General features: G+C 71.5%; 42 protein-coding genes (1 of these 42 running past the window's edge). 19 read left to right on the plus strand and 23 right to left on the minus strand.

Going from position 1 to position 57,671, the window contains the following annotated elements:
• Together OM076_RS17380 and OM076_RS17385 are read right to left on the minus strand one after the other, a co-directional pair.
• Positions 1 to 1,068: CoA-binding protein (locus OM076_RS17380; protein ID WP_270041297.1), on the minus strand; the 1,068-nt coding region annotated here is incomplete at its 3' end.
• Between the two features lie 116 nt (positions 1,069 to 1,184).
• The gene (locus tag OM076_RS17385) at positions 1,185 to 2,306 is read right to left on the minus strand and encodes an acyl-CoA dehydrogenase family protein (RefSeq protein WP_270041298.1); all 1,122 of its coding nucleotides are present in this window, start codon (positions 2,304 to 2,306) and stop codon (positions 1,185 to 1,187) included.
• Between the two features lie 17 nt (positions 2,307 to 2,323).
• On the opposite strand from OM076_RS17385, the gene OM076_RS17390 reads away from it, so the two are divergent.
• Positions 2,324 to 2,929: a TetR/AcrR family transcriptional regulator gene (locus OM076_RS17390; RefSeq protein WP_270041299.1), complete on the plus strand. Its 606-nt coding sequence runs from the start codon at positions 2,324 to 2,326 to the stop codon at positions 2,927 to 2,929.
• Between the two features lie 104 nt (positions 2,930 to 3,033).
• Here the strand turns inward: OM076_RS17390 and OM076_RS17395 are convergent, their stop codons facing one another.
• From OM076_RS17395 to OM076_RS17425, 7 genes are read right to left on the minus strand one after another with little or no spacing between them, the layout of a single operon-like run.
• Positions 3,034 to 3,981 (minus strand): TetR family transcriptional regulator C-terminal domain-containing protein, encoded by a 948-nt coding sequence (locus OM076_RS17395; RefSeq protein WP_270041300.1) that lies wholly within the window; start codon positions 3,979 to 3,981, stop codon positions 3,034 to 3,036.
• A complete protein-coding gene (locus OM076_RS17400; RefSeq protein ID WP_270041301.1) occupies positions 3,978 to 5,030 on the minus strand; it encodes an ABC transporter ATP-binding protein in 1,053 nt (350 codons plus the stop codon). The genes OM076_RS17395 and OM076_RS17400 overlap by 4 nt, the downstream gene beginning before the upstream one ends.
• The gene (locus OM076_RS17405; RefSeq protein WP_270041302.1) at positions 5,027 to 5,869 is read right to left on the minus strand and encodes an ABC transporter permease; all 843 of its coding nucleotides are present in this window, start codon (positions 5,867 to 5,869) and stop codon (positions 5,027 to 5,029) included. Before OM076_RS17405 ends, OM076_RS17400 begins: the two co-directional genes overlap by 4 nt.
• Positions 5,866 to 6,765, minus strand: coding sequence for an ABC transporter permease (locus tag OM076_RS17410; RefSeq protein ID WP_270041303.1), 900 nt, complete (start codon positions 6,763 to 6,765; stop codon positions 5,866 to 5,868). Before OM076_RS17410 ends, OM076_RS17405 begins: the two co-directional genes overlap by 4 nt.
• A complete protein-coding gene (locus OM076_RS17415; protein WP_270041304.1) occupies positions 6,762 to 8,039 on the minus strand; it encodes a polyamine ABC transporter substrate-binding protein in 1,278 nt (425 codons plus the stop codon). The genes OM076_RS17410 and OM076_RS17415 overlap by 4 nt, the downstream gene beginning before the upstream one ends.
• A 34-nt stretch (positions 8,040 to 8,073) precedes the next feature.
• Entirely contained in the window at positions 8,074 to 9,690 is a 1,617-nt protein-coding gene (locus tag OM076_RS17420; RefSeq protein ID WP_270041305.1) for a phytoene desaturase family protein, read from the minus strand.
• Positions 9,687 to 10,832 (minus strand): aromatic ring-hydroxylating oxygenase subunit alpha, encoded by a 1,146-nt coding sequence (locus OM076_RS17425; RefSeq protein WP_270041306.1) that lies wholly within the window; start codon positions 10,830 to 10,832, stop codon positions 9,687 to 9,689. Before OM076_RS17425 ends, OM076_RS17420 begins: the two co-directional genes overlap by 4 nt.
• Positions 10,833 to 10,982: 150 nt before the next feature.
• On the opposite strand from OM076_RS17425, the gene OM076_RS17430 reads away from it, so the two are divergent.
• Positions 10,983 to 12,611, plus strand: a complete 1,629-nt coding sequence (locus OM076_RS17430; protein WP_270041307.1) for an EAL domain-containing protein — start codon at positions 10,983 to 10,985, stop codon at positions 12,609 to 12,611.
• On the opposite strand, the gene OM076_RS17435 is transcribed toward OM076_RS17430, so the two are convergent.
• Positions 12,595 to 13,680 (minus strand): class I SAM-dependent methyltransferase, encoded by a 1,086-nt coding sequence (locus OM076_RS17435; protein WP_270041308.1) that lies wholly within the window; start codon positions 13,678 to 13,680, stop codon positions 12,595 to 12,597. The genes OM076_RS17430 and OM076_RS17435 overlap by 17 nt on opposite strands.
• A 162-nt stretch (positions 13,681 to 13,842) precedes the next feature.
• Here OM076_RS17435 and OM076_RS17440 point away from each other — a divergent pair, with 162 nt between their 5' ends.
• Positions 13,843 to 17,304, plus strand: a complete 3,462-nt coding sequence (locus OM076_RS17440) for an ATP-binding protein (protein WP_270041309.1) — start codon at positions 13,843 to 13,845, stop codon at positions 17,302 to 17,304.
• On the opposite strand, the gene OM076_RS17445 is transcribed toward OM076_RS17440, so the two are convergent.
• Both OM076_RS17445 and OM076_RS46140 read right to left on the minus strand, forming a co-directional pair.
• The gene (locus OM076_RS17445) at positions 17,301 to 18,338 is read right to left on the minus strand and encodes a hypothetical protein (RefSeq protein ID WP_270041310.1); all 1,038 of its coding nucleotides are present in this window, start codon (positions 18,336 to 18,338) and stop codon (positions 17,301 to 17,303) included. The two genes, OM076_RS17440 and OM076_RS17445, sit on opposite strands and share 4 nt — an antisense overlap.
• A 66-nt stretch (positions 18,339 to 18,404) precedes the next feature.
• Positions 18,405 to 20,594, minus strand: coding sequence for a M28 family peptidase (locus OM076_RS46140; RefSeq protein WP_270041311.1), 2,190 nt, complete (start codon positions 20,592 to 20,594; stop codon positions 18,405 to 18,407).
• A 251-nt stretch (positions 20,595 to 20,845) separates the two neighbouring features.
• Here OM076_RS46140 and OM076_RS17455 point away from each other — a divergent pair, with 251 nt between their 5' ends.
• From OM076_RS17455 to OM076_RS17470, 4 genes are all read left to right on the plus strand, one after another.
• Positions 20,846 to 21,715: a M48 family metalloprotease gene (locus OM076_RS17455; protein ID WP_270041312.1), complete on the plus strand. Its 870-nt coding sequence runs from the start codon at positions 20,846 to 20,848 to the stop codon at positions 21,713 to 21,715.
• A gap of 10 nt (positions 21,716 to 21,725) precedes the next feature.
• On the plus strand, positions 21,726 to 25,559 hold the full coding sequence (hrpA, locus tag OM076_RS17460) for an ATP-dependent RNA helicase HrpA (protein WP_270041313.1): 3,834 nt from the start codon (positions 21,726 to 21,728) through the stop codon (positions 25,557 to 25,559).
• 270 nt (positions 25,560 to 25,829) lie between these two features.
• Positions 25,830 to 28,499: an AfsR/SARP family transcriptional regulator gene (locus OM076_RS17465; RefSeq protein ID WP_270041314.1), complete on the plus strand. Its 2,670-nt coding sequence runs from the start codon at positions 25,830 to 25,832 to the stop codon at positions 28,497 to 28,499.
• Positions 28,500 to 28,512: 13 nt separating this feature from the next.
• Positions 28,513 to 31,269: an AfsR/SARP family transcriptional regulator gene (locus OM076_RS17470; RefSeq protein ID WP_270041315.1), complete on the plus strand. Its 2,757-nt coding sequence runs from the start codon at positions 28,513 to 28,515 to the stop codon at positions 31,267 to 31,269.
• On the opposite strand, the gene OM076_RS46145 is transcribed toward OM076_RS17470, so the two are convergent.
• From OM076_RS46145 to OM076_RS17485, 3 genes are read right to left on the minus strand one after another with little or no spacing between them, the layout of a single operon-like run.
• Positions 31,256 to 31,861: a sulfocyanin-like copper-binding protein gene (locus OM076_RS46145; RefSeq protein ID WP_270041316.1), complete on the minus strand. Its 606-nt coding sequence runs from the start codon at positions 31,859 to 31,861 to the stop codon at positions 31,256 to 31,258. The genes OM076_RS17470 and OM076_RS46145 overlap by 14 nt on opposite strands.
• Entirely contained in the window at positions 31,858 to 33,414 is a 1,557-nt protein-coding gene (locus tag OM076_RS17480; protein WP_270041317.1) for a DUF1501 domain-containing protein, read from the minus strand. Before OM076_RS17480 ends, OM076_RS46145 begins: the two co-directional genes overlap by 4 nt.
• Before the next feature lies 1 nt (position 33,415).
• A complete protein-coding gene (locus OM076_RS17485; RefSeq protein ID WP_372518050.1) occupies positions 33,416 to 35,605 on the minus strand; it encodes a DUF1800 family protein in 2,190 nt (729 codons plus the stop codon).
• 101 nt (positions 35,606 to 35,706) lie between these two features.
• Between OM076_RS17485 and OM076_RS17490 the strand changes: the two genes are divergently transcribed.
• A complete protein-coding gene (locus OM076_RS17490) occupies positions 35,707 to 36,069 on the plus strand; it encodes a DUF5666 domain-containing protein (protein WP_270041319.1) in 363 nt (120 codons plus the stop codon).
• On the opposite strand, the gene OM076_RS17495 is transcribed toward OM076_RS17490, so the two are convergent.
• The 4 genes from OM076_RS17495 to xylB form a co-directional block, all read right to left on the minus strand.
• The gene (locus OM076_RS17495; RefSeq protein ID WP_270041320.1) at positions 36,066 to 37,223 is read right to left on the minus strand and encodes an ROK family transcriptional regulator; all 1,158 of its coding nucleotides are present in this window, start codon (positions 37,221 to 37,223) and stop codon (positions 36,066 to 36,068) included. The two genes, OM076_RS17490 and OM076_RS17495, sit on opposite strands and share 4 nt — an antisense overlap.
• A 137-nt stretch (positions 37,224 to 37,360) precedes the next feature.
• On the minus strand, positions 37,361 to 40,198 hold the full coding sequence (locus OM076_RS17500) for a ThuA domain-containing protein (protein WP_270041321.1): 2,838 nt from the start codon (positions 40,196 to 40,198) through the stop codon (positions 37,361 to 37,363).
• Between the two features lie 74 nt (positions 40,199 to 40,272).
• A complete protein-coding gene (xylA, locus tag OM076_RS17505; RefSeq protein WP_270041322.1) occupies positions 40,273 to 41,451 on the minus strand; it encodes a xylose isomerase in 1,179 nt (392 codons plus the stop codon).
• On the minus strand, positions 41,451 to 42,893 hold the full coding sequence (gene xylB / locus OM076_RS17510; RefSeq protein ID WP_270041323.1) for a xylulokinase: 1,443 nt from the start codon (positions 42,891 to 42,893) through the stop codon (positions 41,451 to 41,453). Before xylB ends, xylA begins: the two co-directional genes overlap by 1 nt.
• Before the next feature lie 46 nt (positions 42,894 to 42,939).
• Here xylB and OM076_RS17515 point away from each other — a divergent pair, with 46 nt between their 5' ends.
• The 11 genes from OM076_RS17515 (at position 42,940) to OM076_RS17565 (ending at position 52,315) form a co-directional block, all read left to right on the plus strand.
• Entirely contained in the window at positions 42,940 to 44,364 is a 1,425-nt protein-coding gene (locus OM076_RS17515; protein ID WP_270041324.1) for an FAD-binding oxidoreductase, read from the plus strand.
• A gap of 41 nt (positions 44,365 to 44,405) precedes the next feature.
• The gene (locus OM076_RS17520; RefSeq protein ID WP_372518051.1) at positions 44,406 to 45,314 is read left to right on the plus strand and encodes a sugar phosphate isomerase/epimerase family protein; all 909 of its coding nucleotides are present in this window, start codon (positions 44,406 to 44,408) and stop codon (positions 45,312 to 45,314) included.
• Positions 45,311 to 46,546, plus strand: a complete 1,236-nt coding sequence (locus tag OM076_RS17525) for a Tm-1-like ATP-binding domain-containing protein (protein ID WP_270041326.1) — start codon at positions 45,311 to 45,313, stop codon at positions 46,544 to 46,546. Before OM076_RS17520 ends, OM076_RS17525 begins: the two co-directional genes overlap by 4 nt.
• On the plus strand, positions 46,539 to 47,402 hold the full coding sequence (locus tag OM076_RS17530; RefSeq protein WP_270041327.1) for a creatininase family protein: 864 nt from the start codon (positions 46,539 to 46,541) through the stop codon (positions 47,400 to 47,402). Before OM076_RS17525 ends, OM076_RS17530 begins: the two co-directional genes overlap by 8 nt.
• Positions 47,403 to 47,419: 17 nt before the next feature.
• A complete protein-coding gene (locus OM076_RS17535) occupies positions 47,420 to 48,193 on the plus strand; it encodes a DeoR/GlpR family DNA-binding transcription regulator (protein ID WP_270041328.1) in 774 nt (257 codons plus the stop codon).
• A 13-nt stretch (positions 48,194 to 48,206) separates the two neighbouring features.
• Complete coding sequence (locus OM076_RS17540) at positions 48,207 to 49,211, plus strand: sugar phosphate isomerase/epimerase family protein (RefSeq protein ID WP_270041329.1); 1,005 nt, start codon at positions 48,207 to 48,209, stop codon at positions 49,209 to 49,211.
• 20 nt (positions 49,212 to 49,231) lie between these two features.
• Entirely contained in the window at positions 49,232 to 50,389 is a 1,158-nt protein-coding gene (locus OM076_RS17545) for a Gfo/Idh/MocA family protein (protein ID WP_372518052.1), read from the plus strand.
• 49 nt (positions 50,390 to 50,438) lie between these two features.
• On the plus strand, positions 50,439 to 50,765 hold the full coding sequence (locus tag OM076_RS17550) for a luciferase domain-containing protein (protein ID WP_270041331.1): 327 nt from the start codon (positions 50,439 to 50,441) through the stop codon (positions 50,763 to 50,765).
• Positions 50,743 to 51,612 (plus strand): zinc-binding dehydrogenase, encoded by an 870-nt coding sequence (locus OM076_RS46150; protein ID WP_270041332.1) that lies wholly within the window; start codon positions 50,743 to 50,745, stop codon positions 51,610 to 51,612. The genes OM076_RS17550 and OM076_RS46150 overlap by 23 nt, the downstream gene beginning before the upstream one ends.
• 20 nt (positions 51,613 to 51,632) lie before the next feature.
• Entirely contained in the window at positions 51,633 to 52,013 is a 381-nt protein-coding gene (locus tag OM076_RS17560; RefSeq protein ID WP_270041333.1) for a hypothetical protein, read from the plus strand.
• A 77-nt stretch (positions 52,014 to 52,090) separates the two neighbouring features.
• Entirely contained in the window at positions 52,091 to 52,315 is a 225-nt protein-coding gene (locus tag OM076_RS17565) for a hypothetical protein (RefSeq protein WP_270041334.1), read from the plus strand.
• A 6-nt stretch (positions 52,316 to 52,321) separates the two neighbouring features.
• Here OM076_RS17565 and OM076_RS17570 read toward each other — a convergent pair whose 3' ends face one another.
• The 4 genes in view from OM076_RS17570 to OM076_RS17585 are tightly spaced (at most 60 nt apart) and all read right to left on the minus strand, a layout consistent with a single transcriptional unit that may run on beyond the window.
• Positions 52,322 to 54,334: a M1 family metallopeptidase gene (locus tag OM076_RS17570; RefSeq protein WP_270041335.1), complete on the minus strand. Its 2,013-nt coding sequence runs from the start codon at positions 54,332 to 54,334 to the stop codon at positions 52,322 to 52,324.
• Positions 54,334 to 54,522 (minus strand): hypothetical protein, encoded by a 189-nt coding sequence (locus tag OM076_RS17575; RefSeq protein WP_270041336.1) that lies wholly within the window; start codon positions 54,520 to 54,522, stop codon positions 54,334 to 54,336. Before OM076_RS17575 ends, OM076_RS17570 begins: the two co-directional genes overlap by 1 nt.
• A gap of 19 nt (positions 54,523 to 54,541) precedes the next feature.
• On the minus strand, positions 54,542 to 56,782 hold the full coding sequence (locus tag OM076_RS17580; protein WP_270041337.1) for a peroxidase family protein: 2,241 nt from the start codon (positions 56,780 to 56,782) through the stop codon (positions 54,542 to 54,544).
• 60 nt (positions 56,783 to 56,842) lie between these two features.
• A protein-coding gene (locus OM076_RS17585; RefSeq protein ID WP_270041338.1) for a carboxyl transferase domain-containing protein crosses the window boundary here: on the minus strand, positions 56,843 to 57,671 show its 3' portion. Its footprint extends 707 nt past the window's final position; 829 of the gene's 1,536 nt are visible here — the last part of the coding sequence; the start codon falls outside the window, past its right edge; it ends in the stop codon at positions 56,843 to 56,845.

Consider the following 57,671-nt stretch of genomic DNA (forward strand, 5'->3'; position numbering starts at 1 on the left):
CGCCTGCGCGGTCTCGCCGCCCGCCTGCGCGGTCTCGCCGCCCGCCTGCGCGGTCTCGCCGCCCGCCTGCGCGGTCTCGCCGCCCGCCTGCGCGGTCTCGCCGCCCGCCTGCGCGGTCTCGCCGCCCGCCTGCGCGGTCTCGCCGCCCGCCTGCGCGGTCTCGCCGCCCGCCTGCGCGGTCTCGCCGCCTACCCGCGGGCTCTCGCCGCCCACCCGCGGGCTCTCGCCGCCCGCGCGCCCGCGCGGCATGGCGAGCGCCTTCGCCAGCTCGAGGAGGTCGTGCGGGTCCTCCGCCCAGGCGGCGCCCAGCTCCTCGAACAGCGCGCGGAAGACCCGGTGGTCGCCCGCGAGCGCGCCCGTGTGGGCGATCGCGGCCGCCGCGCCCGCCCGCGAGCGCCCCGCCTTCAGGACCGCCACGCCGATGTCCTCCGCCGCCGCCTTCTCCAGCGCCGCGCACCAGCGCGCGCCGTCGCCGTCGGCTTCGAGGTAGAGGGCGATCGACCGGACGCCGTCGCGCTCGCAGAGCGCCTCGAGGAAGTCGGTCGCGTCGAGGACGGCCTGGTTGCCGCACGAGACGACGGTGTGCAGGCGCAGGCCGCGGCGCGAGGCGAGCGCGTTGACCGCGACGTTGCCGGACTGCGAGATCAGCGCGACCGGGCCGGCCTCGCGCGGCTCGATCGTGTCGCCCCAGAGCGCGACGCGGTCGGGCAGCGACACGATCCCGTTGCCGTTGGGGCCGCAGACCGGCAGCCCGTCCGCCGCGGCCGCGAGCGCCGACTGCAGCTCGGTCTCCCGCGCCTCGGCGAAGCCCGCCGCGAACACGACCGCTCCCCCACACCCCAGCACCCGCGCCCGCGCGACGACGTCCGGCGCATCGGCGGCCGGAATCGCGACCACGACCGCGTCCGGCGCCTCCGGGAGGTCCTCCAACGACGGATACGCGCGGACGCCGTGCACCGAGGACCGCCGCGGGTTGACCGCAAACGTCCGGCCCCTGAACCCAAGCCGCTGCAGATTGAGCAGCGCCTCACCGCCGTAGGAGCCGGGCCGCTCCGTCGCGCCCACCACGGCGATCGACCGCGGCGCGAGCAGCCGCGAAAGATAAAGGGACTGTCCCTTTAGGCTCGACGCCGCCGCGGAGGCCGGCTCTCCGCCATCACCCGGAAGGTAAAGGGACTGTCCCTTTATGTGATCACCCGCTCGACGCCGCGGCGTTCGAGGGCGCGGGCGACGATCAGGCGCTGGATCTCGCTCGTGCCCTCCCAGATGCGGTCCACGCGCAGTTCGCGCCAGAAGCGCTCGGCGACGTTGGTCCGCGTATACCCGCGCCCGCCGAAGATCTGCAGGCAGCGGTCGGCGCAGCGGTTGGCGGCCTCGCTGACGAACAACTTGGCCATCGAGGCCTTCGCGTGGATGAGCTTCGGGTCGGCGCCGGTGTCGGCGAGCCGCGCCACCTCCAGCCCGAGCAGCCGGCCCGCGGCTGCGTCGGCGGCGGAATCCGCGAGCGGGAACGCCACGCCTTGATGGTCGATGATCCGCGCGCCGCCCTGCTCGCGCGAGATCGCCCACGCGGTGGTCTCCTCGAGCAGGCGGAGCATCGCCCCGCAGCCGCGGGCGGCGATCCCGAGCCGCTCCTCGGCGAACCACGCCCGCTGCAGCTCGTCTCCCCCGCCCATGCCGCCGATCACGGCGTCCTCGCCGACGACGACCCCGTCGAACCGGATCGCCGGGTGGCCGTGCGGGTAGGTGTGGGTGAAGGGCGGGTCGTCGACGACGCCGATGCCCGGCAATCCGGCCTCGACGAGGAACAGCGTGGGTGACGGCGCCAGCGCCATGACGATGTAGACCGCCGCGACGTCGCCGTAGGTGACGAACCACTTCTCGCCGTCGATGCGCCAGCCCGCGTCCACACGGGTCGCGGTGGTCGCGATACCCGAGGGGTCGCTTCCCGCGTGCTCCTCCGTCACCGCGTAGGCGTCGTGCAGCTCGCCGCGCAGTGCCGGCTTCAGCCAGCGCTCGATCTGCGCCGGCGACCCGTGGGCGAGCACGTTGTAGGCGGTCGGGACGTGCCAGGACAGCGCGTTGGTCGAGCGGCCGAACTGCTCCTCGACCTCGAACCACTCGACGTGCGACCAGCCCTGCCCGCCGTGCTCGCGCGCGTGCAGGCCACCGGAGATCTCGCGCGCGAGCGCCTCCCGCTTGATCAGCGCGACGTCCTCGGGCATGATCCGCCCCAGCTCCGCGTCGACCTCGCGCGGGATCAGGAGTTCGTCGACGAACCTTCGCGCCCGCTCCCCCGGAGTCATGCCCTAGGGTCCCTCAGGTGGAAGCCAGAGCGGCCGCGCGGGCCAGCGCCCGGGCACGAATCCTGGACGCGGCCATCAAGCTCGTCGCGCGCGAAGGGATCAACGACGTCCGGATCGCCCGGATCGCGCAGGAGGCCGGCGTGTCGCCTTCGCTGCTGCACTACCACTTCGCCTCCCGGGACGCGCTGTTGGCCGAGGCGCTCGAGCACTCCTACGAGCTGGCCGGGACGATCCGCATCGGCCCCGACGACGAGCCGGCGCCCGCGGCCGCGCGGGTGCGGACGATGATCGACCAGTGCCTGCCGGCCGACGGCGCCCTGCGCGACGACTGGCTGCTGTGGGTCGAGCTGTGGCTGCATGCCGCCCGCCGCCCTGAATTGCGCCCGACCGCCGCCCGCCTGTACGCGCGCATGCACGCGTGGTTCGGCGAGACGATCGCGGAGGGCGTCGCGAGCGGCGAGTTCACGGTCGCGGACCCGCAGCGGACGATCGACCGCGTGCTCGCGCTGATCGACGGCTACGGCATCCGCGCGCTCACCGACGACCCGGCGATGCCGATCGAGCGGGCGCGGGAAGAGATCTGGGCGGCGGTCGCGGCCGACCTGGGGGTCGCGGCGGGCTGAGCCGCGCGTCGAAGCGCCCGCGTCGGTGGCACGAGCGTCGAGTTTCTCGCGTAGAGCGCACGAAAGTCGACGCTGGCGTGGCGTGGCACGGCGCGGGGGCGGCGTCATCTCGCCAGCTCCTCGCGCTCGGCGCCGGTCAGCGCGCGACCGGGAACCTCAAGGGTCGTCGCCGCCTCGACCGCCACGCCGGCGTCGGTCGCCACCGTCTCGCGGGTACGGAAGGTCACGCGCCCCACCGTGTCGAGCGTGCATGTGAGCGTCACGGCGTCGCGGCCCAGCGGGCGGCGGTAGGCGACGGAGACGTGGGTCACGACCGCATCCGGCACGCGCTCGCCGAGCCAGGCCGAGCGGGCCTCCTCGAGGAACGCGAACAGCGCGGCCGGATCGACGTGGCCGTGGGCGTCGAGGTCACGGCCGCGGATCTCGATCCGCGTCGAGTGGACGCGCGGGGCGACCGGGATGACGACCGGCGGCGGCGCCTCGGGCAGCGCGACCCCCAGTTCGAGCTCTGCCAGCCGCCGCGCCCACGCCGCCGCGCGCTCGGGCGGGACGTCCTCGGCGTGGACCGTCGTGTGCAGGCCGATGCCGTCGATCACTGCCACGAGGCGGGCGGCCGTGTCCTGTGGGTCGTCGCAGCGCCAGCAGCCCTGGCGCACGCCATCCTCGAGCACCTCGGCCAGCACCGCGCGCCAGCCGACGTCGAAGCGGCCGAGCGTGTCCCGGACCAGCGGGGAGTGCACCGACTCGCCCCACGCGTCCACCCACAGCCGCCAGCTCGACGCGTCCGCCCACTCGGACTGGTCAAGGTACGCGGCCAAGCGGTCCGGCGGCGCCTCGAAGCGCCGCGAGATCGCCTCCAAGGCGGCCAGATCCTCGTGCGCGGCGGCCGCGAACGCCTCCGCGACGACGTCGTCCTTGGAGTCGAAGTGGTAGTTGAGCAGCCCCAGCGACGCGCCCGCCTCGCGGGTGATGGTGCCGACCGTCGCCGCCGCGAAGCCGTCGCGCCCGATCACCCGCCGCGCCGCGGTCACGAGCTCCTCGCGGCGCCTCATGGCTCCAGCACCCGCAGACACTCGGCGGGCAGGTGCACGGACACGGGGTCACCGGACGCATGCTCGACCGGCGTGCCGTCGTTCGGGACGTCGCAGCGCACCAGCGCGCCCGAAGCCAGCCGCACCCGCACGTCCTGATGGAAGCCGAGGTAGACGACGGCCTCGACCATCCCCGGCACCCGGTTCTCGCCGCCGGCGCCGTGCGGCTCCAACCGCACCCGCTCCGGCCGGATCATCGCCAGCGCGTCGCCGGTCTGGCCGTTGACGTCGGCGCGCAACGCGAACTCCCCGACCTGCAACCCGCCGCCGGAGACCACCGCGGGGATCAGGTTCGACGCGCCGAGGAAGTTGGCCACGAACGCGGTCTCGGGCGCTTCGTAGAGGACCCGTGGCTCGCCGCACTGCTCCACCCGCCCGTTGCGCATGACCGCGACCCGGTCGCTCATCGTCAGCGCCTCGTCCTGGTCGTGGGTGACGTAGACGAACGTGATCCCGAGCGTCTCCTGGATCCGCTTGAGCTCGACCTGCAGATCGACCCGCAGGCGGGCGTCCAACGCCCCTAGCGGCTCGTCGAGCAGCAGCACCGGCGGCTCCAGCACGATCGCCCGCGCCAGCGCGACGCGCTGCTGCTGGCCACCCGAGAGCTGTCCCGGCCGGCGCGCCTCCAAGCCGCCGAGCTGGACCATCTCCATCGCCTCGCCCACCCGCCGCGCCGCGTCCGCCTTGCCCACCTTCTGGTAGCGCAGCCCGAACGCCACATTCTCGGCCACGGTCATGTGCGGGAAGAGCGCGTAGGACTGAAAGACCGTGTTGACGGGCCGCTTGTGCGGCGGCTTGTGCGCCATGTCGACGCCGTCGAGCTTGATCGCGCCCGAGTCCAGCTGCTCGAACCCCGCGATCAGCCGCAGCGTCGACGTCTTGCCGCAGCCCGACGGGCCGAGCATCGTGAAGAACTCGCCGCCCGGCATGTGCAGGTCGATGCCGTCGACGGCGACGACGTCGCCGTAGCGCTTGAAGAGCTGGTCGAGGTCGATCTGGCCGCGGCTCACTGCGCCGTCCCCGCCGCGAACGTCCCCACGCCCGCCTCCTGACCGCGCGACAAGCGCTTGAACAGCAGCCACGCCAGGGTCAGCGCCAGTAGCGAGAACACCAGCATGACCGTGGCCAGCGCGTTCAGGGCGGGCGTCGGCGCCGCCCGTGCGGTGGCGTAGATCCGCATCGGGACCGTCGTCGTGTCCGCCCCGCTCGCCATGTATTGCGCGACCACGAAGTCGTCGATCGAGAGCGCGAACGTGCTCAAGAGCGCCGCCGCGATCGCCGGCGCCAGCAGCGGCAACAGGACCCGCCGCAGCACCTGCCACGGCGGCGCGCCGAGGTCCGCCGCGGCCTCCTCGACGTCGTTGCCGATCATCACCAGCCGCCCGCGCACGATCAGCACGACCCAGCTCAAAGAGAACGTCACGTGCCCGATCACCTGCGCCGTCGTGCCCAGCCCGATGAACCCGAACGCGCTCGTGAAGAGCAGGAAGAGGCCGACGGCGAAGACGAGCTCGGGCGTCACGAGCGGCAGCAGCATCAGGATGTTCGACACGCCCGAGCCGCGCCCGCGCCAGCGCTGCAGCCCGATCGCCAGCGCCGTGCCGAGCGGCGTCGCGATCAGCATCGCCAGTCCCGCGAGCACGAGCGAGTGCTGCAGCGCGGCCCACAGCGTCGGGTCGTTGCGCACGCTCAGCGTCGGGTCCGTCCAGAACCAGCGCAGCGAGAAGCCCTGCGACGACGTCCGCGAGCGTCCCTGGTTGAACGCGAAGCGGATCGCCAGCAGGACCGGGAGCAGCGACCAGGTGACGTAGATCCACGTCACGGCCGGGAGGACTCGACCGCGCCTCACGCGGGCTCCTCCCGACGCAAGGTCCGCAGGTAATAGAGCATGAAGATCAGCAGGAACGCGCTCAACAGCAGCGTCAACGCGGCGCCCTTCGCCTTGTCCGGCCCGCCCTGGACGTAGTTGTTGATCGTGTTGCCGAGCATCGCCGTCTTCGGCGAGCCCGACATCAGGTCGGGCGTGTAGTAGTCGCCGAACATCGGCAGGGCGATCAGGACGATCCCGCCGAGCGTCCCCGCCTTCGAGAGCGGCAGCACCACGCGCCGGAACGCGGCCGACGGCGGCGCGCCGAGGTCCCGCGCCGCCTCGATCAAGCGCTGGTCGATCCGGTCCAAGGACGCGTAGAGCGGCAGGATCAGGTACGGCACGTAGCCGTAGACCAGCCCGAGGATCACGGCGATCGGCTGCCCGCCGAGCCAGTCGTCGCCGTCCAGCAGCCCGAGCGACGAGAACAGCTTGTCGATCGAGAGCGCGTTCAACACGTCCGCCGCGTACCCGCCGGTCGCCAGCAGGTTCGTCCAGGCGAACATCCGCATCAGGTACGAGATCCAGAACGGCGCGACCAGCAGCACGAGCAGCAGTGCCTTGGTCCGCCCGTGCGCCTGGCGGGACACGTAGTACGCGACGGGGTAGCCGATCGCCAGCGAGAGCAGCACGGCGACCACGACATAGAACAGCGTGCGCGCGAAGACGTCCCACGTCCGCCCGCCGGGGACGACGTCCTGCACCGCCTGCCAGAGGTAGCCGACGTTCCAGTCAAGCGGGTTCCAGTGCGGGACCGGCTCGTAGAGGTCGGTGATGTTCCCCAGCCCGACCGCGACTACCGCGTAGAAGGCGACGAGGAAGAACGCGGCCAGCCACGCCATTCCCGGCAACGTCAAGAGGGCCCAGGCGCGCTTCATCCGTTGCGGAACGCGTCCCAGTTCTGGTCCCACGCGCGGCGCCCGTTCGCGGTCAGCGCCAGGTAGGCGTTGCCGTTGGCGTAGTCCTCGCGGGTGACGACGCAGTTGCGCAGGTTCTCCGGGAGGAGCTCCTGTGCGAACAGGGCGTCGGCGTCGATCTTGGTGATCGGCGGCTGATAGCCGACGTAGCCGACGAAGTTCTCCAGGGCGTTCTTCGGGTCCAGCAGGTAGTTCATGAACCGGTGGGCGAGCACCGGCTTCTCGGCTTCCGCGCCGATGCACATGCAGTCGTTGAACACCGGCCCGCCCGCCTTCTGGTACCAGTACGAGAGCACGTCGCCCGTCGTGCCGGACGGCAGGTAGGAGATGACGGCGTTGAGCATGTCGCCGGACCAGACCTGGTTGAGCCACATGCGCCCGGCCGGCAGCGTTTCGTAGCCCGTGATCGTCACCTTCACGCGTGCGATCTGGTTGAGCTCCTTCAGGTCGTCGGACGCGCGCTTGAGCTGGGCCGGGTCCTCGGTGTTGAGGTCGGTGACGCCGCGGCGCATCAGCGCCATCCCGAGCGCCTCGCGCGAGTCGTCGAGGATGCCCACCCGCCCGCGGAAGGCCTCGGACTTCCAGAACGACTCCCACCCCAGCTGCTCGGGATCGAAGTCCCCGAGCTTGTCGTTGCGCCACCCGATCCCGGTCGTGTAGAGCGTGTAGGGCACCGAATAGCGCGGCCCGACGTCGTAGAAGGGGTTCTGCAGCTCCGGCCAGACCTCGCTGTGCAGGTTCGGCACGAGCTCGAGGTTCAGCGGCTGGACGAGCTTGCTCCCCACCAGCCGCGAGAGGTGATCGGGCGCGGTGAAGATGACGTCGAACTTCAGGCGGCCGGTCGAGAGCTTGGTGAACGCCTCGTCGAGCGAGTTGAACGTCGTCACCCGCACGGACACGTTCTCCTGCTTGCCGAAGGCCTTGATGACCTCCGGGTTCAGGTAGTCGGCGTAGTTGTAGATCTGCAGCTCGCCGCCGCTCTCGGGCTTGCCCGCCTTCACCGCGTCGCCCACCTTCGGCAACGTCACCGGGTAGTCGTGGCGGGAGAGCGGGATGCCGGCGGCGTCGACCGGCCCGCCGGCGGTGGGATCGCCCATGATCCCCTTGCCCGACGAGCCCTCGGCGGTCGCGACCGGGGTCGTGGTGTTCTCGCAGCCGGTCAGGCCCGCTCCCGCGAGCAATGCGCCCGCGCCTGCGAGCAACCTCCTCCGCGACAGTCCTGAAGGCTCGTTCAAGACTCCTCGATCCTGCACCTTTGTGACTATCGTGTCAAGCTCGGCTCAGTGCCTTGAACGGACGTTCAGTGAAGCGGCGCTTCCTCCGGTCCTTGAGCACCCGCTGGGCCGCGTTGTGGCCCGCGGCGGCGATCACGCCGCCACCCGGGTGCGTGCCCGCGCCGCACAGATACAGGCCGTGGACGGGCGTGGCGTAGCGGGAGAGCAGCGGCGACGGGCGCATGAACGCCATCTGGTCCAGGCCCTGCTCGCCCTGGAAGATCGACCCGCCCACGAGGCCGAAGATCCGCTCCAGATCGGGCGGGGCGAGCACCTCGTAGTGCAGGACGTTCTCGCGCACGTTCGGCGCGTACTCGGCCACGATGTCCAGGCAGCGCTGCGCGTAGGCCTCGCGCGCGCCGTCCGGCCAGCCGGCCTCGTCGTGCGGGCCGTACTGGGTGAACATCGTCATCACCGTCGTGCCGTCGTCGGTCAGCGACGGGTCGATCGCGGTCGGCACCTCGACCTCGATGTACGGGCCGGCGGCGGGCTTGCCGAGCGTCGCGTCCTGCCATGCGCGCTCGAGGTAATCGATCGACGGGCAGATCGCCAGCGACGTGTGCAGCAGCGCCGGATCAGGGAAGTCCGGCGGCTCGCTCAGGATCCAGTTGACCTTCACGGAACCGCCGCGGGAGCGGTAGCGCTCCATGTCGGTGACCACTTCCTCGGGGAAGTGCTCGCCGCCCACCAGCTCCAGCACCGTGGTCTTGGGATGGGCGCCCGACAGGACGATCGGGGCGGTGATGGACTCTCCGTCCTCGAGCGTCACGCCGGTCACTCGCCCGCCGGCCACGTCGATCGACGCGACCGCGGCATCGACTCGCACGTTCGCCCCGAACGCGCGGGCGGAGGCCGCGATCGCCTCGGAGATCGCCCCCATGCCGCCCTTCACGTGCCCCCACGCGCCGCCGACGCCGTCCAGCTCGCCGAGCTCGTGGTGCAGCAGGTTGTAGGCCGTGCCGGGCGTTCGCGGACCCGCCCACACGCCGACCACGCCGGTCGACGCGTAGGCGCCCTTCAACGCATCGTTCTCGAACCAGTCGTCGAGCAGGTCGCCGACGGACATCGTCATCACGCGGTAGAGGTCCTGCAACCCGCGTCGTGACAGGCCCGCCGCCCGCCCCGCCTCGCGCAGCAGCTCGAGCACGTCGCCGGGATGCCTGGAGCCCAGCGCCGGCGGTGGGCGCAGCATCATCGGCCGCAGGACGTCGGCGACGCGCTCCATCATCGCGTCGAACTCGGGCATCTTCGCCGCGTCGCGCGGGGAGACGCGGGCGAGCGATTTGCGGGCCTTCGCGTCGTCGTTGTGGAAGAGGATCGGCGTGCCGTCGGCGGCGAAGGTGGCAAACGGCGGGTCGAGCGGGATCGGGTCGTAGCCGAAGCGCTTGAGCTCGAGGTCGGCGACGACCTGCGGGCGCAGCATCGAGACGACGTACGACGCGCGCGACACGCGCCGCCCCGGCGAGATCTCCTCGGTCACGCACGCGCCGCCGAGCAGCTCGCGGCGCTCGAGCACGCACACGCGCAGGCCCGCGCGCGAGAGATATGCCGCTGCCGTCAGGCCGTTGTGGCCGCCGCCGACGACGATCGCATCGAAGTCGGAGCCAGTCATCGCAAGGCCTCCAAGTAGCGCTCGGCGATCATCACGTCGAAGGTGTGCACGTCGTCCTCCTGCGTCGTGTAGCGGCCGGGCGTGAACGAGCGCGACTCCATCCCGCGCTGCGTGAGGGCGCAGACCTCCCAGTCCTCCCGGTTGACCTGGTCCCAGAACTCGACGGCGTCGGTCGGGTCGAAGTCCGGCGCGGCGATCGCCTCGGGCTCGAAGAACCACTCGCACACGACCTCGGTGCGCTCCGGCGACTTCGGCCACAGCGTGTGCAGCATCACGTAGTCCGGGTGCAGCGAGACCAGCGTGTTCGGGAAGATCAGGAAGTAGAGGATCGACCGGACGTCGACACCCGCGATCGGTTCGCGCACCCGCGCTCCGTCGACCGTCATGTCCTCCACGCCGGGCGCGAGCGTCATCGACCCGCCGCACCACAGCCCGGCGCCCTCGATCGACTCGCCGCTCAGATAGTGCGAGAGCCGGTTGAGCTCCGGATGCACACCTGGGCAGTGCAGGCACTCGCTGTAGTTCTCGCCGATCGCCTTCCAGTTGGCGTCGACGTCGTAGACGATTCGCGCGCCGCGCTTGAGGTCGGCGTTGCGGTACTTCGCGAGCAGCGGGGCGAGGTCGCCGATGTGGGCCTGCGGCGGCGGCGCCTCGCCGCTGAGGTCGAGCAGGACGAGCCCCTCGACCACCGCCAGCCGGACCTCGTGCAGCGCGAAGCACTTCGGGTCGAAGTCCTGCAGGCCGTCCGTGAAGGGCGCGTTCTTCAGGCTCCCGTCGAAGCCGTAGGTCCAGGCGTGGTAGGAGCACTGGATGCGCCGCAACGTCCCGGAGGGCGCCACCACGAGCCGCGCCCCGCGGTGGCGGCAGGTGTTCAGGAAGGCGCGCGGCAGGCCGTCGTCATCGCCGATGACGAGGACGTTCTCCCCGCCGGCTTCGACTGTCAGGAAGTCGCCGCGCCGCGCGACCTGCTCGACATGCCCCGCACAGATCCAGCCCCTGGCGAAGAAGTTGGCACGCTCCCATTCGAAGACCCCGTAGTCCGTGTAGGCCGCGCCGGGCAGCATCGTCGCCTGTTCCAGTGGCAGGCACGTGCGCACGATTTCCGCGGCGGAGAGCGGAAGAGCGGGGTTCGTGACGGTCATCGCGGCAGATCCTCCAGGGTTCGGCTGACGCGAACCCTATCACCGACATTGTGCAACTGGCAACAAAGTCAGTTTGGTCTGTACGCGCAAGTCTGGACACCGGGATGCGTTTGGGACTGGTGTCCAGCGCGCACCCCAGACAAGGCCCACATGTCTCCATTGCTGACCGCCCGCCCGTCCGTTTCCGTGACCCTCCGGCTGCTCGGAGCGACGCTCGTCATGGCCTTGATCGCCGCCTCCATCCCGTTCTTCGGCGGTGACGGCCGGTCCAGTGCCGTCGTCCCGGCATGCCTGACGCTGGGGATCGTGTGCGCCGCGCTGATGAGCCATCTGCTCTTCGCCTCGGCGAAGGCGACCGGCGACGGCCGCCTCGCCTGGATGTCGGTCGGCACGACGCTCGCCCTCGTCGGCCTCGCGCTGACCCTCTTCTCGCAGCCGAGCCTCTTCCCCGGCGGCGCGCCCGTCGGCATGAACGCCGACGCCGGTGCCGCTCGTTACCTGCTCTGGCATGTCGCGCTGCTGGCCGCCGCGGGGTTCGCGCTGGCCGGCTGGGCGCCGAAGCTGCGTTCCTTGCTCATCTTCGGCGGCCTGGGTGTCCTCCTCCTCGCCTGGGCCGCCGTTGTCTCCACCCCGTTCGGCGAGCTCGCGTCGAGCAGCGGGTTCTCCCCCACGATGCGTGCGCTGGTTGCCGTCATCGTGGCCGCGCAAGCCGGCGTCGCCGTTCTGTGGTGGCGGCGCGCCGGCGGCGCGGTGTCCTGGGCCGACATGTGCGTGACGGCGATGATGGCCCTCTCCGCCCTGGACGCGTTCGCCTACGTCCTCGCGCCGCAGAGCTTCGAGGGCGCCTGGTGGGCGAGCCTCGCGCTGCGGGCGGGCCAGTTCGCCGTTCCCGCCGTCGGCCTGCTGATCGGCTTCATCGCGGTCGCCGAGAAGCTGCGCGAGTTCGAGGAGGAACTGACCGCGAACCTCGTCGCCGAGCGCGAACGGGCACGCGTCGCGCAGGAGGCGGCCACCTTCGACCAGCAGCGCCGCGAGCGCGTCCAGGCCCGCGTCCAGGCGCTGATCGACGGCGACGGCCTCGGTGTCGCCTTCCAGCCGATCGTGGACCTCGCGTCCGGCCGCGTCGTCGGCGCCGAGGCGCTGGCGCGCTTCACCGGCGCCGACGGCGAGCCGATCCCGACCGAGCGCTGCTTCCTCGACGCCCACGCCGTCGACATGGGCGTCGCGCTCGAGATGTCCGTGATCCGGCAGGCGCTCGACTGCGAGCGCACCCGCCTGCCGGCCGGCCGCTACCTGGCGTTGAACGTGTCGCCGGCGGTCCTGGAGCACGACGACCTCGCGTTCGAGATCGCCGCGCACCACACCGGCCGCCCGCTCGTGGTCGAGATCACCGAGCACCAGCCGGTCGAGGACTACGTCGCGCTCTCGGCCTCGCTCGACCGCCTCCGGGCGCTCGGCGTCCGCGTCGCGGTGGACGACGTCGGCTCGGGTTTTGCCTCGTTCCGGCACGTCACCCGCGTCAATCCGGACATCCTCAAGCTCGACCGGACGCTCGTGTGCGGGATCGACGGCGACCCGGTCCGCCAGTCGCTGGCGTCGGCGATCGTCGCCTTCGCCGCGGACGTCGGTGCCGTCGTCGTCAGCGAGGGCATCGAGAACGAGAGCGAGCTCTGCTGCCTGAAGGGCCTGGCCGTCGGCTGCGGCCAGGGCTTCTACCTCGCCCGCCCGAACCTCGGGGCCGTCGAGGCCGAGGTCGAGCAGCTCACGCTCGCGGCCTAAGCCGGTAGAACCGCCAGAAGTCGTTCTCGATGTCGAGGATCTCGACGCCGGCGAAGCCGGCCTCGCGCGCGTAGACCTCGAGCGTGTGCGGGCGCATCACGGTGCCGGTAGCCGCGGCGTCATGGTCGATCCGGCCGACGGGCAGGCAATGCAGCACGCTGAAGCCGTAAGAGAGCCGCTCCATCGGGTCCTCGCTCGGGGCGCTGAACGCGTGCGGGACCTTCTGGTCGGCGACGATCAGCGCGCCGTGCGGCGCGAGCAGCCCGTGCGCGGTGGTGAGCGCCTCGACCGGGTGGTTCATGTCGTGGACGGCCTGGAAGATCGTCACCAGGTCGTAGCTGCCGGCCAGTGAGGGGTCGCTGGCGTCCTGCACGTAGAAGCGGGTGCGCTCGGTGGCGAGGGCGCGGGCGCGCTCGATCGAGGCCTCGTCCTCGTCGAAGCCGTCGACGCGGGCGTGCGGGTAGGCGCCGGCGATCGCGCGCGTGGAGTGGCCGATGCCGCACGCGATGTCGGCGACGTGGGCGCCGGGCTCCCGCAGGCGGGCGTGGACGTCCGGGATCGCCCGGAGCCAGTCCGGGAGCAGGTGGGTGTACATCGGCAGGTTGGTGTCGGCGATGCCCTCGCGCATGTCCGCGCCGTAGTAGGCGTACGGGACGCCGGCGCCGGTGCGGAAGGCGTCGACCACCAGGTTCAGCGCCGAGAGCGCGCCGATCGTCGCGCGGGCGAACCCGGCGACCGACGCGAGGCTCTTCGGATCGCGCAGCGCGAGCGCGTGGCCTTCGGGGAGCGTGAACTCGAGCGGCTTGGCGTTCGCGTCGACGCAGTCGATGATGCCGGTTGCGGCCTGCTGCTCGAGCCACTCGCGGGTGTAGCGCTCGTCGGTCCCGGCGCGCTCGGCGATCTGCGCGGCGGTCCGCGGCTCCGAGGTGCTGAGGGCGTCGTAGAGCCCGACACGATGGCCGATGTGGATGCACGCGAGGTCGAACGTGGCGAGCGCGGCGCCGAAGACGCGTTCGGCGAGTGCTCCGGCCTGCTCAGCGCCGGTGGGAGGAGAGACGATCACGGTCATGGCGAGCAGCTTCCGCGGCGTGCGTCCCGCGATCGTCCCGCTGCGCGTCCCGCGTCCGACGGTGTGGTCACCCGCACGCCGGGTTCGGGAGCCTCCTCCCTCCCGCCGCGCGTGGTTCGATGGGATTGTTGAACAATCGACTCCCATGTTGTTCTCATCTCGGTGCTCGGTGGCTTGTCGGCGACGGTTGATGGGACCCGCATCGCGCTTCCCGCCGACGCCCGCGCGCGAGAGCTGCTCGCGTATCTCGCGGTGCACCCCGGCGCGCACTCGCGCCAGCGCCTGGCGGGGCTGCTGCGGCCCGACGTCGCCGAGGCGAGCGCGCGCAAGACCTTGCGCGACGCGGTGTACGAGCTGCGGAGGGCGTTCTCGCCCGCCGAACCAGTGATCGCGACGCGCGAGGCGGTGTTGCTGCGCGCCGAGGTCGACCTCCTCCGGTTCCGGGCGGCGGATCGTCTTGAGGACCGCGCCCGCCTCGCCGGGTACGGCGAGAGTCGACTTACTCGTGCTCTACACGACAAAGTCGACTTTCGCGGCGCGCGGCGCGAGCTGCTCGCCGGCTTGGACGCCGACTGGGTGTTGCGGGCGCGCGACGAGCATCACGCCGACGTCGCGGCGGTGCTCGCGGCGCTCACGGACGAGGCGGAGGACGTCGCCGGCGCGATCGCGTGGACGCGGCGGCGGATCGAGCACGAGCCCCTGGGCGAGGCGGGGCATCGCGATCTGATCCGGCTCCTCGCCGCGGCCGGTGACCGCCCCGCCGCGCTGGCGGCAGCCGACGTGCTCGCCGAGCGGTTGCGGCGCGAGCTGCGTGTGCCGCCGTGCGTCGAGACGCGGGCGCTGGTCGAGCAGGTGCGCCGCGGGCGCGTCGGCGCCGTCGCGCCGACCGCGCAGCCCGCACTCCCGGCGCCGCTCGCCCGCACCGTACGGCCGGAAGGTCGCGAGGCGCCGCTCACCCGCCTGCGAGCGACGTGGGACGAGGTCCGTTCGGGAACGTTGCGGATCGCGGTCGCGACCGGGGAGCCGGGGATCGGCAAGACGACGCTGCTCGGTGAGCTGGCCCGCCATGCGCACGCCGACGGCGCGGCGATCCTGTTCGGGCGCAGCGACGAGCATGGGCTGCTGCCGTATCAGCCGTGGGTCGAGGCACTCGAGCGCCACCTCGCCGGGCTCGACCCGATCGAGCGCGAGCGACGGCTCGGCGACGGGGCGCTCGCGCGGCTGCTGCCGTCGCCGGCGGCGGAGCCCGCCGACGCCGCGGGCGACCGCTACCGCGCCTTCGAAGCCGTGCGCGGGTTGCTCGAGGAGACCGCGGCCGAGCGCCCGGTCCTGCTCGTCCTCGACGACCTGCACTGGGCCGATCCGGACTCGCTGCTGCTGCTCCGGCACGTCGTGCGCATGGCGGGTGGCGCGCGGCTGCTCGTAGCGATCTCGATGCGCGACGCGGAGCTGAGCGCCGCCGCCGCACTGACGCTCGCCGACCTCCGCCGCGAAGGCCCGCTCCTCCACATCGCCCTGACGGGCCTCGACCAGGACGCCGTCGCGGCCGTCGTCGCCCGCCACGACGCGACCGGTGATGCCGCCGCATACCGCGAGCGCACGGGCGGCAACCCGTTCTTCCTGGACGAGTTGCTGCGCGACGAAGCCGAGCGCGGCACGAGCGCCGCGCCGCCGCCGGGAGTCCGCGCGGTGATCGGCCGCCGGCTCAGCCGTCTGCCGGCGTCCGCCCGACGCGCCCACGAGGCGGGCGCGGCCCAGGGTCTCGAGTTCGAGCCGCTCGCGCTCGACGACGAAACGCTGGACGGCCTCGCCGACGCCACCGCCGCCGGCCTCGTCGCGCCCGTGTGCGAGCGCCGGTTCGCGTTCGCCCACGCGCTGATCGTGGACACGCTCCTCGCAGAGTTGCCGGCCTCCCGGCTCGGGCGCCTGCACCTCGAGATCGCAGACGCCCTGACGGACGGCCACGCCGCCGAGATCGCGAGACACCTGCGCGCCGCGGGCCCACTCGCGCCCCCGGAGCGCCGCATCCGGGCCGAGCTCGCCGCCGCCCGCCAGGCCGAAGCGATGCTCGCCTACGCCGACGCGGCCGCACACTACGAGGCCGCGCTGGAAGTGGCGCGAAGGAGTCGCGAGAGGGTCGCGGCCGCGGGCATACGCGACCAGGTGGCGCCGCGGCGGCCCGGAGTGGGCGGCGATGGCGCGGCGGCGCAGCGGCCCGCAGTGGGCGGCGACGGCGCGGCCGACTTTGCGTTCGATCGAGCGGAGGTCCTGCTCGCGCTGGGTGCCGCGCAGGATCGTGCCGGTTGCCGCGCCGCGGCCCGGGCGGCGTTCGCCGCGGTCGTCGGGCTCGCGCGTGCGCGGCGTGACCCGGTGCTGCTCGCCCGCGCCGCGCTCGGCCATGGCGGGCTCGGCGTGCTCGTGGCGGCGCCGGACGCGTCGGTGACCCGGCCACTCGACGAGGCACTGGAGCAGCTTCCCGCCCACGAGACGGCGCTCGCGGCGCGCCTGCGGGCGCGGCTGGCGATCGAGCGCTACTACCCGGACCGGGCGAGCGCGGAGGCGCTGAGTGTGCGCGCGGTGCAAGACGCGCGCGCATCGAAGGACCCCGCGGCGCTCGCGGCGGCGCTCAACGCGCTGCGGGTCGCGTGCTGGACCCCGGGGCGGATCGACGACCGTCTCGCCGCCGCGACCGAGATGATCGAGGCCGCGACCGCCGCGGGCGACCGCGAGGGCGCGCTCCAGGGACGCAACTGGCGCGTCGTGGACCTGATGGAGCTCGGCGACCGCCACGCGCTCGAGGGGGAGATCGACGCGTACACACCACTCGCGGACGCGGTCGGGCTCCCGCACTACGGCTGGTACGACCCGCTGTGGCGCTCCGCGCTCGCCCAGCTCGACGGACGCTGGCAGGACGCACAGCGGCTCGGCGAGCGGGCGCTCGAACTCGCGCAACGCGCCGGCGACCAGATGGCGCCGTGGCTCGTGAAGGCGCAGCAACAGTCGACGCTGGACCTCCGCGGCTGGCTGCATGAGACCGATCGCGACTGGTTCGCCGAACAGGCGGCCGCCTCGGCGCAGCCGTGGGCGTGGCTGACCTATCTGGCGTACGTCGACGCGGGTACCGGACGCGACGACGGCGCGCGGGAGGTCGTGGCCGAAATGCTGCGTGACGGCGGCCGGAATCTCCCGGACACGGTCAACTGGCACGTGCTGTGCGATCTCGGCGAGGCCGTCGCGCTGCTCGGCGACGAGGACTCAGCCGCGATCCTGCATGCCAAGCTCGCCCCGCACGCGCGCCTGTTCCCGGTCGTCGCCCGCGGCGGGCTCTGCCTGGGCTCGGCGGAATACTTCGTCGGCCGGCTGGCGAGCACGCTCGGGCGCCACGACGAGGCCGAGTGGCGCCTCCGTCGCGCCGTAGGAGAGAACCTGCGAATCGGCGCGCGGCCACGTGCGACGATCGCGCTCATGCGCCTCGGCGAGCTCCTGGCCGATCGCGGCGATGAGGAGAACGGGCGCGCGACGCTCCTCGAGGCTGCCGCGCAGGCCGGCGCGCTCGACATGCCGGGCGTCGCCGCCCGTGCCCTCGCCGCGGCGGCGCGGACGGTCCTCCCCGCGCCGGCCTAGCCGCCGCGCGGCGTCGGGCGAAAGCCGGGCTCGAGGTCGGCGAAGACCAGCGGGCTCGCCGGCAGGCCGTCCGGGATCTCGGGCTCGTTGAACGCCGACGGCGCGACGTCGTTCGGCGAATCGGGGTGAAACAGGGCGGCGAGCAGCTCGATCTGGCCGCGTCCGACCCCGAGCTCGCCCATTCCCCCGCCGTACATGACGACGTCGTGCGCGGCGCAGTGCTCGTAGATCTCAAAGAGCGGTTGCAGGCCGCCGATGCGTGACGGCTTGACGTTGATCGTGGGGGTCGAGATGTCCGCGGCGCGGTGGATCGGCGCGTCCAGCGAGAGCCGGTCGCGGACCGGGTCGAGCAGCGCCTCGACCTCCGGCAGCTCGTGCGGGTCCTCGAACAACGCAGCTCCAAACGCGGACAACACGACGCGGTACATCGCGATCAACGCGGCCTCGTCTTCGACCTCGAGCCCGTAGCGGCCCTTGAAGTCGACCGTGGCGACGCAGCCCAGCGCGGCGAGGTCGGCCACGATCGCCTCGTCCCAGGACGCCGCAGCGTCGAGCTTGAAGCCGACCGTCGGGTGCTGCGTGAAGCGGTCCGCGATCAGCGCGGCGGACGGTGGATCGCCGAGCCCGAGCGAGTTGACGAAGCGCACCGGTCGCGGCTCCAACCCGAGCGCCTCGGGCAACGAGACGCCGGCCTGACGCAGCGCGAGGTCCAGGGCGGCGGACTCGAAGGCCCAGTTGCGCCACGAGCGGGCCATCTCCCACTCCGGCGGCGCCACCTGCCATTGGTCGACGGTCGCCAGGTGCGCGCAGAAGCTCGCCAGCGTCCAGTCGCCGCGCAGCTCGAGATACGGGCCCGCGGCGTGCAGCGCCTCGCCGCCCTCGTCGAACAGGCCGACGTCCTCGCCCACGCCCTCCTCGCCGGCGCCGGACAACCGGAACTGGGTCGTCGTGCGGTCGTATCCGGCGGCGTCGAGCCGCTCCAGGGCATAGCCGTCGATGACGAGCGGCAGAGTGGCGATGCGGTCCCAGATCACCTCTGGACCGTAACGCGCACGGCCGGGCGGCGGCTATGAGGCGCCGCCGCCCGGCCTGAGCGTTCCCTACGGGGTGGTGGTGCTCAACGTGAAGGTGAGCGTCTTGCTGTACGCGCCGGTGCGGAGCGCGTCACCCGAGTTGATCAGCTGGCTGAACTGCAGCGCGACCGAGTCGTTGGAGACCGGGTTGCTGTAGGTCAGGAGGTTCAGCGGAGCGGCCGAGGAGCCGACGTTGTTGTAGGCGGTGCCGGTGTTGGCGGCGTTGCGGGCGCGAGCCTGCAGCGCCTGCGGCAGCGAGAACGTGCCGTTGACCAGGTGGCCGGTGGCGACGGAGCTCGGGTCGGCGACGCTGAGCGTCGCGTCACCGGCGGTCGAGATGACGTTGGCGGTGGTGGCCGCCTCGTACGTCTTCGTGATGCCCGGGGTAAACGGGGCGAAGGCGGCCGGAGTGCCGATGGTCAGCGCCAGCGTCGCGCTGACCGTGCCGCCGGCGCTGCCGTTGGCCGAGGTGAGCGAGACCGGGAGCGCCTTGTCGCCGAAGACCTCGACGCCCTTGACGGCGGCCGTGCCGCCGGCGTTGGCGACGGTGAAGTCGCACGTGACGTGCGGCACGCGGACCTCGAGGTAGCCCGTGGCGTCGGTCATGCCGAAGTCACGGACGCCGTCGCCGCAGTTGGCCTTGACGGACGCGCCGGCGGCCGGCTGGCCGGAGCCGTTGGTGACGTTGACGTCAACCTTGTTGAGCGCGTTCCAGATGTAGGAGGCGCCGATGATGTCGAGCTGCTCCTGCAGGTGGACTTGCGAGACGTTGTCCATCGCGTCACGCGCCGTGTGGTAGGCGGGCTCGGTCACGTAGCTGCAACCGGTGCAGTTCGAGCCGGTACCGGTCGCGCACTGACCGTTGGCCGCCTTGCGGTAGTCGATGTGGATGAACAGCGCCGCCGGGATGCCGGCGTTGTGGAACGGCACGTGGTCGGACTGCGACAGCTTGCACTGATCGAAGTAACCGCCGGGACCGGTCGTGATGCCGCTGCGCTGAGCGGCTTTGAACGCCTCGTCGGTCACGCGGTTGGGCTTGCCGTCGACCGTCAGCGCCCACAGCCTGGCGGGAGCGTACGTCGTGCCGGTCATGTCCATCTGCCACTGGCCGATGTAGCGCTTGGCCTCAGCGCTCTGCGTACGCGGATTCGCGACCACGTTCGACGTCAGCGGGTTGTTGTCGGTATCAGAGCTGATGTAGAGGTGATCGTTGCCCCACGCGGTGGAACCGGTCAGGCCCTGCTCCTCGCCGCCGAAGCCGCCGAAGCGGATCTCCTTGTCAAGCGCCACGCTCTTCATGACGCGCGCGACCTCGAGCCAGATGCCCTCACCAGTGGCGTCGTCATGCGCACCCGGCGAGCTGAACACCGAGTCGATGTGACCACCCATGCCGACGATCGGCGCCGTGTCGAAGACATCGCCGACAGCCTGCTTCTCAGCGGTGATGACCGCGCGAGTAGCCAGGCCGGGAGCGTCAACGGTGGCCGCCGTGTTGGCGGTGACGGTCTCGGTGGCGATCGTGAGCGTCAGCTTCTTCTGCCCGGCGCACCAGGGGCCGTTCTGCGTCGGCCCGACGGTACCGCCCGCGTGCGGGGCAAACACTGAGCCGTCAGGACCCGGAGCGCACACCAGCTCCTTGATCGTGTCCGACTGCACGTCGGCGGAGGACACCACCGGGATGGCCGCCGCGGCGGTGAGCGTGAAAGCGCCCTGCGCTGTCGAGCCGGTGCCCATGTTGATCACGCCGATCGCGCCCGCTGCCACAGCGTTGACGACCGCCGTGTTGAGCGCCGCGCCCGTGACGTTGTTGATCGCGACGATCTTGCCGGTGGTCGAAGCCGGGAAGTCAGCCGCGCCGGCGCCGCTGTTGTTGATCCAGATGACCTCGCCGCTGAGCGGAGTGTCGTACCCGGTCATCCGCGAGTTGCCGGCGGCACGCATGATCCAGGTCGGACCGGGATACAGCGTGGTGTCCGGCGAGCGAACCACGGCCGACGAAGTCGTCGCCGGCCCGTGGTACTGGTTGATCTTGGTCTGATATCCGAACCCGTCCATCTGCTGCTGCAGCCAGGCGGCGGCCTGGTCCTCCTGGCGCGTGCCGGAGAAGCGCCCGCCGATGTCATTGGCGAGGTGGCGGACGGTCTCGAACGAGTTGGCCGCGTCGAGATTGCCGACGAGCTCGTCGTAGTAGCTCGGTTTTGGCGTCTGCGCAGTCACAGGACCGGCAAAGATGCCGAACGCAGCAATGGCGGCAGCCGCCGACGCCACGCGTAGAGCGTGTTTCATGGAACCCCTCCGTGTTGTTGCCGGCGACGCGCGCACGAGACCCTTGCGCGTCGCCGGGGACTGGTGAGCGACAGTAGAGGGCGTGATGAGAACCTGTCAACTACACGGTGTGGTAGGTCTCTCAACACCCCGTGTCAGCCGGACGCGTCAGCCCGAGTCGCCGATCTGGCAGACTGGTCGGTATGAGGACGCGACGCGACCTCTTCCCGTCGGATTTCGGGCTCGTGCTCCGGATGGTGTCGGTCGGCCTGCTCACGCCGCTCGCGGTGTTCGGCGCTCTGGTGGCCGTGATGCTCCTGATGTCGTCCTTCACGATCCGCGCGGTGGTGTTCGGCGCGCTGTGCATCGGCGCGTGGGTGGCGATCCGCGAGCGCGTCGAGGAGTCCTCGCGCGGGCGGCGCCTGCAGCCCGCGGACGCGCCCGAGCTGCACGCGATCGTCGAGCGGCTGTGCGTGGTCGCCGACCTGCCGAAGCCGACCGTGGTGCTGGATTCGCGCCCGATGCCGAACTCGTGGATCGAGGGCACGAAGCGCGGCGGCTTCCGGCTGCACCTGACGCAGGGGCTGCTGGACCTGCTCGAGCCGCGCGAGCTCGAAGCCGTGATCGCGCACGAGCTGTCGCACGTCGTCAACCGCGACGCCGCGGTCATGACCGTCGTCGGCGGGCCCGGCGAGGCGCTGCTGGCGGGTGGCACGCGGGTGGCGACGCAGGGCTGGTTCCCGATCATGGTCGGCGGCGCGATCGCCTCCGGGATCGGCTGGATCGGCACGTACGGGACCCGGCATCTCTCGCGCTACCGCGAGTACGCCGCGGACGCGGGCGCGGTGGCGCTGACGGGCAGCCCGGCCGCGCTGGCCTCGGCGCTGATGAAGGTCTCCGACGGCTTGGTGGCGATGCCCCGCAAGGACCTCCGCGAGGCCTCGCTGCACGACGCGTTCCACCTGCTGCCGGTGGCGAAGGAGCAGGCGTTCGGCCTCCCGAACACGCACCCGCCGCTGCGGGCCCGCATCGAGCGCCTCGAGCGCCTCGAGCGCTCCTTGCACCACGACTAACCTCACAGGGGTGTCAGGCACCCGCACTCGTGACCCGCTGCGGGCGCGCCTCCCCGAGCTCACGCTCCAGGACGAACATCGGCTCGACCAGCGGCTCAAGCGCCTGAAGAAGGGCGACGACAAGGGTCGCGAGCGGATCGAGAAGGACGTGGAGCGGGCGGTCGAGCGGATCGAGCGGCGCCGCGCCGCCGTTCCGGCCGTCAGCTACCCCGAGCAGCTGCCGGTCTCCGCGCGCCGCGACGACCTGCTCGCGGCGATCCGCGACCACCAGGTGGTCGTCGTCGCGGGCGAGACCGGGTCGGGCAAGACGACGCAGCTGCCGAAGATCTGCCTCGAGCTGGGGCGCGGGGTGCGCGGCATGATCGCCCACACGCAGCCGCGGCGGCTCGCGGCGCGCACGGTCGCCGAGCGGATCGCGGACGAGCTGAAGGTGAACCTCGGCGAGGCGGTCGGCTACGCGGTGCGCTTCAACGACAAGAGCCGCGAGGACACGCTGCTGCGGCTGATGACCGACGGCCTGCTGCTGGCCGAGATCCAGCACGACCGGCTGCTGCGCCGCTACGACACGATCATCATCGACGAGGCCCACGAGCGGAGCCTCAACATCGACTTCCTGCTCGGCTACCTGAAGCGGATCCTGCCCGCCCGGCCGGACCTGAAGGTGATCGTGACCTCGGCGACGATCGATCCCGAGCGTTTCGCCGCCCACTTCGGCGACGCCCCGATCATCGAGGTCTCCGGCCGCACGTTCCCGGTCGAGGTCCGCTACCGCGAGCCCGACGAGGACACCGACCAGACCGACGCCATCGGCGACGCGGTCGAGGAGTTGCTGCGCGAGCGGCCGGGCGACATCCTCGTGTTCCTCTCCGGCGAGCGGGAGATCCGCGACACCGCCGACGCGCTCGAAGGGCGGCTGCGCAGCAACATCGACATCCTGCCGCTGTTCGCGCGCCAGTCCACCGCGGCGCAGCAGCGGGTGTGGAAGCCGCACTCCAACCGGCGGGTGGTGCTCGCGACCAACGTCGCCGAGACGTCGCTGACCGTCCCGGGCATCCACTACGTGGTCGACCCCGGAACGGCGCGGATCTCGCGCTACAGCGCGCGTTTGAAGGTCCAGCGGCTGCCGATCGAGCCGATCAGCCAGGCGAGCGCCGACCAGCGCAAGGGCCGCTGCGGGCGCACGAGCGACGGCATCGCGATCCGGCTCTACTCCGAGGAGAACTTCGAGGAGCGCCCGCGCTTCACCGACCCCGAGATCCTGCGCACCAGCCTCGCGGCGGTGATCCTGCAGATGGCGGCGATCGACCTCGGCGACATCGAGGAGTTCCCGTTCCTGGACCCGCCGGACCGCCGGCAGGTGCGCGACGGCGTCGCGCTTCTGCAGGAGCTCGGCGCCCTCGACGAGACCGGCCGCAAGCTCACCCCGCTCGGACGCAAGCTCGCGCAGCTGCCCGTCGACCCGCGGATGGGCCGGATGGTGCTCGAGGCCGACCGGCTCGGCTGCACCGACGAGCTGATCGTCATCGCCGCGGCGCTGAGCATCCAGGACGTCCGCGAGCGCCCCGCCGACCAGCAGGCCCAGGCCGACCAGGCGCACGCCCGCCACGCCGACGAGAACTCCGACTTCCTCGCCTACCTCAACCTCTGGCGGTACCTGCACGAGCGCCGTGGCGAGCTCTCGGTCAACCAGTTCCGCAAGCAGGCCAAGGGCGAGTTCCTGCACTACCTGCGCATCCGCGAGTGGCAGGACCTCGTCAGCCAGATCCGCCAGTCGGCCAAGCAGGTCGGCCTGAAGATCAACCACACACCGGCCGAGCCCGAGGTCATCCACCAGGCGATCCTCACCGGCCTGCTCTCCCATCTCGGGCTGCGCGACCCCTCGCGCCGCGACTATCTCGGCGCGCGCGGCGCGCGGTTCGCGCTGTGGCCGGGCAGCGGCATCAAGGGCCAGCCGGCCTGGATCATGGTCTCCGAGCTGGTCGAGACGAGCCGGCTGTGGGGCCGGACGGCGGCCAAGATCGACCCGCGCTGGGTCGAGCCGCTGGCCGAGCACCTGATCCGCCGCACCTACGACGAGCCGCGCTGGGAGAAGCGGCGCGCGTCGGTCGTCGCCACCGAGCGCGTGACGCTCTACGGCCTGCCGATCGTCGCCGGGCGCGCCGTCCCCTACGGTGCGATCGACCCGGTCCTGAGCCGCGACCTGTTCATCCGTCGCGCGCTGGTCGAGGGCGACTGGGACACGCGCCACCGCTTCTTCGCCGCCAACGCGCAGCTGGTCGAGGAGGTCGAGGCGCTCGAGGACCGCGCCCGCCGGCGCGACATCCTGGTCGACGACCAGACGCTCTACGACTTCTACGCGGCCCGGATCCCGGACGACCTCGTCAGCGGCGCCCACTTCGACCGCTGGTGGCGCGACGAGCGCCGGGTCCGCCCGGACCTGTTGACCTTCACGCGCGAGCTGCTGATCAATCCGGCGGCGGCCGAGGACGTCCGCGGCCGCCCGGACACCTGGCTGCAGGGCGAGAACGAGCTCAAGCTGACCTACCGCTTCGAGCCCGGCACGGCGCACGACGGTGTGACGGTCCACGTGCCGCTCAAGCTCCTCCCCCAGCTGCGCTCCGAGGGCTTCGAGTGGCTCGTCCCCGCGCTGCGCGCCGAGCTCGTCACCGCGCTGATCCGTTCACTGCCGAAGGAGCTGCGCAAGCGGCTCGTGCCGGTCCCGGATGTCACGGCGAAGGTGCTGGAGACGCTTGAGCCGCGCCGGCGGCCGCTGCTCGACGCGCTCGCGGCCGAGATCGAGGCGCAGCGCGGCGTCCGGATCGCGCCCACCGACTGGGACGTCACCCGCCTCCCCGCGTACCTGAAGATGACCTTCAGCATCGAGGACGAGCAGGGCAAGGTCATCACCTCCGGACAGGACCTGAGCGCGCTGCGCGAACAGGTGCGCCCGAAGCTGCGCGCCGCGCTCCAGCAGGCCACCCGCAAGCTCGAGCGGACGGGCCAGACGACGTGGACGTTCGGGAAGATCCCGAAGGTCGTCGCGCTGCCCGGCACCGGGCAGACGATCCGCGCGTACCCGTCGCTGGTCGACGAGGGGACGACGGTCGGCCTGCGGGCGCTGGAGAGCGCCGAGGCGCAGGCGCTGAACATGCGCGCCGGGATGCGCCGGCTGCTCACATTGACCATTCCGTCCCCCGCCCGCGCCTACCAGAACAAGCTCGGCAACCAGGCGGCGCTCGCGCTGATGGAGGCGCCGCACGCGTCGGTCGGGGCGGTGCTCGAGGACGCGGCGACGGCGGCGATCACGGCGCTGATGGGCCAGCCGGTGTGGGACGAGGCGTCCTACGACCAGGTCCGCGCGCACGTCGCGGGCAACGTGAACGGGCTGATGGCGCGGATCATCGCCGACGTCGTCCGCATCCTCCAGGCCGCGCGCGAGGTCCGCCGGCAGCTGGACAACCTGCATGGCGCGGCGCTGGCCGACGTGCGCAAGGACGTCGCGTCGCAGATCGGCCGGCTGGTCTTCCCGGGCTTCATCTCAGCGACCGGCGTCAAACGCCTGCCGGACGTGGAGCGCTACCTGCGCGGCGCGGCGTGGCGGCTGGAGCGCTTCACCAAGGCCGCCGGCGTCGATCGCGACCGGATGCGCACCATCCACGAGCTCGAGGACGCCCACCGCCGGCTGCTCGAGGAGCTTCCGGCCGGCGCGGTGAACGGCGAGCTGAGCGAGGTGCCGTGGCTGCTCGAGGAGCTGCGGATCAGCTCCTTCGCCCAGGCGATCGGGCCCAAGGGGCAAGTGACCCCGCGCAAGATCCGCCGCATCCTCGACGAAGCGGCGCGTTAACGACGAACGACCCGCCCAGGGTGTGCGGGTCGTTCGCTTGCTGCAAGACCTGAGGGCAAACCATGCCCGACACCCACAGGTCCGTCGCGCAAGATCGCGCGAGGCGGTTACGTCGCGGTAATGCGGGGGTTAGACGCGCCAGGTGGACGCGGGCGCCCACTTGCGGCCGTCGACGACAGTGACCTTGAAACCGGCGGTGAGGAAGTTCATGGGTGCAACTCTCCCGGGAGACGGCTACGGGGCAGTAACGTCCGGGTAAAGTCCGCGCCGATGCAGTTCGGGATCCTCGGGCCGCTGCGGGTGGGTGGGCAGGACGGCGCGATCCAGATCGGCGCGCCCAAGCAACGTGCCCTGCTCGCGGCCCTGCTGCTCGCCTACCGCGACGACGGGGTCTCGATGTCGCGGCTGATCGACATGCTGTGGGACGAGGACCCGCCGCCGACCGCCACCAAGGCGATCCAGGTGCACGTCTCCCAGCTGCGCCGCGCGCTGGGCGCGGGGGCGATCGTCACCCGCCCTGCCGGCTACGCGATCGGGGACGGTGACCTCGACCTCGCCCGCTTCGAGCGCCTTCTCGAGCAGGCCCGCGGCGCCGCCACGCCCCAGGCATCGGAGCTGCTGCACGAGGCGCTGGCGCTCTTCCGCGGCCCGCCGCTGGCCGATGCCCCGCTCTACGGCCCCGCCAACGGCGAGGCCGACCGGCTGGCCGAGGTGCGCCTGAACGCGCTCGAGCGGCGGATCGAGCTCGATCTCGAGCTCGGCCGCCACGCCGAGCTGGCGAGCGAGCTGGAAGCCCTCACCCACGAGCACCCGTACCGCGAGCGCTTCCACGCGCAGCTGATGGTCGCGCTCTACCGCGCCGGCCGCCAGGCCGATGCGCTCGACGCCTACCGCCGTGCCCGCACCGTGCTGGTGGAGGAGCTCGGGATCGAGCCCGGCCGCGAGCTGCAGCGCCTGGAGAACGCGATCCTCGCCCAGGACCCGAGCCTCGACGTCCAGACCGCCGCCCCGGCCCGCCCGCGTGCGCCCGCGCCCACCCTCCCCACGCCCCCCACGCCGCTGCTCGGCCGCGAGGAGGACCTCGTCACCGCGACCGAGCTGCTCGAGGACGTCCGGCTGCTCACGCTCACCGGCCCGGGCGGGATCGGCAAGACCCGCTTCGCCCTCGAGCTCGCCCACCGGCTGGGCGGGACGTTCGCCGAGGGCGCGCGCTTCATCACGCTCGCCGCGCTCGAGGACCCCGATCACGTCGGGCCGGAGCTCGAGCAGGCGCTCGGCGAGATCGCGGGGCGTGAGCTGCTGGTCGTGGTCGACAACTTCGAGCAGCTCCTGGACGCCGCCCCCGAGCTCGCCCGCATCCTCGACGCCTCGCCGAAGACCAAGCTCGTCGTCACGAGCCGCGCTCCGCTGCGGCTCGCGGCCGAGTACGAGCTGGCCCTGGGCGCGTTGGCGCCCGCGCCGGCGACGGCGCTGTTCGTGCGCCGCGCCCGCGCCGTCGACCCGCGCCTCAAGCTCGACGGCGTCCCCGAGATCGAACGCATCTGCGCGAAGCTGGACGGCCTCCCCCTGGCGATCGAGCTCGCGGCCGCCCGGATCAAGGTGCTGACGCCGGCGCAGATCCTCGACCGCCTGAGCCGGCGCCTGGACCTGCTCAGCGCGGGCCCGCGGGACGCGCCGCAGCGCCAGCAGACGCTGCGGGCCGCGATCGGCTGGAGCTACGACCTGCTCGACGAGCACGCCCAGACCCTGTTCACCCGCCTCGGCGTGTTCGCCGGCGGCTTCACGGTCGACATCGCCGAGGCCGTCTGCGGCGCCGGCGCGCTCGACGGCATCCAGGCGCTCGCCGACCAGAGCCTCGTGACGCGCGACGAGGATCGCCGGTTCGGGATGCTCGAGACGATTCGCGAGTACGCGCTGGAACGGCTCGACCCGCTCGACGACGTCCGCGACCGCCACGCGCGCGTCTTCGCCGAGCAGGTCAAGGGCGCGGAGCAGGGCATGACCGGCGCCGCCCTCCCGGACTGGCTGCGGCGGCTCGACGCCGAGCACGACAACATCCGTGCCGCGCTGCGCCACACCGTGGCCGCCGGAGACGCGGAGGCCGCGCTCGGCCTGATCGGGCCGCTCTGGCGCTACTGGCTGATGCGTGGCCACCTCACCGAAGGCCGCGCGCTGGCCGCCGCGGCGCTCGCGCTCGATGGCGGCCCGCCGCTGTTGCGCATGAGCGCTGCCAACTCCGCCGGGATCCTGGCCGGCGAGCAGGGCGACTTCGCCACGGCCAAGCCGCTGTTCGAGGAGTGCCTGGCGCTGGCCGTCGCCGACGGCGCGCGCTTTTATCAGGCCCGCGCCGAGAGCAACCTCGCGATCCTCGCGATGTACGAGAGCGACTATGCGACCGCGATCCGCCGCTTCGAGGAATCCGCGGCGATCTCGCTCGAGATCGGCGATGCGCGCATGCACGCCCTGCTCGTCCAGAACCTCGGCCTCGCCTACGACGGTGACGGGAACCGCGAGAAGGCGGTCGCCGTGCTCGAGGAAGGCCTCGTCAGCGCGCGCAAGACCGACGATCGCGCCCTCGTGATGTCCTTCAAGCGCGGCCTCGCCCGGATCCTGATCGACACCGACGGCGAGCGCGCGGGGGAGTTCATGCGGGAGGCGCTGGTCGGGTCGCAGGAGATCGGCGACCTCAACGGGATCGTCGACTGCCTCGAGACCGCGGCAGCCCTGGCCGCGGACCCGCACACCGCGACCCGCCTGTGGGGCGCGGCCGCCGCGCTGAGGACGGAGGCGGGCGCGAGTCGCCAGCCCGACGAGGTCGCGTTCGCCGAGCGGATGGAGACCCGTCTGCGCGCCGACCTCGGCCCCGAGGCGTTCGCCCAGACCGTCAGAGCGGGCACCGACCTCTCACAGAGCGGCGCCGTCGCGCTCGCCCTGCTCTAGCTTTCGCGACGTCATGGAGTTCGCGATCCTCGGCCCGCTGCGCGTCTCCGGACCGGAGGGGCCGATCGACATCAATGCGCCAAAGCAGCGCGCGCTGCTCGCGATGCTGCTGCTCGAGCACCGCCAGGACGTGGTGTCGCCCGAGCGGCTGATCGACGTCCTCTGGGGCGAGCACCCGCCCGCCACGGCCAACAAGGCGTTGCAGGTGCTGATCTCGCAGCTGCGCCGGGCGCTCGGCCCGGACAAGATCCTCACCCGCCCCGGCGGGTACGCGATCGCGCTCGATGGCAACGCCCTGGATCTCGAGCGCTTCGAGGCGCTGACCCGCCAGGCCCGGAGCGCCACGCCGGACGAGGCGGCCGAGCTGCTGCGCGAGGCGCTCGCGCTCTTCCGCGGCCCGCCGCTGGCCGACGCGCCGCTGCTCGGACCGGCGGTCGTCGAGGCCGACCGGCTCGCCGGAGCGCGGCTGGACGCGCTCGAGCAGCGCATCGAGCACGACCTCGCGCTCGGGCGCCACGCGACGGTCGCGAGCGAGCTGGAAGGGCTCGCCGCCGAGCACGCCTACCGCGAGCGCCTGCACGCGCAGCTGATGCTCGCCCTCTACCGCTCCGGCCGCCAGGCCGACGCACTCGAGGCCTATCGGCGCGCGCGGCACGCGCTGATCGAGGACCTCGGGCTCGACCCGAGCCCGGAGCTCAAGCGCCTCGAGGCGGCGATCCTGTCGCACGACCCGTCGCTCGAGCTGCGCGCGACCGCGCCGTCCGCGGCACCGGAGCCCGTCGCACTGTTCGAGGCTCCGCCGCTCCCGCTCCCACCGACGTCGCTGCTCGGCCGCGAGGACGACCTCGCGACGGCCGGCGAGCTGCTGGGCGATCCCGACGTCCGGCTGCTCACGCTGACCGGCCCGGGCGGGATCGGCAAGTCGCACTTCGCGCTGGAGCTCGCCCACCGGCACGCACCGAGGTTCCGCGACGGCGCCCGCTTCGTCGCCCTGGCGGGCCTCGTGGACGCCGCCCTCGTGCCGACCGAGATCGCGCAGGCGCTCGGCGCCGGTGAGGGCGAGGCCGCCGCCGTGCTGTCGCGCAACGCGCTGCTGCTGTTGATCGACAACTTCGAGCAGGTGCTCGACGCCGCGCCGGAGCTCAGCCGCCTGCTGGCGGCGTCCCCGAAGAGCAAGATCGTGGTCACGAGCCGCGCCGCGCTGCGGATCGGAGGCGAGCACGAGCTGGGCGTGCCGCCGCTGACCAGCGCGCCGGCCGTGGAGCTCTTCATCCGCCGCGCCCGCGCGCTGGACTCGCGGTTGCGCCTCGCGCCCGGTGACGAGGCGCACATCGCGCAGATCTGCGCGCGCCTCGACGGCCTGCCGCTGGCGATCGAGCTGGCCGCCGCGCGGATGAAGGTCCTCAGCCCCGCCGCGATCCTGGACCGCCTCGGCCGGCGGCTCGATCTGCTCAGCTCCGGCCCGCGCGACGCGCCGCTGCGCCAGCAGACGCTGCGCGCCGCGATCGGCTGGAGCTACGACCTGCTGGACCCCTCCGCGCAGGCGACGTTCGAGCGCCTCGGGATCTTCGCCGGCGGCTTCACGCTCGAGAGCGCCGAGGCGGTCTGCGGGCTCGACGCGCTGGACGCGATCGCGTCGCTCGTCGAGCACAGCCTGCTGACGAGCCGCGACGGGCGCTTCGAGATGCTCGAGACGGTCCGCGAGTACGCCGTCGACCGGCTGACGAAGGCGGGTGCGCTCGACGAGGTCCGCCACGCGCACGCGCGGGCCTACGCGCAACTCGTCGAGGGCGGCGAGAGCGGCATGGAGAGCGCGCAGACCGGCGAATGGCTGGACCGGCTCGACGCCGACCGCGAGAACATCCGCGCCGCGTTCACCTTCGCGGTCGCCGACGGCGACGCCGAGACCGCACTCGCCCTCGGAGCGGATCTGTGGCGCTACTGGGTCTGGCGCGGCAGCCTCAACCAGGGGCACGAGTTGCTGGTCGCCGCGCTCGCCCTCGAGGGCGGCCCGCCGGAGCTGCGCCAGCGCGCGCTCAACGGCGCCGGCGCGGTCTCCGGCGAGCAGGGGGACTTCGCCGCGGCCAAGACCTACTTCGAGCAGAGCCTCGCGCTGGCGGAGTCCCAGGGCAACGACTACCGCGCGGCGCGGGTCAGCGGCAACCTCGGCAGCCTCGCGCTGTACGCGCTCGACTACGACGAGGCGATCGCGCGGCTCACGGCCGGCACCGAGTTCATGCGCGGGGTCGATTCGCCTCGGGGCTTGAGCCTGATGCTGCAGAACCTCGGCATCGCCCACGCCGCCGCCGGGCACCAGGAGCGCGCGGTGGAGCTGCTGACCGAGAGCATCGAGCTGGCCCGGCTCGCGGGTGACCCGGCGCACATCTCCTCCGCGTTGCGCACACTCGCGCGGCTGCTGCTCGGCGGCGACGATGTCGGCCCGGCGCTCGCGCTGCTGCACGAGGCGATGCTGCTCTCGCACCAGTTGCACGAGCGGCCGGGCCTGACCGAGTCCTTCGAGACGCTCGCCGCGGTCGCCATCCGCAAGGGCGACCCGCACACCGCCGCGCAGCTGCTCGGGGCGGCGGGCGCGCTGCGGCAGGCCGCCGGCGGGATCCGCCAGCCCGACGAGGAACCGTGGGTGCAGGCGATCGTCGCCGAGCTGCGCGAAGCCCTCGGCGACGACGGCTTCGCCGCAGCCGAGGCCGCGGGCGGCGAGCTTGACCTCGCCGACGCTGTGGCCAGCGCGCTGGCGCTCAGCGCACGATGATGTCCGCGCGCATGCCCTGCTCCTCGTGGCCTTGGAGCGAGCAGTAGAGCGTGTACGTCCCCGGCGGGAGCTGAAGCACGAGCGAGTCGGTGTCGCCCGGGGCGAGGTCGACCTTGCCGTATTCGGTCGCGCCGGACCGCACCGACAGGTTGTGATCGTCCTCGCCCAGGTTGGCCGCGTTGAACGTCACCCGTCCGGTCGCGAGCGTCCGGTAGGTGGGCCGGACCGTCCACTCGCTCAGGTCGACGCCGGTTCGCGCCGGGTACTTGACCGGATCGGGCGTCGCGGTGGGGACCGGCGTGGGCGTCGGCGTCGCGCCCGGCTTGGGAGTCGGCGTCGGTGTGGGCGATGGATCGCCACTGGAGCCGGGGCTCGTGGGTGCGCTCGGGTCCCGCTGCGCGCCCGGCGTCTGAGGTTGCGTGCCCGAGCGCGGCTTGACCTTCGCGACGGGCGTTTTCTTCTTCTTGCCGGCCGTCTTGCACTGCTGCTTCTGGTGCGTGCTGACCGCGGCCTTCGCGCACTGCTTGCGGGCCGCCGCGCTCGGGGAGCCCCCGAGCGCGGCGAGCGCGAGAAGGATCGCGAACCAGCTCACGCTTTGAAGAGCCCTGTCTGCCCGTCGCCCCGGTGGAGCGGATCGATCGCGCCGCCGTCGATCAAGCTCTCGGGGTCGATCCCGCCGAGCCAGTCGCGGAGCACGGCCATGTAGACCGACCGGTAGTCGGTCGGCACCTGCAGGTTGCCCTGGTTGGGGTTGTTGGGCGGGCTCGGCGGAACGAGCTTGGAGGGAATGCAGCCCGGCCAGTCGGCTGCGAAGCCGCCCTTGACCTTCGTGCCGAGCGCGAACATCAGGCCGCCGGCGCCGTGGTCGGTGCCGGCGTCGTTGGCGCCGACGCTCGAGTCGGGGGTCTCCTTGACACGCCGGCCGAACTCCGAGAACACCAGCGTCATGACCCGGTGGTCGATCAGGCGGGTCTTGAGATCGGCCTGGAAGGCGGCAAGGGCGCGCGAGAGCTCCTTGAACTGCTTGTCCTGGTTGATCAGCTGGCTCGTGTGGGTGTCGAAGCCGCCCCAGTGGATCGTGATGATCTGCGTGCCGAGCACGTCGATCATGTGCGCGGCCATCTGCAGGCGCTTGGAGAGCGTCGTCAGGGTCGTCCCGGTCGGGGTGGTCGTCGGATAGCTCCCGGCGGGCGGGGCGTACGCGCCGCCCGCGAGCAGCGACGTCTTGTACGTCAAGCCATACGTCGAGCGCGACCGGGCGAGGTAGTCGTTGCCCGCGCCGACCGGAACCTGCGTCAGCTTGTCGATCTCCGCGTTCCAGTTCGGCGTGTTGTTGGATCCCGACGGCGGCAGGCTGCTCGCGGGCTTGAAGCCCGTCATCGGCAGCGAGTTGATGGCCGAGACGGGCATCGTCTGCGTCCGGATCGCCTTCGAGAGCGCCGTGTCGAGCGAGACGGCCTGCAGCGGGTTGTTCGCATCCCCGTTGCGGTCGATCCAGCGCCCGAGCCAGCCGGTCTTGTTGTTCAGGTCGGCGCTGGCCTCGAACCAGAGGTCGCTGTTGTCGAAATGCGACAACGTGTACTTCTTGGCGTCGACCGCGGGCAGGACCGCGAGGTCGGAGCCCGGGCCGCCCGTGCCGTCGCCGAAGAGCGTGTCGAAGCCGGCCGTGCCGCCGTTGTTGTCGGCGCCCGACACGGTGACGTTCGCGAACGCCAGTGCCGCGCCCGCCGGGCCGGGCATCTGCCAGGAGCCGACGCGACCGTCGGCGGCGTTGGCGCCCTGGCCGCGGTGGATGAACGGCCGCGCGTCGACGTAGGCCGAGTAGTCCGCCCCGCCGCTCGGAAGGACGATGTTCAGGCCGTCGTTGCCGCCCGCCAGGTAGAGCATGACGACGCACTTCTTCTCCGGCGCGTCAGCCGCGGCGGCGACCGACTCCCAGATCTGCTCCCAGCCGAGTTCCTTGGCCGCATAGATCGAGGCGGCGCCCGCGGCGCCCCACTGCATCAGCCGCCGGCGGGTCAGGTGCGAGGGCGTGCGCCCCGCGGGGAAGCCGTCCATCGCCTGGTAGGGGATCGGGAGCGTCTGTGTCGGGCGCTGATCGCGGACCCGCGCGAGCTCGATCTCCTCGCACTCGATGCAGCGCATCTCACATCACCTGTCCGTCGGGGCCGCCGAGCATCAGCATTTGCATGGTGTAGATCCGTTGGATGCGCAGCGCCGCGGTGTTCGACGCCGCCGCGGTCGCGTAGGCCTTGATGCTCGTGACCGTGCCGGCCGAGAGCCACGGGCGATTGACGGAGTCATACGCGCGGTCGTACGCCTGCGCGGCCGTCTCGGCAGGGATGTCGGTGGGCGGCTTCGCAGTCCCCGTGTAGTTGGTCGAGTACTTCAGCCACTGCACGCGGTTGATCAGGTCCCAGCGCCCGAGCACGGTGTTCGTGTTCAGCCACGACATGCCGCCCTCCCAGCCCGCGACGTTCGGCGGCCGGTAGACGCGTTGCTGCATGTTGTTCATCGCGGTCTGCAGCGTCGTTCCCCGCAACGGGGCGCCGAGCTGGCGCAGCGCGCCGGCCATGTAGATCATCGGCGGCTTGATCAGGTTCGGCTCGGTCAGCGACTCGAAGATCAGCGGGTTGGTGAGGATCGCGCGCAGCAGCGGCTTGAGCTTGAAGCCGCTGGTCTTGTACGTGTTGACCAGGCTGTCCAGCGTGGCCTCCGGGAGCGGGCTGGCGATGAACTCCGCCCAGAGCTTGCGGATCAGGAACTGCGCGTGGTTGCGATGCGCGAGCACCGTGTCGACGCACTCGTTGATCCGCGCGGGTCCGAACCCGGCAGCGTTGGCCTGCGTCTGCGTCCAGGCGACGGTCTGGGAGTACGTCAGGAACGCCTTGACGCCGAGCTCGTACCGCGTCGGGCTGAAGGTGATCTTCCCGTAGTCGGGGTTCGGCGTCACCTTGTCGGCCAGCGTCGGGTTCGTGTTCAGCGACCACCCCGTGAACGCCTTGGCCATGCCGGAGACGTCGTCCTGGCTGTAGTTCGGCGTGCCGTCCGGACCGGTGGGGCCGAGGCAGAACAGCTCCATGAACTCGCGCGCGTAGTTCTCGTTCGGCTTGCCGCGGACGCTCTGGTTCATGTTCAGGTACAGCGACATGGCGGCGTCGGTCGTCGTCATGTCGTAGGCCAGCTGGCGGAACGTCGCGTCCGGATAGGTGCCGAAGTCGGCGTACTTGAGCAGCAGGTCCCGGTACTTGATGACCCACGGGATCGGGATCTCGCCTTCTTCGCGGCTGATCGCCCAGTGGCGGTGCCAGAAGAACGCGAGCCGGTCGGGGAACGGGTTGACCGCGCGCTGCATGCGGTCGATCCACTCGAGCTCCATCTCGGTGTCGGTGGCGTTCGGGTCGATCGGCGTGCCGTCGGTGAACAGCGGTGGCGTCGCGGTCGCCTCGAGCGCGCTCGGCGTGTTCAGGAAATAGTCGACGAGATCGGCGGACTTCTGGCCGGTCCACGTCGTGCGCTGCGCGGCCGTCGGCCCGAAGCCGGCCCGCCAGAAGAGCCGGTCCACCATCGCGGCGGTCATGTTGTCCAGCGGCGGGGGCGTCGGGGTGGGCGTCGCCGTCTGCGTCGCGGTGGCGGTCGGGGACGCCGTCGCCGTCGCGGTGGCCGTTGCGGTCGCGGTTGCGGTTGCCGTCGCGGTCGCGGTGGCCGTGGCGGTCGGGGTTGCCGTCGCGCTGGCCGTCGCGGTCGGTGTCGCGGTGGCCGTCGCCGTCGGGGTCGCGGTGGCCGTGGGCGTCGCCGTCGCGGTGGCGGTCGGGGTCGCTGTGGCCGTCGCGGTCGGCGTGGGCGTCGCCGTGGCCGTCGGGGTTGCGGTCGGTGTCGGGCTCGGCGTCGATGTCGGTTGCGGCGTCGCCGTCGGGTTCGGGGTCGGCGCGGGCTCGGGTTCGGGCGTGCTGCCCAGCGGCGTCGGCGTGACCGTCGCGATCGGCGGGACCGTGTTGGTGGTCGGCGCCGGCGGGCCGAGGATCTCCTTCTTGGGGACCTTTACGCGCACGCTGGGCGACATCGAGCCCGGGCGGTTGTGGCTGTCGAGCGCACGGACCGCGTAGCGGTACGTCGTGCCCGGCGTGACCTTCGAATCCGTGTAGCTGTTGCGCGTGGTCTTCCCGAGGCTCTTGCCGTCGCGGAGGATCACGTAGTGCGCGGGCTTCGCGCCCTTCGGCGCGGTCCATTTGAGTGTCACGCCACCTGAAGCGACGTTGGTCGCCTTCAGCGACCGCGGCGCGGAAAGCCGCTTGGAAGCAGCAGAAACGCGTCCCAACCCCCGACCCCCATCCATGGGGGGACTTTCTCACCCACTGGAGCCGGTTGACAACCCTTAATCGAACCTTTGCCTTCGATTGGCAAGCGCTTGCCAGCCGACTCGTCAAGTTGCGGTCCATGAAGAAGCTCCTCACCACCGCACTGATCGCCGTCGCGGCCCTGACCGCCGGCGTCCCCGCCGCCGGCGCTGCCACCCGGTCCTTCGAGGGCACGGTCGTCTCCGTCAACCGCGACAGCCATACGTTCCGCCTGCGCGACTCCGAGCGCGGCACCGTGACGATCAAGGTCACGGGCAGCACCCGCTTCGAACGCGTCACGTTCGCTTCCCTGCGCGCCGGGCAGAAGCGCATCGAAGCGACCGTCCGTCGCTCGGCCGGCCGCTGGGTCGCCACCGAGGTCGAGCGCTCAGGCGGCGGCGGGACCCACAACGACGACGACAGCGGCGACGACCACGGCGGCCGTGGCCGCGGCAGCGACTAGATCGCGACGAGCGTGGGATCCGCGAGGACGTGGCGCAGCTGCGTCGCCGCGGCGCCGCGCATCGCGGCCTCGGCCCCGAGGCGCGACGCGATCACCGGCGGCACGGCGCCGTTGCCCCCAAGGACCCGCGCCGACAGCTCGGACGCGATCACGGGCGCGAGCCATTCGGCCGTCGGCGCGAAGTACCCGCCGAGGATGATCGCCTGCGGGCTGAGCATGTTCACCACGGTGCCGAGGGCGACGCCGAGCCAGCGCCCGCACTCCGTCAGCGCGGCCAGGGCGGCGGTGTCGCCGTCCTCCGCGCGCCGGCGCAACTCGGCGACCGGCTTGCCCGCCCCGCGGGTCGTGACGGCCTCGGCGCTCAGCCCGGCGGCGGCGAGCAGCGGTTCCAGGCCCGCCCGCGTCTCCAGGCACCCGCGCGAGCCGCACGCGCACGGCCGGCCGTCGACTTCGACGGTCGTGTGGCCGAATTCCCCACCGAACCCGCGATAGCCGCGGAATAGTTCTCCGCCCAGGATGATCCCGCCGCCGACGCCGATCTCCCCCGAGACGTACACGAAGTCGCTGTATTCCGTCGCGGCGCCTTCCCACAATTCCGCCAGGGCAGCGAGGTTGGCCTCGTTGTCGGCGCTGATGGGCAGCGTCGTGGAGTCGATGTGCTCGCGCAGCAGCTCGACGACCGGCACGTCGGTCCAGTGCAGATTCGGTGCCACGAGCAACGCACCTCGACGAATGTCGACCAGGCCCGGAAGCGCGACCGTCGCGCCGATCGGGCGCAGACCCTGTGCTTGGACCTCGTTCAGCGCGCCCTGCGTGAGCGCGCCCAAGGCCTCGAAGACCTCGTCCACTCCACGCCCGCGATTGTCGACCGCCTCCATCGCCTTGTAGCGCGAACCACCGGCGAGATCGGTGGCCTGCACGCCGAGGTAGTCGACGTTGACCTCGAGCCCGAGAGCGATCACGCCGTCGCGCGCGACATCGACCACCAAACCCGGTCGCCCGGCCGTTCCGCGGTGTTCCGCGCCGCGTTCGACGAGCAGCCCGAACTCCATCAGCTCGGAGACCAGCGACGACACGGTGCTCTTGTTGAGACCCGTGTCCTGCGCGATGGTCGCACGCGACCGCGGGCCGCGTTCCACCACTTGCCGGAGCACGATGCTCAGGTTGTGCCGCCGGACAGCCCGCTGACTCGAGAGCTCGATTGCCGGCTTAGGGGTCCACATGAGTGGACTGAGCCTATCGACGCCGGCCGCCGCGGCGTCCCCGGAGGGACGCCGCGGCGCCGCATGACTCACGGAGTCGTGGTCGACAACGTGAACGTCAGCGTCTTGCTGTAGCTACCGGTGCGCAGCGCCTCGTTGGCACCGACGGCCTGCGAGAACGTGATCGCGACCGCGTCATTGGCGACGGGACCGCTGTACGTCAGCAGGGACGTCGGAGCGCTCGAGCCGCCGACAGCAGCCAGCGCACCGCCCGCGCCGAGCGGGCTGGTCGCCATCGCCTGGAGCGCGGCCGCCAGCGAGAACGTGCCGTTGACCAGACGGCCCGTCGCGTTGGCGCTCGGATCGGCGACGCTGAGCGTCGCGTCACCCGCCGAGGAGATGACGTTGGCCGTAGTGCCGGCCGTGTATGTCTTGCCGATGCCCGGCGCGAACGCGCCGAACGAGGCAGGCGCGCCGAGCGTGAGCCCGAGCGTCGCCGGGACCGTGCCGGTGGCCGTGCCACCGGTCGAGGTCGCCCCCAGCAGGACCCCCATCCAATCCTTCAGTTCCTGGGCCTTGGCCAGGATCTTCGCCCGCGAGGCGGCGTCGCCGCTGGCGGGGTCGGCGGCGATGGCGCGCAGCGCCGCGATGTCGGTCAGCGACGAGCTGTAGCCCGCCTGCGTGAGCGTCATGTACTTGGTGAACGCGGCGTCGACCGCAGCCGTGCCGGCCGTGGCGGCCGCGGCGGTGATCCCGCCGGAGGCCTGCAGCGAGCTCAGCAGCGTCTTGACCTCGACGTGCGTGACGCAGTTGGCCGGCTTGAAGCCCGCCGCGGTGAGGATGCCCTGGTAGATGCTCTCGCGGAACCACGGGGTGGTCCGGTAGAGCTCCCAGTTGTGGCCCAGGACCTGGGACCACTCACGGCCGCCGTCGAAGTTGGAGCACCACACGATCGGGTGGTCCCCGCCTTCGATGTTGGACGCGTTCGTGCCGACGCCGATCGCGCCGACGTACGTCGACTCGTTCAGCAGCTGCAGCGGATGGATGAACTGCCGCGGCTTGCGGTCGAAGTGGTAGAGCTCATCGGCGACCGGGACCTTGGCGGGCACGACCGCGGGGGTCGTCGACGGATGCGAGTTGTCCTCGGTGACGACCTCGGCCCAGTAGCAGGAGCCGCAGTCGGTGCCGAAGCCGTTCGCGTTCGCCGGGTGGCTGACGAACAGGCCGCCCAGCAGGTTCTGGTACCAGAGCGAGCCGCCGACGGCCGGCTCCAGCCAGGTGTGCATGGAGTCGTTGGCGGCGTGCAGCGCGACGTAGCCGCCGCCGTTGTTGATGTAGCCCTTGAACGCGGCGCGCTCGTTGACGACCGTGCCGTCCTTCATCGTGTACGCGGCGTTGAAGGTGTTGTTGCCGACCGAGGAGTCGCCGATGATCACGGCGTACTTCGCGAGGTTGGCGGCGCTGGTGAACGGGGTGTCCGGCAGCGACTGGGCCGTCCAGGACGGATCCCAGAGGTCGACGTCGAAGCCCTTGGCCGCGCCCAGCTCCTGGAGCATGACCTCGGCGTCCTCGATCGCCGGGTGGCGGAAGGAGCCGTCGTTCTTGTTCGCGATCACGAGGACCTTGAACGTGGCGTTGGCGTTGTGGACCGGCATCGCCGGCGTGACGTACGGGTGACGCGGCTGGCCGGGGTAGGCCGCCGAGGTCACGCCCAGGTCGGCCGGAGCCGGGGCGTCCGCGATGCCGCGCGTCTGGCGCGTCACGTCCTGGGCGTCGGTGACCAGCAGGTTCTGGGTGTTCTGATCGGTGACGCTGCCGCGCACCTGCGACACGAACGCGTCGAGGCCGTTGACGGCCGCGACCTTGTCGCCCGCGTCGTTGGCCGACTTGGCCGTCGCCAGGGTGGCCTTCAGCGACGTGACCGTCGCGGCCGGGATCGTCCCGGCGGTGCCCGCGCGCGTCAGCAGCGCGTCGATGTCGGCGAACGATGTCGTGACCAGGAACGTGAACGTGACCTTGTTGCCGTTGCCGGCGACGTCGGTGACGCCCAGCGTCCACGTGTGCTTGCCGAGCGAGAGCTTCGACGGATCAAGCGGCAGCGGGTAGACCCACGTGCCGTCGAGCCACGCATCACGGACCGCGGGGCTGCCGGAGCCCGGAGTCGGGTCCGTGCGGGTGGGCGTGATGGGCGCGAGGCCGTGCCCGACGCGGTTGTTGACCACCGTCGCCGGCCACGCCGAGGTGGGCAGCTGCGTGTCGATCGGCACCGCGATCGTGCGGAAGCCGGGGAACGCCTGGATCGCCGCGTTGGCGGCGTGTGCCTTCGTCAGCGCCGGCGAGATCGTGATGTTCGGATTCGGCGAGGCCGGAGCCGGAGTGATGATCGACGCGATCTTGACCGTCTCGACGTTGGCGCCCGTGTCGATCACGAGCTCGTCGCCGACGGCGCGGCCGTTCGTGCTGGCGATCCGGATCGACGTCGCGCCGACCGCCGACGCCTGGTTGAGCGTCGTCGCCGCGGCCACGCCGCGGGCGATGTTGCCCGCCGCGTCGAGCGCGCGGTAGCGGATGGTGTTGTTGCCCTGGGCCGTCAACGACGCGGTGCCCGTGACCGACAGGCCCGGCGTGATCGTCATGTCCAGCCAGTTGGCGCCGTTGTCCGTCGAGTACTGCAGCTTCGTCACGCCGACGTCATCCGTCGCGGTGACGTTGAGCACCGTCGGAGCGGCCTGTGTGAACCACCCGTTGTTGCCCGTCGACGACGACGGAGCGGCCGGTGGATTGCCGTTGCGTTGCAACGGTGCCGTCGGCGTCAAAGTGCCGACGTTCAGCACGGGCGACGTGGTGTCCGTCCCCTGGGCTGATGCGTTTGGTACGACGACGAGCGCGGCTCCAACCACGGCCGCCGTCGCGAACAAGCGATGCACCCTCTCTCCCCTCCTAGGACCCTAAATTCGACCGGCCCGCCAACTAAACAGCAGGCCGGCCACTCATGTCAACCTCAGCGAACGCCGAGGAGCACGTCAACCAGCAGTTGGTCCAGCTTCTCGTTGAAGTAGCCGCGGGCCGCGAGGGAGTCCAGCTCCCAGGCCTCGGCCTTCAGCGCGTCGGCCTCGTCGCCGTCGACCGAGGCGAGCGCCAGCTCGGGTGTCGAGGCGGCCGCGAAGGCCTCCTGGACCTCCGGTAGCGAGTCGAAGTGTTGGGCCAGCTCGGCCAGCCGCCGGTACGTCGACATGCAGCCCCGGGCGAAGTCCCACACGCCCTCCGCGTTCTCGTTGCGGTAGGAGTGCGCGTCGAAGTGCAGCGGGCCCGCGTAGCCCGCGCGCTCGAGCAGGCGGACGAGGAGGAAGTTCTCCTTCAGGTCCTCGGCACCGAAGCGGAAATCCTGGTCATAGCGGCCGATTCGCTGCCCGTTGAGGTCGATGTGGAAGAGCTTTTCCGCCCACAGCGCCTGCCCGATCGCGTGGTGGAAGCTCAGCCCGGCCATCGTCTCGTGGGCGACCTCCGGGTTCACGCCGACCATCTCGGGACGGTCCAGCGTCGAGATGAAGTGCAGCGCGTGGCCGACGGTCGGCAGGAAGATGTCCCCGCGCGGCTCGTTGGGCTTGGGCTCCATCGCGAAGCGCAGGTCGTAATCGTTGGCGACGACGTAGTCCGAGAGGACGTTGATCGCCTCGCGGTAGCGCTCCAGCGCGTCGCGCGGATCCTTCGCGACGCCGGCCTCGGTGCCCTCGCGCCCGCCCCAGAAGACGTAGACCTCGGCGCCCAGCTCAGCGGCGATGTCGATGAAGTTCATCGCCTTGCCGATGGCGGCGCGACGGACCTTCTTGTCATTGGACGTGAAGGCTCCATCTTTAAATGCCGGGTGACCGAACAAATTCGTCGTCGCCATCCCGACACCCATGCCCGTGGACTCGAGCGCCGCCTTGAAGCGGTCCACGATCTGACGACGTTCAGTCGCCGACACACCCCACGGGATCAGGTCGTCGTCGTGCAGGCTCACGCCCCACGCGCCGAGCTCGGCGAGCTTGTGCACGGAGTCGACGGGATCCACGGGCTCACGCGTCGGCCCGCCGAACGGGTCGCGGCCGGGATTGCCGACGGTCCAGAGGCCGAAGGTGAACCGGTGCTCGGGGCGGTCGCGCTCCACCTGGGCAGTCTGATCCAGGGTGGCCGTCATCAGGGTGTCTCCTCTGTTATTGCCTGCAAAGCCGGGTAGAGCGCCCGGTAGCGCTCCCGCAACTCTCGGTACGGGTCGATCCACTCCGCGACCGGCTGGACCTCGGAGTGCGTGCGGACGCACGCCTCGACGGCCGCGTGGACGTCGCTCCAGAGCCCACCCGCGACGCCGCCCAGCAGCGCGGCGCCGTACGCCGCGCCCTCCTCGACCGCCAGGCGCTCGAGTGGGATCTCGAGCACCGAGGCGACGATCTTCAACCACAGCTCGGACCGCGCGCCGCCGCCGGACACGCGGCCGCGCTCACCCCCGCCGACGAGGTCGAAGGAATCGCGCAGCCCGCAGGCCACGCCTTCGAGCACCGCCCGCGTCAGCGCGCCGCGGTTGTGGCGGATCTCCAGGCCGGTGAAGGCGCCGCGGGCGTCCGGGTCGGCGTGCGGGGTCCGCTCGCCGGTCAGATACGGCAGGAACGTGAGCCCCTCCGCCCCCGGCCCCCACTGCTCGGCCTCGGCCGTCAGCGCTCCGAATTCGCCGCCGACGACGCTGCGCAGCCAGGCGAGCGACCCGGCGGCGGAGAGCATCACGCCCATCTGGTGCCAGGCCCCGGGAACGGCGTGGCAGAAGGCGTGCACGCGGGCCTGCGGGTCGGCGCGGTACTCCGGCAGCGCCGCGAACACGACGCCCGAGGTCCCCATGGCGATGCTGAGCGGCCCCGGGCGGTCCACGCCCACCCCCAGCCCGCCGGCGGCCTGGTCGCCCGCCCCCGCGGCCACCGCGACGCCGGACGCGGTGCGCCCGGAGACCTCCGGCGACTCGAGCACGGTCGGCAGCCACGCCCGGTCGATCTCGAGGATGTCGAGCACCTCGTCGCTCCAGCGCCGCTGCGCCACATCCAGCAGCAGCGTGCCGGAGGCGTCGGCGACGTCGATCGCCCGCTCGCCGGTGAGCTTGAGCCGGACGTAGTCCTTGGGCAGCATCACGTGCGCGATCCGGGCGTAGTTCTCCGGCTCGTGCTTGCGCAGCCACAGCAGCTTGGGGGCCGTGAAGCCCGTCAGCGCGCGGTTTCCGGTCAGCTCGACGAGGCGGTCGAAGCCGACGCGCTCCTCGATCTCGGCGCATTCCTCGGCGGTCCGCTGGTCGTTCCAGAGGATCGCCGGACGGATCGGGCGATCGGCGGAATCCAGCGTCACGAGGCCGTGCATCTGGCCCGAAAGCCCGATGCCGGCGACGCCGTCGGTGAGACCGTCGAGCGCCTTCTCAGTCGCCTCCCACCAATCATCTGGATTCTGTTCCGACCAGCCCGGCCGTGGTGTCGATAGCGGGTAGGCCACTTCGCGGCGCTCGAGCACCTCGCCCGTCTCGCCCACTGCGATGACCTTCACCGCAGAGGTTCCGACGTCGATGCCAATGGCCACCCGTGACAAGTTTTGAAGAGTCTTCGTCATGCCCTTGACAGCAATTGAAGGGTAATGCAAGCTCCGTTGTCAATAGATGAAGTCTTCTGTTACGCAGCTGGTCGAGCTCGCGCCCGCTCTCGCGGCGGTTCTCGGTGCTGACTCGATTCACACGAGTGATGCACAGCTTGACGCCTACACCGCCGACACGTATTGGCCGGCGATCTCGGCGCGGGCGAACGGCACGCCGCTCGGCCGCCCCGACGTGGTCGCGATCCCGCGCAGCGAGGCCGACGTGGCCGCGGCACTGCGCATCGCCGCCGACTATCGCGTCCCCGTAGTCGCCTGGGGCGGCGGGTCGGGCACGCAGGGCGGCGCCGTGCCAGTGCACGGCGGGCTGGTCATCGACCTGCGCGGCCTGAACGAGATCATCGAGATCGACGAGTGCTCGATGACCGTCACGGCCCAGGCCGGCGTCAACGGCAAAGAGCTCGAGCGAGTGCTCAACGAGCGCGGGCTGATGTTCCCCCACTACCCGGCCTCGTCGGAGTGGGCGACGGTCGGCGGCTACGTCGCCGCGCGCGGCTCCGGCGTGCTCTCCACGCGGTACGGCAAGATCGAGGATCTCGTCCTCTCGCTGCGCGTCGCGCTGGCGTCAGGCGAGCTGATCGAGACGGTCTCGGCGCCCCGTCACGCGGTCGGCCCGGAGCTCACGCAGCTGTTCATCGGCAGCGAGGGGACGCTCGGGATCATCACCCGGGCGACGCTCGAGATCGTCCCGCTCCCGCCTGAGCGCCGCTTCTTCACGCTGCAGTTCCCGAACATCGACGCCGGCATCGAGGCCTTCCGGTCCACGCTCGCCGCTGGCTACCGCCCCTCCGTCATCCGCATGTACGACGAGGAGGCGACCGCGCGGACCTTCGCGCCGGTCGTCGGCGAGGCGCTCGACGGCGTCTGCGCCGTCGTGTGCTGCGAGGGCGAGGTGGCCGCCACAGCCTTGGAGGGGTCCCGCACCGTCGAGCTCGCACGCGGGGTGGGCGCGCGCGAGCTCGACCCTGCTCTGGCCGAGCGCTGGTGGAACCGCCGCTACGAGTTCTACAAGCCGCCCCATCACCCGGAGCTGCCGTCGATCTGGGGCACGATCGACGTCGTCGCGTCCTACACGAACATCGTCGCGGTCCACGAGGCGCTGAAGACGTCGGTCCGCGACCGCTACGCCGACCGCGGCCTGCAGCTGCGGATGCACTTCTCCCACTGGTACCGGTGGGGCACGATGATCTACGCGCGCTTCCTGATCCCCGAGGGCGGGGACGACGCGTTGGCGCTGCACAACCAGATCTGGGAGGACGGCATCACCGCGGTGCTCGCGGCGGGCGGCGTGATGAACGACCACCACGGCGTCGGCCTCAAGCTCGCTCCCTACATGGCCGCTCAGCACGGCCCGGCACTCGACGCTCTACGCGCCATCAAGACGGCGCTGGACCCGCTCGGCATCATGAATCCCGGCAAGCTCGGTCTTTGAGGAGAGACCGGGTGCCCGAAGACCGGAGGAGCGAGATGTCGATCAAGGTGTCGATGCACAACTGGATGCGGCCCGAGCCCATCGAGCACACGATCAAACGGCTGGCGCGGCTCGGCTATGACGGGATCGAGATCTCGGGGGAGCCGCAGAGCTTCGATGCCGGCGAAGTGCGCGGGCTGCTCGACAAGCACGGCCTCGAATGCTGGGGCGCGGTGACGCTGATGACCGTCGGCCGCGACCTGCTCGACCAGGACCCCTACGTCCGGATGGGCAGCGTCCAGTACGTCAAGGATTGTCTGACCTTCGTCTCAGAACTGGGCGGCCGGATCGTCACGGTCGTCCCGTCCACGGTCGGGAAGACCGTCCCGATGGCCACGCCGGCGGAGGAGTGGGGCTGGGCCGTCGAGGCGCTCAAGCGCTGCCAGGAGCACGCCGAGCGCGTCGGCGTACGGATCGCGCTGGAGCCGCTGAACCGCTTCGAGACGTATTTCCTGAACCGCTGCGAGCAGGCGCTGGCGCTGGCCGAGGAGGTCGGCGGCGACTGCGGCGTGGCGCTGGACGCGTTCCACATGAACATCGAGGAGTCCGACCTGCTCGGCGCGATCCGCGCCGCGGGTGACCGCCTCGCCGACTTCCACGTCGCCGACAACAACCGGATGCCCCCGGGCTACGGCGCGCTGGACTGGGACGCGATCGTCCGCGAGCTCGTCGGCATCGGCTACGACGGCCACATGACGGTCGAGTTCGTCGCCTCCGTGGACCGCAGCATCATCTCCGACCGCACGGAGATCGGCGACGCGTCCGAGGCCGGCGGCGGCGTCGCGATGGAGAAGTTCCTGCGCGACCACTCGACCGGCGCCGTGCCGGAGTCCTACTACGACCGCTACGCCGCGGACTCGGTGAACCGCCTGCGCGCGGCCCTCGCGGCCAACTCGGCACCCACGATATGAGCAAGCCGGCGGTCGCGCTGATCGGGACGCTCGACACCAAGGGCGAGGAGATCGCCTACGTGCGCGATCGCCTCGCGGCACTCGGCGTCGGCACCGTGGTGATCGACTCGGGGATCCTCGGCGAGTCGACGATCCCGTCCGACATCAGCCGGCGAGCCGTCGCCCGCGCCGCGGGGCATCAGCTGGAGGACGTCCGTGCCGCCGGCTCGCGCGGCGCCGCCGTCGCCCTCATGCGCGAGGGCGTGCGCGAGGTCGTGGTGCGCCAGTTCGCCGACGGCCGGGTGCACGGCGTGCTCTGCCTCGGCGGCGCCGAGGGCGGGCTGCTGGGCGCGACCGCGATGCAGGCGCTCCCCGTCGGCGTGCCGAAGCTGCTCGTCTCCCCCTGCGCCAGCGGCCGCCGCCGGTTCGGGGACTTCGTCGGCGAGAGCGACGTCTGCGTGATGCACTCGGTGGTCGACATCCTCGGCCTCAACGGGATCTCGCGGCCGATCTTCGACAACGCCGCCGCGGCCATGGCCGGCATGGTCAAGGACGCCGGGTCGGCGCTCGGGACCCTCGGCGAGCACTGCGTCGGGATCACGATGCTCGGCCAGACGACCCCGGGCGTCATGCGCCTGCGCGAGCGCCTCGTCGAGGCCGGCCACGAGCCCGTGATCTTCCACGCCAACGGCGTCGGCGGCCCCGCGATGGAGCACCTCTGCGAGGAGGGCGCGATCCAGGGCGTCGTCGACTACACGCTCTCCGAGGTCGCGAACTCGCTGATGAACGGCCTGCATGCCACGGGCCCGGATCGGCTGCGCGTCGCCGGCCGCCTCGGTCTCCCCCAGGTCGTCGTCCCCGGCTGCGTCGACTTCTTCAACCAGGGCCCGCGCGACACGATGGCCGAGCGCTACAAGTCGCGCCAGAGCTACTTCCACAACCCCGTGGCGACCCTGGTGCGGCTCACGCGCGACGAGGAGGCCACGCTGGGCGCCGACGTCGCCGCGCGGCTGAACGAGGCCACGGGCCCGGTCCGGGTCGTCGCACCCACGCGCGGGTTCTCGCTCGCCGATGCCGAGGGCGGCGACCTGTGGGACCCCGTCGCCGACGGCGCGTTCCTGGATGCCCTCTCCGGAGCGCTGCGCGCCGACATCCCCTTCGAAGCCGTCGACGCCCACGTCGACGACCACCTGTTCGCCGACGTCGTCGCCGAGCGTTACCTGTCCCTCGTCTCGGAGACCGCCGATGTCTGACGGCCGCCCCTTTTCCAACTGCATCCTCGACCTGGCGCCGCCGGACATCGCGTGGTTCCGCGAGCGCTCCGACATCATCCTGGTCCCGATCGGCTCCTGCGAGCAGCACGGTGCCCACCTGCCGATCGGCACGGACACGATCACCGCGCTGGAGGTCTCCCGCCGCGCCGCCGCGAAGGCCGACGTGCCGTACACGGCGCCGTTCTGGGCCGGCTACTCGCCGCAGCACATGCGCGAGACCGAATCCAGCGTCGGCACGATCACGCTGCGCGCCGAGACGCTCAACGCGGTCCTCTACGACATCCTGCGCTCGCTCATCCACCACGGGTGGAACAAGCTGATCCTGGTCAACGGCCACGGCTCCAACGTCAAGGTGCTCGATCCGCTGCTGCGCCGGATCAAGTACGAGACGGGCGCGCTGGTCGCGCTCTACAAGCCCTACGCCGAGCGCTACATCGGCATCCTCGAGGGCCTGCTGGAGAACCCGCCGGAGGAGACGCCGGGCTGGCACGCGTCCGAGCTCGAGACCTCACAGGTGATGGCGCACGACGCGCGGATGGTCCACATGGACCGAGCGGCCGACGACCGCGCCCAGGCGCCGTCGTGGCTACCGAAATCCTTCCTGAAGTCCGACGGCGCGCCCGACGTGCAGTTCGAGGGCTACCAGTACTTCTCGTTCCCGATGGACCACGGCGAGTTCTCGCGCACCGGCGTGATCGGCAACCCGATGACGGCGACGCCCGAGAAGGGCGAGGAGGCGCTGGAGCGCTTCTCGAGCCACCTGGCACGCGCCATCGACGAGTTCCGGGGCCTGTCGGTGGAGGTCCGGCGCCGCGAGTTCGAGGAGCGCGTGTGACGAGTGTCCCCCCAGCCATGCGCCGGGCGCAGATCCTGGAGCGCATCCAGCGCGACGGAGGCGTCTCGGTCGCCGATCTCGCGCGCGACCTGACGGTCTCCTCGATCACCGTCCATCGCGATCTCGAGCAGCTGTCCAAGGACGGCCTGGTCGAACGCGTCCACGGCGGGGCGCGCTCGATGCCGGCCGCCGGGCCGCCGACCGCGATCCCGCCCACGGGCTGGGAGCAGCGCGCCGCGGCGGGTCGGGGAGCGAAGGCCACGATCGCCGCGCACGCCGCGCGCGAGGTCCGCTCCGGCTCGACCATCTTCCTGGACTCGTCCTCCTCCTCCTTGGCCCTGGCGCGCCAGCTCGTCTCCGAGCCCGCGACGGAGCTGACGCTGGTCACCAACTCACCCGCGATCGCGTATGAGCTCGTGGACGAGCGCATCCTCGTGATCGTCACGCCGGGCGAGCTGGACCAGCACATGCGGCTGCTCGCGGGCCGCTGGACGACCGATTTCCTGGCCGGGCTCAACTTCGAGCTCGCGTTCTGCTCTTCAGCCGGCCTCACGCTGGATGCCGGGCTGACCACTTCACGCCGTGCGCTGGCCGACGTGATCAACGTCGCCAGCGCCAACGCCGCGCGAACGATCGGGCTGATCGACTCGAGCAAGTTCGGCCGGGCCTCGCTGCTGACGATCGCCCGGGCACAGGAGCTCGACGCGATCGTCACCGACGACGGGCTCGACGAGCAGACGGCGCAGGATTACCGGGCCGCCGGCGTGCAGCTCGAGATCGTCAAGACCTAGGAGGAGGAAAGGGATGGCACGACCCGTCACGTTGTTCACCGGCCAGTGGGCCGACCTCTCGCTCGAGCAGTTGGCCGCCAAGGTCGGAGAGTGGGAGTTCGACGGCCTCGAGTTGGCCTGTTGGGGGGATCACTTCGACGTCGCGGAAGCGCTGTCCGATTCGTCGTACATCGCGGGCCGGCGCGAGATCCTCGAGCGCAATGGCCTCAATTGCTGGGCGATTGGCAACCACCTCGTGGGTCAGGCGGTGTGCGACCCGATCGATTCGCGTCATGCAGGGGTGCTGCCGCCGGAGGTGTGGGGCGACGGAGAGCCCGAGGGTGTGCGCCAACGCGCGGCAGAGCGGATGAAGGACACGGCGCGCGCGGCGGCCGCGCTCGGCGTCGAGGTCGTGACCGGGTTCACCGGTTCGGCGGTGTGGCACATGCTCTATTCGTTCCCGCCCAACGACTTCGCCGAGGTCGAGCGGGGCTATGAGGACTTCGCCGAGCGCTGGGGGCCGATCATCGACGTCTTCGACGCCGAGGGTGTGCGCTTCGCGCTGGAGGTCCACCCCACCGAGATCGCCTACGACTTCGTCACCACGCGCAAGACGCTGGCGGCGATCGACCACCGCGAGGGTTTCGGGATCAACTTCGATCCGTCGCACTTCGAGCACCAGTTCCTCGACAGTCCGGCGTTCGTCACCGAGTTCGCGGACCGCATCTACCACGTGCACATCAAGGACTCGATCCGGCGGCTGGACGGCCGCTCGTCGATCCTCGGCGGGCATTTGAACTTCGGCGAGGCCGGCCGCGGCTGGGACTTCGTGTCCCCCGGGCACGGCGACGTGGACTTCGAGGCGCTGCTGCGAGCGCTCAATCGGATCGGCTATCAGGGACCGTTGTCGGTCGAATGGGAGGACTCAGGGATGGACAGGGATTGGGGCGCGCCTGACGCGCTGGCCTTCGTGCGGGCGAGCGATTTCGCTCCGTCGACGCTCGCGTTCGACGCGGCGTTCGCGAGGGAGGGTTCGTGAGCAAGGTCGGCTTCGTCACGATGGGCGAGTCGGCGGGCGGGGAGGACATCCCCACCATCGGCGTCGGCATGCTCGGCTACGGGTTCATGGGCAAGGCCCACTCGAACGCGTACAAGACGCTCGCCTACATGACCTGGCCCCCGCCATTGATGCCGCAGCTGGTCTCGATCGCGGGCCGCAACGAGGAGGCGGTGGCCGGCGCGGCACGCCGCTACGGCTTCACCGATCACGTGACGGACTGGCAGAAGCTGGTCACCGACCCGCGGATCGGCGTCTTCGACAACTCCGGGCCGAACAACTTCCACGCGGAGCCGACGATCGCGGCCGCCGAGGCGGGCAAGCACGTCATCTGCGAGAAGCCGCTCGGGCGCACCGCGGACGAGGCCTACGAGACGTGGCAGCGGGTGCAGGCCACGGGCGTGAAGGCGATGTGCGCCTTCAACTACCGCTTCGTGCCCGCCGTGCGGCTGGCTCGGCAGATCATCGAGTCCGGTGACCTCGGCGAGATCTTCCACTTCCGCGGGCGCTACCTGCAGGAGTGGATCATCGACGCCGACTTCCCGATGGTCTGGCGCCTGGACAAGGATGTCGCGGGCTCCGGCGCCCTCGGCGACCTCGGCGCGCACGTGATCGATCTCGCCCGCTACCTCGTCGGCGAAATCGATTCTGTCTCCGCCCACACGCGCACCTTCGTCAAGGACCGCGAGGGCGGCGCCGTGACGGTCGACGACGCGGTCGAGTCGGTCGTGGACTTCTCGAACGGCGCGGTCGGCACGATCGAGGCGACGCGCTTCGCCAGCGGGCGCAAGAACGCGCTGCAGTTTGAGATCAACGGCTCCAAGGGCTCGCTCAGCTTCGATATCGAGCGCCTGAACGAGCTCGAGGTCCACTACCGCGGCTCCACGCCGGGCAAGCTCTCCCAGGGCTTCCGCAACGTGCTCGTGTCCGAGGCCGACCACCCGTTCTGGGAGCACTGGTGGCCCCAGGGGCACATGATCGGCTGGGAGCACACGTTCGTCCACGAGCTCCACCACTTCCTCACCGCGATCCGCGACGACACCGACATCGCGCCCCACGGCGCGACGTTCGAGGACGGATACCGCGCGGCCGAGATCTGCGACGCGATGCTGCGCTCCGCCGACTCGGGCTGCCGCGAAACCGTCGCCTATCGGTCCTAGGACCAATTGCCAATGGGAATGGTCCGCGATTGCGCGGACCATTCCTCCCATGACAGCCGACGAGATCATCACGCTTGAAGTGGCGTCCTGGCCCGGGGTGACCGCCGGGGCCGGCAGCCGCGGCGAGTTCTCCTTCAAGGTCGGCCGGCGCGAGATCGGGCACATCCACGGCGACTGGGTCGCGCACTTCGGCTTCCCCAAGGCCGTCTGGCAGGAGCTCTACGACGCCGGGCGCATCGACTATCACTCGGTCTTCCCCGGCAGGAAGGGCTGGGCGGCGCGCCGGATCGAGACCGAGGACGACGTGCAGGACGTGATCGCGCTGCTGCGGCTCAACTACGACCGGGCCGTCGGTGCGAGCAGTCTGGCTGCGTGAGTTCGGCCCGCCGTCGGTGCTCGTCCCCGGGGAGGCGGACGAGCCCGCCGGCGAGGTCGTCATCGACGTCGTGCACGCGAACATCACGTTCGTCGAGACCCAGGTGCGGGCGGGGCGCGGACCGTTTCCGGTCCAGCTGCCGATGATTCCCGGCAACGGCGTCGGCGGGGTCGTCGACGGTCGCCGCGTGATCGCGTCGCTGGGCGGGTCCGGCGGGTACGCGGAGCGGGTCGCGGTGCCGGCGAGCGCGCTGCTCGACGTGCCGGACGGCATGGCGCTCGACGCCGCGGTCGCGCTGCTGGCCGACGGGCGGACGGCGACGATGCTCTTCAAGGCGGCGAACGTCGCCGCGGGCGAGCGGGTGCTGGTCGAGGCCGCGGCGGGCGGCGTCGGCACGCTGCTCGTGCAGCTCGCTCGCTCGGCCGGAGCGACGGTGGTCGGCGCGGTGGGCAGTGAGGCCAAGCTCGCGCTCGTCGACTCGCTCGGGGCGGAGGCCGTCCTCTACGACGACGTCGCGGGCCCGCTCGACGTCGTCTTCGACGGGGTCGGCGGTGAGATCGCGCGCTCGGCGTTCACGCTCCTGGCGCGCGGCGGGCGGATGCTCTCCTACGGCCTCGCGAGCGGCGAGTGGGCGGGCATCGGTGCCGAGGAGGCGGCCGCGCGGGGCGTCACGCTCGTGCAGCCCAACCGCTCGCCGGACGCCCTGCGGGGATACACCGAGCAGGCGTTGCACAGCGGCCTGGCGCCCGTGATCGGACAGCGTTTTCCCCTGGAAAACGCATCAGACGCTCATGCGGCGATCGAATCGCGCGCGACAACAGGAAAGACACTTCTCGACGTCCGCTGATTCCTACCGTGGCTCAGACAATGCCAGTGCCACACCTTCCCACCGCGCTGTACCGCATGCAGATCGCGCTCGCCGACGTCGACCCCGGCCCGGTTCGCGCCGATCTCGAGCACGCGCTCGCGATCGCGACGTTCGACGCCGACGGCGCCGGCGAAGGGGATCCGCTGCACGAGGCGCACTTCGGGCAGATCCCGCAGATCCCTGAGGGTCCGATGTTCCCCGGCCTGCCCGCCGGCCCGCTCACCGAGGCGATGGACGAGCTCCAGCGCGCGCTGATCTGGGAGGCCGACAACGCCGAGTTCCTCGACGCGGACCTCAACAGCTCGGTCTACCTGCGCGCGGCGGGTCACCTGGACCGCGCGGCAGCGGCGCTCTCACAGAGCGCCGACGCGCCAGTTTGAGCGCGAGCGGCCAACCTCGCCGCGCGGGTGCGGGTCACACCGCCTGACCCCACCCACTCGCTCCAAGGAGCTCCCCAATGTTCAAGCGCATCGCCCTGCTCGCCGTGACCGCCGGCGTGCTCGCCCTCCCCGCCGTCGCCGGCGCGAGCACCAACACACTGCAGTCCCCGATCGGCCCGCTCAAGCCGACCCAGGTCAAGTGGATCTACGGGCCGGGCGGCTCCGACGGCACCGCCGAGGCCGCCGGCTACGACACCACCAGCTACGACGACCTCACCTATCCGGGGGTGCGGTTCCCCTGATCGGCGCTAGGCGGACGGCTTCTTCGGCGTGCTCAGCCACGTGCGGAAGAAGCCGTCCAGCCGCCGGCCCGACACCTGTTCGGCGAGCGCGATGAAGCGCGCGGTGGTGACGTTGCCGCCGGCGTTGCGCCGCACCCACTCCTTCAAGAGGGCGAAGAAGGCCGCGTCGCCGATCCGCAGCCGCAGGGCGTGCAGCGCCATCGCGCCGCGCTGGTAGACCGGCGGGTCGAAGAGGTGCGCCCTCCCCGGGTCGGCTACGTCGATGCGCCAGAAGCTGCTGCCGGCCGGGTAGTCGTGCATGCGCTCGTCGAACTCCGCCTGCGCGGTGTGGCGCCCTTGCTGCTGCGCCCACAGCCACTCGGCGTAGGTCGCGAAGCCCTCGTTGAGCCAGATGTCGCGCCAGTTGTAGACCGACAGCAGATCGCCCGCCCACTGGTGTGCGAGCTCGTGGACGATCACCGTGTCGGCCTCGGGATCGCCGCGGTCCTCGAAGAACACACGCGAGTAGATCGGGCGCGTCTGGTTCTCCAGCGCGAAGCCGATCACCGGGTCGTCGATGATCGACCCGACCGTCGAGAACGGGTACGGCCCGAAGACGCTCGCGAGGAAGTCGATGATCTCCGGCTCGCGCGCGACCGCCGCCTGGGCGACGTCGCCGGCTGACCGCGGGCCCTGGGCGTAGGCGGCCGAGATCCAGTCGGCGGAATTGGGCTTGCTGCCGGCGGGCGCGCCCGGGACGGTCCAGCCGTCGAGCGTGTCGCCGTCGTCCTCGAAGGACGTCGAGCCGCTCGCGCCCGTCACGACGACGTCGTCGACGGCGACGCCGCTGAACTGGAAGGCGTCGTCGGTGTAGTAGCTGAGGGCCACCTCGACGCTGCGGCCCGCGTAGCGCGAGAGGTCGACGGACCAGTGCTCGTAACCCGCCGCCGGCAGCGTCGACGCGTTCCACGTGCCGGTCGTGCCCTTCGCCGCGCACTTGCGCCCGTCGTCGGCGATGTAGTGCGCGAGGAACGGATGGAGCTTGAGCACGCCGCGGCAATCGAAGGCGGGCTGGTTGAACGTGTGGTGGCGCTGGTCGCGCAGCGTGGTCCAGCTGTCCGTGCCGACCGGGTGTGCCTCGACGAAGAAGAAGTCACCGAACGGCTGGACGTCGTGGTCGACCCAGAACGAGAGCTTCGCACCACCCGCGGGGACGTCGATCGTGCGCATGAGCCGCTGATATCCCGGCTGCGCGATGCCGGTGACGGCGTAGCGAGCGCCGGTGCGCGGTTTCGGGCGCTTGAGCAGCGTCGGGTCGATGGCGTCCAGGTACGGCCGGCCGTCGACGGTGCGCGTGCTGATGTCGAACTGCCCGATCGTCGCGGTCGAGAGGTAGGACGCCATCGGCTCCTTCGCCTCCCAGCGCCAGATCGACCGTCCGCCACGCTGTTCGACGCCCAGCAGCTCGCCGTTGGCGACGGCCTCCAGCCCGCGCGGGACGCTGATGCGGAACGAGTAGCTCGCCTTGTCGCGCGGGTGCTCGTTGACCGGGAACCAGGACGACGCGCTGTGCGGCTCACCCGCGATCAGCGCGCCGTCGGCGGTCGGCATGAACCCGTCGGCGTCGCCGAGCGAGCCCTCGTTGATCGGGCGCGGCCGGCCGTCGTAGGCGATCACCGCCGTGAACGTGCGACCGCGGCGCAGGTACGAGCGCGGGACGAGCGTCAGCTCGGAGCCCTTCCGACGCACCTTGGCCGCGCGCCCGTCGACCCGCGCCGAGCGCACCTTCAGGCCGCGGAAGTCGAGGTTGAAGCTCGAGAGATCCTGGGTCGCCGCGGCGGTGATCGTGGCGACGCCGCGCAGCAGGCGGGTCTTGGGCGTGTAGGCGATGTTCAGCCCGTAGTGCGCGACGTCGTAGCCGCCGTTGCCGTCCTTGGGGAAGTCCGGGTCGCCGATCCCGGCCGCGCCCGGCCGGGGCTTGGCCTCGGCGGTGCACGCGACCGTCAGCGCCAGGCACAGCGCGATCAGGAGGATTCGCATCAGCGCACTTCGTAGCCCGCGAGGTCCAGGCAGACCACGCAGAAGGGCCACGGCGGATTCCACGGCCAGCCGGTCACGTCCTTGCCGCAGAGCGCCGTGTCCGGATCGTCTTCTCCGACGATGTGGCAGATCTTCTCGCCGTCGTGCGTCGGACCGTGGACCTTTTCACGGTCTGGGGCCGTCGTCATGGCACACGTTGTAGCCGTTTCAGGGCGTCGTCGTCGACAGGGTGAACACGAGCGCGGTCGTGTAGTTGCCCGTTCGCAGCGCGTCCGTCGCGCCGACGCGCTGCTTGAACGTCACGGTCGTGGTGTCGTTGGAGGCTGGAGCGCTCCAGCTCGCCTTCGACAGCTGCACGTCGACCGGCGCGGGCAGCGGGAAGGTGCCGTTGGTCAGGTGGCCGCCGCTCACGTTCAGCGCCGCGTCGCCGGCGGTCGAGATCACGGTGGCGGTCGTCGTGGCGGTGTAGTCCTTCGCGACGCCGGGGGTGAAGGCGCCGAAGCTCGGCGGCTGGCCGAGCGAGAGCGACAGCGCCGCGGGCACGAGCACGCGCGCTTCCCCGCTCTGCTCGAGCCGGACGGGCGCGCCCGGGAGCTTGAAGACGTCCGCGCGGGTGGCCAGACCGGTGTTGTCCGCGATGATCTGCCCGAGCGTCCGGTGCGCGCTGATGCCGTAGTCGCGCTCGATGCCGGCCAGCACGGGGTCGTTGCGGTAGAAGAACCGATCGCCGTCGCGCAGCGCTTCGAACTGGCGCTTGAAGATCGCCAGCTGCAGCTCGCCGAACTCGGTGCCCGGCACGTGGCGCTCGGAGAGCATCCCGGTGAACGCGTCGAGCGCGTCGGGGGAGCCGAAGAGCCCGCGCAGCCGCGCCGCGAGCGTGCTCCGGCGGGTGCCGGTGACGGCGCTGGTCTGTGCCCGCGGGTCGCTCAGGGCGATCTCGGCGCCGGTGATGTCGTGCAGCGCCAGGAAGTCGAGGCTGTGCGGATCGTCGATCCCCGTCCCGGCCGGGAACTGGTCGGTCGCTTCCCCGGTGATCGCCGTGAACGACGTCCGCGGGGCGAGGCCATACGCGCGCCGGAGGTCGTTGTAGAGCGGGATGCCGTGGTCGTGGCCGCGCTCGACGTCGATCGCGCCGAGGTCGACGACGCCGTTGAAGCAGTCCGGCAGCGGCGGGCCGTCGAGGCAGGCGCCCGGTGAGAACGGGACCTGGAAGAGCACGCTGCGCAGCTGGTTGTCGATCGTCTCGTCGTTGCGGTACTCGGACTCGCCGCCGACCGCGGTCAGCACCGGTCCGACGCCGACGCTCGCGAGCAGGTCGGGGTTGCCGAACGTGAGGTTCAGCGGGATCTCCAGCTCGGTCGTGCCTTCGTCCTCGTCGATCTCGATGCCCTGGTCCTCGAAGGCCTCCAGCTGCGCCGCGGTGTAGGTGCCGGCCGGCGCGGACGGCTCGATCTCCCCGTGGACCATGCTGTGCGCGCGGTAGCCGACGGTCGCGAACTCGTTGCTCAGCGTGGCGTCGACGGTCGGGTCGTAGCCGTGGTACGGCGCGAGCTTGACGCCGAGCGCCGGGAGGAACTCCTCGTAGGTGATGACCTGCTGCTCGGCGCCGACCACGCGCCGCGCGATCTGGAACCTCTGCTCCGCGGAGAGCGTGGCGGGGAGCGCGTCGACGATCCGGTTGTGCTCGCGCGCGAACAGCGTCTGGGTCGCGGTCAGCGCGACGTTCTCGTTGGCGCGGACGTCGCCGGCCACCATCGCCTTCCCCGGGGTGGCGGCGAGGCGGCCCTGCAGCTCCATCGCGGGCGCGGTCGTGGTGTCGCCGCGGCTGGAGCGCCGCGGCAGGAGCCCGCCCGGGTCGAGCAGCAGATGTGCGCCGTTGTCGGAGAGGTCGCCGTTGACGGGGCCCTCGCGCAGCCATTCAAGTCGCTGGTTCGTGCCGCCGTAGACCGCCCAGCCGTCGATGTAGCTGGAGACGGTGTTGATCTGTTCGCGCGGCACGCCTCCCACGCCGGTGCCGGGCGCGGCGGCCGAGCGCGTGAAGTCGATCGCGCCGAAGTCGTTGCGGAACGTCTCCAGCGGGTCGTGGGCGTCGAACGCGATCGGCGCCGCTTCCCCGCCGGTCTCCTCGCGCAGGCCGAACGTGTGGTCCAGGAACTGCCCCCACACGAAGCCCCATTGTGTGACCCCGTTCTCCGAGAACAGGTTCTGCGCGCCGTCGTTGAAGATGCGGTTGCTGACCCGGCGCGCGGGCGGCCCGGTCAGCGGCTTGCCGACGCCGTCGGCGTAGGCGGGCTCAGCGACCCGCGAATACGGTTGTCCCACCTGTCCCCAGGTCGGGTGCGCGACGTTGTTCCCACCGCCGTCGAGCGAGCGCTCGGCGGCGGATGCGGGCGCGACAACCATCCACAGAATGGCGGCAGCGACCGCCCCGACCCTGGTTGCGCGCATCGCGCAACTCCTCTCCTCGACCGGAACGACCCCCCTGTCAAGAAGCTTACATATGTCGGGCTACATGCGAAAGACGCCGTAGCTCACTTCATTAAGCGGGGCGCTTGCGCAGGCACTCAGCGCGAGGCCGAGCACGTCGCGCGTGTCGCGCGGGTCGATCACGCCGTCGTCCCACAGCCGCGCCGTGGCGAAGTAGGGATGGCCCTGGCGTTCGTACTGCTCGCGCAGCGATGCGCCGACCTCCGGCTGCCCGACGGTCTCCATCACCGTCGCCGCCTGGACGCCGCCCATGACGCTGATCCGGGCGTTCGGCCACATGAACAAGAAGCGCGGGGAGTACGCCCGGCCGCACATGCCGTAGTTGCCGGCGCCGAAGGACCCGCCGACGATCACCGTCAGCTTGGGGACGCGCGCGCAGGCCACTGCGGTCACGAGCTTCGCGCCGTGCTTGGCGATCCCGCCCGCCTCGTACTCGCGCCCGACCATGAAGCCGCTGATGTTCTGGAGGAAGACCAGCGGGATCTTGCGGCGGTCGCAGAGCTCGATGAAGTGCGCGCCCTTGAGCGCGGACTCGCTGAAGAGGATCCCGTTGTTGGCCAGGATGCCGACCGGGTGGCCGTGCAGGCGGGCGAACCCGCAGACGAGCGTGGTGCCGTAGAGCGCCTTGAACTCGTGGAAGTGGCTGCCGTCGACGAGCCGCGCGATCAGCTCGTGCGGGTCGTAGGGCTTGCGCACGTCGGCGGGGACGACGCCGTAGATCGAGTCCGGGTCGCGGGCGGGCGGCTCGACGGGCGTGCGCTGCCAGGGTGAGGGCTCGGGCGCCGGGAGCGTGGCGACGATCTCGCGCACGATCGCCAGCGCGTGCTCGTCGTCGTCGGCGAGGTGGTCG

This window comes from Solirubrobacter ginsenosidimutans, from assembly GCF_027587205.1.

Bases quoted from the DNA above. Each gene is read 5' to 3' on its own strand.
- OM076_RS17410 (WP_270041303.1), bottom strand. From the start codon at position 6,765: ATGAAGCGCGCCTGGGCCCTCTTGACGTTGCCGGGAATGGCGTGGCTG.
- OM076_RS17470 (WP_270041315.1), top strand. From the start codon at position 28,513: ATGGAGTTCGCGATCCTCGGCCCGCTGCGCGTCTCCGGACCGGAGGGG.
- OM076_RS17565 (WP_270041334.1), top strand. From the start codon at position 52,091: ATGTTCAAGCGCATCGCCCTGCTCGCCGTGACCGCCGGCGTGCTCGCC.
- OM076_RS17560 (WP_270041333.1), top strand. From the start codon at position 51,633: ATGCCAGTGCCACACCTTCCCACCGCGCTGTACCGCATGCAGATCGCG.
- OM076_RS17550 (WP_270041331.1), top strand. From the start codon at position 50,439: ATGACAGCCGACGAGATCATCACGCTTGAAGTGGCGTCCTGGCCCGGG.
- OM076_RS17490 (WP_270041319.1), top strand. From the start codon at position 35,707: ATGAAGAAGCTCCTCACCACCGCACTGATCGCCGTCGCGGCCCTGACC.
- OM076_RS17545 (WP_372518052.1), top strand. From the start codon at position 49,232: ATGGGCGAGTCGGCGGGCGGGGAGGACATCCCCACCATCGGCGTCGGC.
- OM076_RS17580 (WP_270041337.1), bottom strand. From the start codon at position 56,782: ATGCGCGCAACCAGGGTCGGGGCGGTCGCTGCCGCCATTCTGTGGATG.
- OM076_RS17465 (WP_270041314.1), top strand. From the start codon at position 25,830: ATGCAGTTCGGGATCCTCGGGCCGCTGCGGGTGGGTGGGCAGGACGGC.
- OM076_RS17570 (WP_270041335.1), bottom strand. From the start codon at position 54,334: ATGCGAATCCTCCTGATCGCGCTGTGCCTGGCGCTGACGGTCGCGTGC.
- OM076_RS17540 (WP_270041329.1), top strand. From the start codon at position 48,207: ATGGCACGACCCGTCACGTTGTTCACCGGCCAGTGGGCCGACCTCTCG.
- OM076_RS17535 (WP_270041328.1), top strand. From the start codon at position 47,420: ATGCGCCGGGCGCAGATCCTGGAGCGCATCCAGCGCGACGGAGGCGTC.
- OM076_RS17435 (WP_270041308.1), bottom strand. From the start codon at position 13,680: ATGACCGTGATCGTCTCTCCTCCCACCGGCGCTGAGCAGGCCGGAGCA.
- OM076_RS17485 (WP_372518050.1), bottom strand. From the start codon at position 35,605: ATGGATGGGGGTCGGGGGTTGGGACGCGTTTCTGCTGCTTCCAAGCGG.
- xylB (WP_270041323.1), bottom strand. From the start codon at position 42,893: ATGACGAAGACTCTTCAAAACTTGTCACGGGTGGCCATTGGCATCGAC.
- OM076_RS17515 (WP_270041324.1), top strand. From the start codon at position 42,940: ATGAAGTCTTCTGTTACGCAGCTGGTCGAGCTCGCGCCCGCTCTCGCG.
- OM076_RS17425 (WP_270041306.1), bottom strand. From the start codon at position 10,832: ATGACCGTCACGAACCCCGCTCTTCCGCTCTCCGCCGCGGAAATCGTG.
- OM076_RS17480 (WP_270041317.1), bottom strand. From the start codon at position 33,414: ATGCGCTGCATCGAGTGCGAGGAGATCGAGCTCGCGCGGGTCCGCGAT.
- OM076_RS17455 (WP_270041312.1), top strand. From the start codon at position 20,846: ATGAGGACGCGACGCGACCTCTTCCCGTCGGATTTCGGGCTCGTGCTC.
- OM076_RS17420 (WP_270041305.1), bottom strand. From the start codon at position 9,690: ATGACTGGCTCCGACTTCGATGCGATCGTCGTCGGCGGCGGCCACAAC.
- OM076_RS17575 (WP_270041336.1), bottom strand. From the start codon at position 54,522: ATGACGACGGCCCCAGACCGTGAAAAGGTCCACGGTCCGACGCACGAC.
- OM076_RS17530 (WP_270041327.1), top strand. From the start codon at position 46,539: ATGTCTGACGGCCGCCCCTTTTCCAACTGCATCCTCGACCTGGCGCCG.
- OM076_RS17385 (WP_270041298.1), bottom strand. From the start codon at position 2,306: ATGACTCCGGGGGAGCGGGCGCGAAGGTTCGTCGACGAACTCCTGATC.
- xylA (WP_270041322.1), bottom strand. From the start codon at position 41,451: ATGACGGCCACCCTGGATCAGACTGCCCAGGTGGAGCGCGACCGCCCC.
- OM076_RS17395 (WP_270041300.1), bottom strand. From the start codon at position 3,981: ATGAGGCGCCGCGAGGAGCTCGTGACCGCGGCGCGGCGGGTGATCGGG.
- OM076_RS17525 (WP_270041326.1), top strand. From the start codon at position 45,311: ATGAGCAAGCCGGCGGTCGCGCTGATCGGGACGCTCGACACCAAGGGC.
- OM076_RS17430 (WP_270041307.1), top strand. From the start codon at position 10,983: ATGTCTCCATTGCTGACCGCCCGCCCGTCCGTTTCCGTGACCCTCCGG.